Annotated in this window: 51 protein-coding genes and 1 riboswitch (1 of these 52 running past the window's edge); of the genes, 13 read left to right on the top strand and 38 right to left on the bottom strand. The window is 42.2% G+C overall.

Annotated features, from left to right (window positions below):
- Together DSBG_RS01225 and DSBG_RS22770 are read left to right on the top strand one after the other, a co-directional pair.
- Window positions 1–379: the 3' portion of an ABC transporter ATP-binding protein gene (locus DSBG_RS01225; RefSeq protein ID WP_068962412.1), read on the top strand. Its footprint begins 422 nt before the window's first position; 379 of the gene's 801 nt are visible here — the last part of the coding sequence; its start codon lies off the left edge, out of view; the stop codon is at window positions 377–379.
- A 185-nt stretch (window positions 380–564) separates the two neighbouring features.
- A complete protein-coding gene (locus tag DSBG_RS22770; RefSeq protein ID WP_176716130.1) occupies window positions 565–708 on the top strand; it encodes a hypothetical protein in 144 nt (47 codons plus the stop codon).
- Between the two features lie 244 nt (window positions 709–952).
- Here the strand turns inward: DSBG_RS22770 and dapA are convergent, their stop codons facing one another.
- Window positions 953–1843 (bottom strand): 4-hydroxy-tetrahydrodipicolinate synthase, encoded by an 891-nt coding sequence (gene dapA / locus DSBG_RS01220; protein ID WP_068962411.1) that lies wholly within the window; start codon window positions 1841–1843, stop codon window positions 953–955.
- An 87-nt stretch (window positions 1844–1930) separates the two neighbouring features.
- A riboswitch (Lysine riboswitch) is annotated at window positions 1931–2105 on the bottom strand.
- Window positions 2106–2353: 248 nt separating this feature from the next.
- Here dapA and DSBG_RS01215 point away from each other — a divergent pair.
- On the top strand, window positions 2354–2944 hold the full coding sequence (locus DSBG_RS01215; RefSeq protein ID WP_068962410.1) for a phosphatase PAP2 family protein: 591 nt from the start codon (window positions 2354–2356) through the stop codon (window positions 2942–2944).
- 113 nt (window positions 2945–3057) lie between these two features.
- Here DSBG_RS01215 and DSBG_RS01210 read toward each other — a convergent pair whose 3' ends face one another.
- From DSBG_RS01210 to hutI, 9 genes are all read right to left on the bottom strand, one after another.
- Window positions 3058–5220, bottom strand: coding sequence for a YhgE/Pip domain-containing protein (locus DSBG_RS01210; RefSeq protein ID WP_068962409.1), 2163 nt, complete (start codon window positions 5218–5220; stop codon window positions 3058–3060).
- Between the two features lie 33 nt (window positions 5221–5253).
- Window positions 5254–7407 carry a YhgE/Pip domain-containing protein gene (locus tag DSBG_RS01205; protein WP_068962408.1) on the bottom strand — a complete coding sequence of 718 codons (2154 nt, stop codon included), beginning with the start codon at window positions 7405–7407 and terminating at the stop codon, window positions 5254–5256.
- Between the two features lie 139 nt (window positions 7408–7546).
- Window positions 7547–7780 carry a hypothetical protein gene (locus DSBG_RS01200; RefSeq protein WP_068962407.1) on the bottom strand — a complete coding sequence of 78 codons (234 nt, stop codon included), beginning with the start codon at window positions 7778–7780 and terminating at the stop codon, window positions 7547–7549.
- Window positions 7781–8407: an HAD family hydrolase gene (locus tag DSBG_RS01195; RefSeq protein WP_068962406.1), complete on the bottom strand. Its 627-nt coding sequence runs from the start codon at window positions 8405–8407 to the stop codon at window positions 7781–7783.
- Window positions 8408–8783: 376 nt separating this feature from the next.
- Entirely contained in the window at window positions 8784–10823 is a 2040-nt protein-coding gene (locus tag DSBG_RS01190; RefSeq protein WP_068962405.1) for a M56 family metallopeptidase, read from the bottom strand.
- Window positions 10824–10825: 2 nt separating this feature from the next.
- The gene (locus DSBG_RS01185) at window positions 10826–11203 is read right to left on the bottom strand and encodes a BlaI/MecI/CopY family transcriptional regulator (protein WP_068962404.1); all 378 of its coding nucleotides are present in this window, start codon (window positions 11201–11203) and stop codon (window positions 10826–10828) included.
- Window positions 11204–11362: 159 nt separating this feature from the next.
- A complete protein-coding gene (locus DSBG_RS01180; RefSeq protein ID WP_068962403.1) occupies window positions 11363–11818 on the bottom strand; it encodes a (2Fe-2S)-binding protein in 456 nt (151 codons plus the stop codon).
- A 61-nt stretch (window positions 11819–11879) separates the two neighbouring features.
- Complete coding sequence (locus DSBG_RS01175; protein WP_242877371.1) at window positions 11880–14132, bottom strand: xanthine dehydrogenase family protein molybdopterin-binding subunit; 2253 nt, start codon at window positions 14130–14132, stop codon at window positions 11880–11882.
- A gap of 238 nt (window positions 14133–14370) precedes the next feature.
- Window positions 14371–15642 (bottom strand): imidazolonepropionase, encoded by a 1272-nt coding sequence (hutI, locus tag DSBG_RS01170; protein WP_083236668.1) that lies wholly within the window; start codon window positions 15640–15642, stop codon window positions 14371–14373.
- 101 nt (window positions 15643–15743) lie between these two features.
- Between hutI and DSBG_RS01165 the strand changes: the two genes are divergently transcribed.
- Window positions 15744–15980 (top strand): hypothetical protein, encoded by a 237-nt coding sequence (locus DSBG_RS01165; RefSeq protein ID WP_141694213.1) that lies wholly within the window; start codon window positions 15744–15746, stop codon window positions 15978–15980.
- On the opposite strand, the gene ftcD is transcribed toward DSBG_RS01165, so the two are convergent.
- Both ftcD and DSBG_RS01155 read right to left on the bottom strand, forming a co-directional pair.
- Complete coding sequence (ftcD, locus tag DSBG_RS01160) at window positions 15977–16873, bottom strand: glutamate formimidoyltransferase (protein WP_068962400.1); 897 nt, start codon at window positions 16871–16873, stop codon at window positions 15977–15979. The genes DSBG_RS01165 and ftcD overlap by 4 nt on opposite strands.
- A 3-nt stretch (window positions 16874–16876) precedes the next feature.
- On the bottom strand, window positions 16877–17512 hold the full coding sequence (locus tag DSBG_RS01155) for a cyclodeaminase/cyclohydrolase family protein (RefSeq protein WP_068962399.1): 636 nt from the start codon (window positions 17510–17512) through the stop codon (window positions 16877–16879).
- A 484-nt stretch (window positions 17513–17996) separates the two neighbouring features.
- Here DSBG_RS01155 and DSBG_RS22765 point away from each other — a divergent pair, with 484 nt between their 5' ends.
- Window positions 17997–18155, top strand: a complete 159-nt coding sequence (locus DSBG_RS22765) for a hypothetical protein (RefSeq protein ID WP_176716131.1) — start codon at window positions 17997–17999, stop codon at window positions 18153–18155.
- On the opposite strand, the gene hutU is transcribed toward DSBG_RS22765, so the two are convergent.
- From hutU to DSBG_RS01125, 6 genes are all read right to left on the bottom strand, one after another.
- Complete coding sequence (hutU, locus tag DSBG_RS01150; RefSeq protein ID WP_068962398.1) at window positions 18136–20160, bottom strand: urocanate hydratase; 2025 nt, start codon at window positions 20158–20160, stop codon at window positions 18136–18138. The two genes, DSBG_RS22765 and hutU, sit on opposite strands and share 20 nt — an antisense overlap.
- A 24-nt stretch (window positions 20161–20184) precedes the next feature.
- A complete protein-coding gene (gene hutH / locus DSBG_RS01145) occupies window positions 20185–21741 on the bottom strand; it encodes a histidine ammonia-lyase (protein WP_068962499.1) in 1557 nt (518 codons plus the stop codon).
- Between the two features lie 162 nt (window positions 21742–21903).
- A complete protein-coding gene (locus DSBG_RS01140; RefSeq protein WP_068962397.1) occupies window positions 21904–22704 on the bottom strand; it encodes a methyltetrahydrofolate cobalamin methyltransferase in 801 nt (266 codons plus the stop codon).
- Window positions 22705–23063: 359 nt separating this feature from the next.
- Window positions 23064–23696 (bottom strand): cobalamin B12-binding domain-containing protein, encoded by a 633-nt coding sequence (locus DSBG_RS01135; RefSeq protein WP_009623393.1) that lies wholly within the window; start codon window positions 23694–23696, stop codon window positions 23064–23066.
- A gap of 34 nt (window positions 23697–23730) precedes the next feature.
- On the bottom strand, window positions 23731–25185 hold the full coding sequence (locus tag DSBG_RS01130; RefSeq protein ID WP_068962396.1) for a trimethylamine methyltransferase family protein: 1455 nt from the start codon (window positions 25183–25185) through the stop codon (window positions 23731–23733).
- 46 nt (window positions 25186–25231) lie between these two features.
- Window positions 25232–26689: a trimethylamine methyltransferase family protein gene (locus DSBG_RS01125; protein WP_068962395.1), complete on the bottom strand. Its 1458-nt coding sequence runs from the start codon at window positions 26687–26689 to the stop codon at window positions 25232–25234.
- A 628-nt stretch (window positions 26690–27317) separates the two neighbouring features.
- Here DSBG_RS01125 and proV point away from each other — a divergent pair.
- From proV to DSBG_RS01110, 3 genes are read left to right on the top strand one after another with little or no spacing between them, the layout of a single operon-like run.
- On the top strand, window positions 27318–28544 hold the full coding sequence (proV, locus tag DSBG_RS01120; protein WP_068962394.1) for a glycine betaine/L-proline ABC transporter ATP-binding protein ProV: 1227 nt from the start codon (window positions 27318–27320) through the stop codon (window positions 28542–28544).
- Window positions 28513–29394: an ABC transporter permease gene (locus DSBG_RS01115; protein WP_068962393.1), complete on the top strand. Its 882-nt coding sequence runs from the start codon at window positions 28513–28515 to the stop codon at window positions 29392–29394. The genes proV and DSBG_RS01115 overlap by 32 nt, the downstream gene beginning before the upstream one ends.
- 12 nt (window positions 29395–29406) lie before the next feature.
- Window positions 29407–30321: a glycine betaine ABC transporter substrate-binding protein gene (locus DSBG_RS01110; RefSeq protein WP_068962392.1), complete on the top strand. Its 915-nt coding sequence runs from the start codon at window positions 29407–29409 to the stop codon at window positions 30319–30321.
- 136 nt (window positions 30322–30457) lie between these two features.
- Here the strand turns inward: DSBG_RS01110 and DSBG_RS01105 are convergent, their stop codons facing one another.
- From DSBG_RS01105 to DSBG_RS01010, 20 genes are all read right to left on the bottom strand, one after another.
- On the bottom strand, window positions 30458–31402 hold the full coding sequence (locus DSBG_RS01105) for a glycine betaine ABC transporter substrate-binding protein (protein WP_068962391.1): 945 nt from the start codon (window positions 31400–31402) through the stop codon (window positions 30458–30460).
- A 111-nt stretch (window positions 31403–31513) separates the two neighbouring features.
- Window positions 31514–32158, bottom strand: coding sequence for an ABC transporter permease (locus DSBG_RS01100; RefSeq protein ID WP_068962390.1), 645 nt, complete (start codon window positions 32156–32158; stop codon window positions 31514–31516).
- Window positions 32159–33274, bottom strand: coding sequence for a betaine/proline/choline family ABC transporter ATP-binding protein (locus DSBG_RS01095; protein ID WP_068962389.1), 1116 nt, complete (start codon window positions 33272–33274; stop codon window positions 32159–32161).
- A gap of 59 nt (window positions 33275–33333) precedes the next feature.
- Window positions 33334–33990 (bottom strand): ABC transporter permease, encoded by a 657-nt coding sequence (locus DSBG_RS01090; RefSeq protein ID WP_068962388.1) that lies wholly within the window; start codon window positions 33988–33990, stop codon window positions 33334–33336.
- Window positions 33991–34293: 303 nt separating this feature from the next.
- Window positions 34294–35697 (bottom strand): sigma-54 interaction domain-containing protein, encoded by a 1404-nt coding sequence (locus DSBG_RS01085; RefSeq protein ID WP_068962387.1) that lies wholly within the window; start codon window positions 35695–35697, stop codon window positions 34294–34296.
- A 50-nt stretch (window positions 35698–35747) separates the two neighbouring features.
- Complete coding sequence (locus DSBG_RS01080) at window positions 35748–36644, bottom strand: FAD binding domain-containing protein (protein ID WP_068962386.1); 897 nt, start codon at window positions 36642–36644, stop codon at window positions 35748–35750.
- Between the two features lie 43 nt (window positions 36645–36687).
- The gene (locus DSBG_RS01075; protein ID WP_068962385.1) at window positions 36688–37461 is read right to left on the bottom strand and encodes an ABC transporter permease; all 774 of its coding nucleotides are present in this window, start codon (window positions 37459–37461) and stop codon (window positions 36688–36690) included.
- Window positions 37458–38213, bottom strand: a complete 756-nt coding sequence (locus DSBG_RS01070) for an ABC transporter ATP-binding protein (RefSeq protein WP_068962384.1) — start codon at window positions 38211–38213, stop codon at window positions 37458–37460. Before DSBG_RS01070 ends, DSBG_RS01075 begins: the two co-directional genes overlap by 4 nt.
- Before the next feature lie 138 nt (window positions 38214–38351).
- Complete coding sequence (locus DSBG_RS01065) at window positions 38352–39344, bottom strand: ABC transporter substrate-binding protein (RefSeq protein ID WP_068962383.1); 993 nt, start codon at window positions 39342–39344, stop codon at window positions 38352–38354.
- A gap of 243 nt (window positions 39345–39587) precedes the next feature.
- Window positions 39588–40397, bottom strand: coding sequence for an ABC transporter permease subunit (locus tag DSBG_RS01060; protein ID WP_068962382.1), 810 nt, complete (start codon window positions 40395–40397; stop codon window positions 39588–39590).
- Between the two features lie 5 nt (window positions 40398–40402).
- Window positions 40403–41488, bottom strand: coding sequence for a class I SAM-dependent methyltransferase (locus DSBG_RS01055; RefSeq protein WP_068962381.1), 1086 nt, complete (start codon window positions 41486–41488; stop codon window positions 40403–40405).
- A 538-nt stretch (window positions 41489–42026) separates the two neighbouring features.
- Window positions 42027–42806, bottom strand: a complete 780-nt coding sequence (locus tag DSBG_RS01050; RefSeq protein ID WP_083236667.1) for an ABC transporter permease subunit — start codon at window positions 42804–42806, stop codon at window positions 42027–42029.
- A 20-nt stretch (window positions 42807–42826) separates the two neighbouring features.
- Window positions 42827–43753, bottom strand: coding sequence for an ABC transporter ATP-binding protein (locus tag DSBG_RS01045; RefSeq protein WP_068962379.1), 927 nt, complete (start codon window positions 43751–43753; stop codon window positions 42827–42829).
- Between the two features lie 140 nt (window positions 43754–43893).
- A complete protein-coding gene (locus DSBG_RS01040) occupies window positions 43894–45231 on the bottom strand; it encodes an ABC1 kinase family protein (protein ID WP_242877370.1) in 1338 nt (445 codons plus the stop codon).
- Between the two features lie 205 nt (window positions 45232–45436).
- A complete protein-coding gene (locus DSBG_RS01035; RefSeq protein ID WP_068962378.1) occupies window positions 45437–45985 on the bottom strand; it encodes a hypothetical protein in 549 nt (182 codons plus the stop codon).
- Between the two features lie 239 nt (window positions 45986–46224).
- Window positions 46225–46938: a lysophospholipid acyltransferase family protein gene (locus DSBG_RS01030; protein ID WP_068962377.1), complete on the bottom strand. Its 714-nt coding sequence runs from the start codon at window positions 46936–46938 to the stop codon at window positions 46225–46227.
- A 335-nt stretch (window positions 46939–47273) separates the two neighbouring features.
- On the bottom strand, window positions 47274–47615 hold the full coding sequence (locus DSBG_RS01025; RefSeq protein ID WP_068962376.1) for a toprim domain-containing protein: 342 nt from the start codon (window positions 47613–47615) through the stop codon (window positions 47274–47276).
- 76 nt (window positions 47616–47691) lie between these two features.
- On the bottom strand, window positions 47692–49386 hold the full coding sequence (locus DSBG_RS01020) for a M3 family oligoendopeptidase (protein WP_068962375.1): 1695 nt from the start codon (window positions 49384–49386) through the stop codon (window positions 47692–47694).
- A 177-nt stretch (window positions 49387–49563) separates the two neighbouring features.
- On the bottom strand, window positions 49564–51438 hold the full coding sequence (locus DSBG_RS01015) for an ATP-binding protein (RefSeq protein ID WP_068962374.1): 1875 nt from the start codon (window positions 51436–51438) through the stop codon (window positions 49564–49566).
- Entirely contained in the window at window positions 51431–52123 is a 693-nt protein-coding gene (locus DSBG_RS01010; protein ID WP_068962373.1) for a response regulator transcription factor, read from the bottom strand. Before DSBG_RS01010 ends, DSBG_RS01015 begins: the two co-directional genes overlap by 8 nt.
- A 262-nt stretch (window positions 52124–52385) precedes the next feature.
- Between DSBG_RS01010 and DSBG_RS01005 the strand changes: the two genes are divergently transcribed.
- The 5 genes from DSBG_RS01005 (at window position 52386) to DSBG_RS00985 (ending at window position 57371) form a co-directional block, all read left to right on the top strand.
- Window positions 52386–52916, top strand: coding sequence for a hypothetical protein (locus DSBG_RS01005; RefSeq protein ID WP_348980954.1), 531 nt, complete (start codon window positions 52386–52388; stop codon window positions 52914–52916).
- 336 nt (window positions 52917–53252) lie between these two features.
- Complete coding sequence (locus DSBG_RS01000; RefSeq protein ID WP_068962372.1) at window positions 53253–53714, top strand: hypothetical protein; 462 nt, start codon at window positions 53253–53255, stop codon at window positions 53712–53714.
- A gap of 226 nt (window positions 53715–53940) precedes the next feature.
- A complete protein-coding gene (locus tag DSBG_RS00995; protein ID WP_068962371.1) occupies window positions 53941–55140 on the top strand; it encodes a CapA family protein in 1200 nt (399 codons plus the stop codon).
- A gap of 136 nt (window positions 55141–55276) precedes the next feature.
- Window positions 55277–55654, top strand: a complete 378-nt coding sequence (locus DSBG_RS00990) for a BlaI/MecI/CopY family transcriptional regulator (protein WP_009623455.1) — start codon at window positions 55277–55279, stop codon at window positions 55652–55654.
- A gap of 13 nt (window positions 55655–55667) precedes the next feature.
- Complete coding sequence (locus tag DSBG_RS00985; protein WP_242877369.1) at window positions 55668–57371, top strand: M56 family metallopeptidase; 1704 nt, start codon at window positions 55668–55670, stop codon at window positions 57369–57371.
- Window positions 57372–57671: the final 300 nt, after the last annotated feature.

The raw sequence follows: 57671 nt of genomic DNA, 5'->3' as shown, positions 1-57671 counted from the left end.
CATGAAAACCAAAGTTGGTCTTCTTTCCGGTGGTCAGAGGCAGGCGTTGTCCCTGCTCATGGCTACCATTAGTACTCCACGGCTTTTATTGCTTGATGAACATACTGCAGCCTTAGATCCTGCATCTGCCGAAAAGATTATGCTGATCACCAAAAACATAGTCAGTCAGGAAAGTATCACAACAATGATGATCACACACAATATCCAGTCCGCGCTTAAAACTGGATCGCGAACCATTATGCTGGACCGCGGAAAAATAATTCTGGATATTTCAGGACAAGAGCGGGCAGATATGACTGTTCCCCGCCTGATGGAGTTGTTTTCCCAGCAGAGCAAAAACACACTGGATAACGACAGAATGCTTTTTGTCAATAATTAGAACCTGCCTAATGACAAATTGTTGCAATGCACCCCCTCGCGAAACAAGGGGGTGCATTGTTATTAGGTGGTTAATTGGATAAATTTACAGTGACTTGGGAACTTTCACAATCGAGCTGGGGGTAGAGATCTACAATTTCTTCATTCACTAGATACATGTATTTTCCATATTATGGAGTATGACGTATGAAAGGAGTTGATCTCATGTTTGGTTTTGGATTTTTACCCTTTGCTCTGGGTTTAGGTTTAGGGGCTACTATTGCGAGACCTCGCTATTACCCATCCTCGTACCCTTACGCCTATGCCCCATATCCCTACGGATGGTATTAGTATTAGACCAATATTAACAATCAGAGAAACGAACCTGAGGTCACTATCAGAAGTTATTTTCTAAATAAATCTTATTGGAATAAACGAAGCAAGGAGGGCTTAACGCTCTCCTTGCTTCGTCATAAAGAAACAGGACTACAACCACGGCATGGGTTGAAAAAGCATCATTATTCGCTAACCAAGTGGAAGGTATTGCAAAGACACGTCTCTTTCATTGATTTGCTGGTATCGTCCCTAATAACCTTCAAACGTTTAATCCATGTGCTCTCATTAGAGAGACCAACTTTTCTCGGTTTGTATCCTCCATAGTAGTGAGAGGCAATCTGAGATAATCTTTACAGAAACCCATAGCTGCCATAGCAGCTTTGACCGGAATAGGGTTTACTTCACAAAACAGTGCGTCTATAAGGGAATAAAGTTTAAATTGCTGCTCTGCACTGCCGGCTATGTCACCATTAAAGAAACGGGTGCAAATCTCACGTGTCTGTGCCGGCATAATGTTGGAAAGCACAGAAATGCCGCCAAACCCGCCAAGTGCCATAAGTGGAACTATCTGATCGTCATTGCCTGAATACAAATCAAGCTTACCTCGCACACGCGCCATTGTTTCAACAATTTTGGAAATGTTGCCATTTGCTTCTTTAATCCCTACTATATTTTCGTGTTCAGCTAATACCTCGTAGGTTGCAGGCTCAATATTTATACCTGTCCTTGAAGGCACATTATAGAGAATGATAGGCTTAGTACTCTTGTCGGCAATTTGTGTAAACATTTTAATCAGGCCTTTTTGCGTAGCCTTGTTATAATATGGGGTAACTACGAGCATAGCATCTGCACCTGCTTCGCAGGCACAACGAGTGAGGTCATGCGCGTATTCGACGTCATTGCTACCTGTGCCTGCGATGACCGGCACTCTGCCGTCTGCGTGCTGAACTGCAAATCTAATTGCTGCTTTGTGCTCGGCATCAGTAAGGGTCGACGCTTCACCTGTTGTACCACAAATTACCAGAGCATCAATCCCTTCTCCAATTTGCCAATCGATCAATTTGCCCAACTGCTCATAATTAATTCCTGTTTCGTCCAGAGGAGTGATGACAGCAGTCGCGATACCTTTGAAAACAGTGTTTTTTTTCATGTTAATTCTTCGTCTCCTTTAATATAAAAAAATAGCTGATACGGAATCAGCTACTAAATTACTCATATGATTTTCCAATCATACTGTAATATAGATAGCTCTCCGCAAATGCGACAGTTGAACAAATCTTATTTGTTCAACCAGCCCAGTCCCCACGTAATTGGAACCAACTTCGGCATCTACACCTTTCACCGAAGCTACGGTCTTACGTAAACCTTAACAACTTCGGGTACTGATTGCACAATGCACCTCTATCATTTATATTAGTCTAGTCATATACCGTTATACTTGTCAAGCACAAATTAGTAGACACACAAGGAGACAGGAGTATAAGAGAGTGGTTTTTGTGTATTTTATCTTATTCCCGCTTTGCCTCTAAATTTGATAGCACGGTTAAGTTGGTGTATTAATTCTGACTTAGCACGAGATTTTAAGATAAATTTAAGATTTGTATTTTATAATTACTTAGATCATGATTATTACGCTACACGAATATGAAGGAGGATAACAATTTTGTCATTTGACATTCAAGGATACCACTTGTTCAACCAATTTGCCGGTCATCATCCATTTCTAGACAAAACATTCGCTTTTTTGGCCCAATATTCCCTTGAACTTTATATCGCACTTTTTATTCTCGCTTGGTTTACCCTGCCAAAGCCTGAAGCTAAACAACGGCACGCTCTACTCATCATGGGTTTAGCGGGTGTTTTAGGGTTAATTATAAATGTCATCGTTTCACACATTTACTTCAGGCCTCGTCCATTTATGGTGCTAAAGAAGGGTACATTTATACAGCTTATTCCTCATAGTCCGGATGCCTCATTCCCAAGTGATCACACGACCGGAAGTTTTGGATTTGCAGCTGCCTCCTGGGGGAAAGCTCCAAAATGGATTACTACCAGCTTCACTATTCTTGCTATACTAAATGGTGTTGCTCGCCTGTATGTTGGAGTGCACTGGCCGACCGATGTCCTTGCGGGAATGGTGATCGGAACGATCTGTGGCCGTCTGCTATGGAAGTTTAGTTCGGTATTTCAACCTATCACAGACTATGGTCTGCGCTTATTCCATTTTGGCAATTACCAACACGAGTGCTAACTCAAAGAGTAACTAGTTAAAGGAGAATCATGTTGGAGACAATTCTAACTCACCTTGCACAATTTGTGATCTGCTATTTATAGATGTGCTGTTCCTTGTTCCTATGATTGAGGCTATAAACCAGATTCTTTGAATTTATGTTCCATATACGCCGTCACTTTATGGAAAGGCTTCTTTAGGACAGCCAAGAACAGAAATACGCAGATGAAAAGCAGCAGAGCCCCTGAATATCTTAGAACATTACTCCAATTCGGGCCCGCTATAGCTTCACGGAATCCCCCAATAGCGTAGGTAAATGGCCACAGGGGCTCTAATATACCAAAGATTCTGGGGTTTGTCTGAATAGGATAAATTCCACCCGAACCTGCGATTTGAAAAACCATGATCACCACGACAATAGCCTTGCCAACGTTGCCAAAGATCGACACAAAGGTAAATATGATGGTTGTAAAGCAGATACCCGAAAGTATGGCAAATCCCATCATCAAAAGCATATTAGCAGGGTTAACACCTAAGATATATTTATCACCTAAGGTTACAATGATAGCTTGAATGATAGAAATCACCAGAAACAGCAACATTTTGCCATAATGCGCCTGCATTATGGTCAGCTTTTGGTTTCTGACATCCGCTAAAGCAGTGTGTTCCACGCTGAGCAGTGAGGATAGCAACAATCCTCCTACCCAAATTGCCAAAACAGTATAAAACGGAGTTAAACCTACTCCGAAGATCCCCATATTGTAAATATCGATTTCTTTGACGTTGATGGGTGAGGAGAGAAAATCAGCCACCTGATCTGGATTCATTTCCATAAGCTTAATGATCTCATCGAGATTCTCTTGATTTAAATTTTGCAGTTTGACGCTTACTTCATTTAACTCATTTTGCAGGGCGGATAATTTGGTGGCTAAATCGTTAGCCTCGCTGACGGATAGTTTGCTGCCGGCAATTCCATAATTAGCCAAGGCATTTAATTGGGGGATAATGACTCTTGTCGATTCTAAGATTGCATCGGAATTATTCATGCCTTCAGTCAGGTTATTGGACAAGTTATTTAAAACATTAGAACTAACAGCATAAAAATTGTTAAATATTCGGGAAAGATCATCAGAAACTTGATTGTTGAGCGCAGAAATTTGGTCGATCGCCGAACCTATAGCTTCTCTTGAAGCACCGTTATCCAGCAATGCTTTTAATCCATTGACCTTGGTCTCTTCGGCAGTAATTAACCCTTTGAGATCATCAAGCAGGCTTATAAGCTGCGTGAACGCGTTATTGGGATGACTCTGATTGAGCAGTTCTAAGCTTTTTATATCTACGTCGATGAGATTAGCCGCGCTGCTTAAAGGGTCAGACATCTGATTGATGATGCTGACCAAATCGCTCGTACTGGAAGCCGCACTCATCGACTTTAGAGCCGATAATAGGGTCTGAGATTGCTGGTTGATTGCTTGGAGTTGGATCAGGTCATTATTGATATTGGATTCTGTGGTGTTGAATGATTGCTTAGTCGCTAAAATTAGAGATTTATTGGCTTCCGCAGCATTTTGCAAGCTGTTTATTTGCTCATTTAGTTTAGGTAAGGTATTTTTGACACTATATAAATAGCTTTGTAAAGCTTTAGAATTCGAATTAGCCTTGGCGATGAATCCTTGAATATCTTCAATGTTATTACTGGCCTGGGTCACTGTATCTCTTAAATCAAGAATTTTTGCCTTGTCACTCTGCAGGGTTCCACCAACTGGGTTCAAAGTTTTTAATATCTCCTTAGTAACCACAGCCAAAAAATTACTCTTCACCTTATCGGCTAATTCTAAGGTTGCTGCATTGGTTATTTTGGAAGCTATGGCATTCAGTTTTTCGTTGACCCTGTAGATGATATCTGGTTTATTCGGATTTTCCGTGGTAAGACTAACAATTTTTCTGGAAAAATCATTAGGTATCTCAATTAAAGCATAATATTTCCCTTCATTTAATCCATAGTTTCCTTGCCAGGAATCGATAAAGATCCAAGCAATATCTTTATTTTGCTTAAGTTCTTCAATAATTTGCTTCCCAACATTAATTTCTTGGCCATTATAAGCCACTCCCTCATCATTGTTCGCGACAGCAATCGGGAGATTTCCGGTATTAGCATAAGGATTCCAACTTGCTTTGATATTTATCCAAGCGTATAAGGATGGCAAAATACACAGCCCGATAACAATTAGAATAGCTGCCTTACTCTTCGAAATGCTTTTTAGATCCTGGAGAAAGACTCCGAAAACCTTCTTCATTACCGTCTCCTTATAATCTATCAAATGTGATTCTTATTCTCCGATTCCCGATAACTTAAAGTTGGTTTCAAATCTATGAACTCGCTCATAGAGGGGTTTTTTCAGGAAGTAGCCTGCTAAGACAAAAATCGCCGCAAATAACAGCAGCATAAAAAAGTCTAAAATGACCTTACTTATCAGCGGCCCGGCAATTGCCTCCCTAAAAGCGGAAATAGCATAGGTAAAGGGAAAGGTTGGCTGAAGTATTCTCAAAATCAGCGGATCAACTTCTATGGGATAAGTCCCACCGCTTCCCGCCAATTGCATAATCATATAAACTATGGCCAAGGCCTTGCCAAAATTGCCCAAGAGCGAAACTAAGGTATAAGTAATAACAGCAAAGGTTAAAGACGAAACCAAAGCTGCAACAATCAGCAAGGGGGTATTAACTGAATAAACCCCTAATAACAGTTTATCTCCCAGCACAATAATCAATCCCTGGATAAGAGCCAGCGTGATAAAGGTTAACATCTTTCCGAAATGTTTCTCACGTATAGTATAAGTTTCACTTCCCTTAAAATTAGACACCTCCGTCTTAAGCAACGATGTCAAGATAAGGGTTCCTACCCAAAGTGCCAGCACCGAATAAACCGGAGCCATGGCTGATCCATAGTTTGGCACCAGGTATATGGGCTCCTCCCGCAGATTGAAAGGTGAGGACACAAAACTCCCCATCAATTCAGGATTACTCTGGAGTATAGTTATAATTTGAGCCAAATCATTATTACTAATCATCTGGAGTTTATCACTTAGCCTGGCGATAATATCCTTATATTCAAGTAATCGGTTCCTTAAATCACCGGATACTTTGGCAGACAGTTGACTTCCTTCAAGCGCAGTTGACATTAAACTATCGATTTGACCTTGCAGGCCCTGGGCCGAAGAAATTAGATTCGCTGCATCGCTTGTGGCTGTGATTAAGCTATTGCTAATCGCATTCAAACTATTTCTGGCGCTGCTATTATATAACTTTGTGGCCTCGATAATCTGTAGGTTCATATTTGTCGTATCATTGTTTATTTGGTTCAACATAGTCTGATTGATAGTATGAGCACTGTTCAACTGCTCTTGGAATGAAGTGAGTTTATTCGATTCATCAGCTAAGGAACTTTGTATGCTTTGTAAAGAAGCTATCAGTCTGGCAACCTGAGCGCTAGGTATAGCATTGTTCAATTGCTGTAAGTATTTAAGGTTGAAACTAAGCTGGTCATTAAGAGCATTAACGATCCTATTGACCTGATCTAGGTTGGAATTTGCTTGGGCAGCTGAAGTATTTGATGAATTTATACCGCTTAATAAATCATGCATTCTCATAACTGAGGCTTGAGCATTATTTAAATTGGTCTCTATATTATTAAAGGACTGGGTGAGGGTTTGCTGTGTCGTCTTAATCAAATTCGCATTATTTTCATTGACCTGGCCAATTGTACTTAATTGACTGTCCACGCCCGGCATAGTGGCATTCAATTCTATAAGCAAGGTGCTTAAGTTACTGGATCGACTGTTAATATTTTGCAGGATGCTTAAAATCAAATCCATATTTCTATTAACTTGGATAATCTCGTCTTTCCATTGAATGAGTTTGTTTTTATTCGCTTCTGCATCTTGGCCAACTTTATTAAACGTAACAAAGAGGGTTTCGTTGACTGTGGCGATAAAACTTGAAGATATCTGATCCACGAGTGAATTTTTTGCCGTCTCAGTGATTTTGGAGGCAACAGGGTTATCCTTGGTATCCACTTTGTAAATAATCTCTGGTTTCTTGGTGCTATTTGTTAACACACTGGCAAAGCTCGCAGAAAAATCACTGGGAATCACGATCACCGCAAAATATGTACCGTCAACTACCCCCAAATCAGCTTCCTTCTCATCTACAAACCTCCAGCCAATCTGCTGATTGGTTTTTAACTTATCCACAATCGAGTTTCCCATATTAATTGTTTTATCTAAATAAACAGTGCCCTTATCCTGATTTACCACTGCCACCGGAATTGTACTGGTATTTCCGTAAGGATCCCAACACGCAAAAATATTTATCCAAGCGTATAAAGAAGGTAGAAGGCATATTCCAGCAATAATTATGAGCGCAACCGGATTCGCAATGATACTTTTTAGATCTCTTTGATAAATATTGATAACATTTTTCAATGTTTCTTCTCCTATTTTAGTTATCCCTTAACCCTAGTATAAAAACATTACTTAACGGACAACCAATTTACACACCGATCCAAATGCGGCATTATTATCATATTATGGGGTATTGTAATTGTCAAACCAAGGCATTGACTTATTCAGAATGTCGAAGCTTTAACCCTACATCGGTTCCGCCGTCGTCCGCGAACTCATCGATGCCGGTCATAAGGTCGTCGGTCTTACCCGCTAACTCTATGATCCGCCGCAAGCTTAGATGGAGCGCAGAAAAGCCATCCTGCAGATGAGCGAATCTCACGCCCGGTTCCGTGAGAAGCTCAATGGCTATCCCAAATTGGAATGCGCATTCCAATTTGGGATAGCCATTCATTTATATTCCTAAAGTTAATAGTTCTTCAAAACTATCAATAACGTAATCATATTCTTCAACATTACCAAAGCCGTATCTTGCATATACAAATGGAATTTCTGCCACTTTTGCTGACTCTGCATCTCCATTAGTATCTCCTACATAAATTGGTTTTTTCAGATCATTTCTTTCCATTATGATTTTATTGTTTTCTCCTTTTGATAGCCCTGTTACTCCCCAACATTCAAAATCACTGAAATATTTATCTAATTTATGTGCCTTAAAGAAGCATTGTATATAGCCATCCTGACAATTACTAACTATGAACAATTTGCATTTTTTAGATAACTCTTCAAGTGTCTCTTCTAATTTAGGGAATAACATTCCACCATGTTCCTCTAAATAAACTTGTTCAGTTTCACAGAATTCTTTCATTAATTTCGTTTGAAAATCTTCATCTAAATCTGGAAATAACTTTTTTCCTATTTCATTCATTGGAAGCCCCATACATCCTTGCATATCTTCAGGTGTTACTACATCTATAATGTTTGGATAGTTTGCTAAGACCGTTTTCCACGCCTTGCAAATTCCTTCTATTGAATTCCAAAGAGTGCCATCTAAATCAAAAATAATACTATCAATATTCATTTTTTATTACCATCTCCATTAAATAAGATCAGATGAAAGCCTCACCAGGATCCGGTTCAAACCGGTCTCCGGATCAACTTTTCTCTGTGCCCAACATTTAGATTCTCGCTTGATTACGAAACAACACTCCCAGGAAAACAGCCATTACCAACGAATCCGTTATCAGCGGAACCATACCGTCCAACTTTGAGTTCAAGTTGATCCTTCCTTTTTCTAATTCCACCATTATCCTCTATTTCCTGCATAAAGCAGCAAAAAAACACCCACCGCAAACGTCCAAAACGCTACGGTGAGTGGCATTCCCTTTCATTTATGGAAATCAACATTTGTCGTGGCGGAGGGTGTCGGAAGGGAATTAGTCTGGACCTTGATCAAGCTACAGCTTTGAATAAGATTGCAAAATCGATTTCACCATAGTCTCGATAATAGATTGCGATTCTGTCGAAGCAATCTCAAATTTTAAACCACTATTAATTTTAAACACAGCAGCAGGCAAATTATCATTATAGTTTTTACGCAGTTTAACTTCAATTCCTTCAATTTGTTTCGTATCAAATTCTGAGTCCGGCGTTGGCACTGGAGCGAACCCATATGGGTGATCTCCTTTGATCATCTGCACATTAATGAACGGTGTTGGTGTTCCTTTCGTATTTGTATAGTATAACGAAAAGGTTTCGGTCTTTTCGTCCCCTTGAATAAATATCATGGAATTTTGCATATCAAATTTATATCCCCGCGGAACGACTACATCCCCCGCTTGGAGAGTCTTAAAACTTAACCCATCTGGAGCTGAAGTACCCCCTTTTCCTATATAAATGTCTGTAGGCGGATTTTTAACTGGAACTGCTATACTGGCACAGATTTTCTTCAACTCATCGATTGAAATCCCCCCGCCGATTATATTGTTGGCAGTATACTCTACACCGTCCTTTGTGAATTGAATATGTGCATCTCCAATCTTTCTCACGTATAAAGTTGCTGGCAAATCACCTATTTGGATTTGGGTTTTTGTTGAACGATCAGAAACATTCGGATCCATCCCTTTGGGGAGCCCTTCCGAGATTGTAAATGCTGCGTGGCTGCCATATACAGCTAAGTACCCTACACCGGAAGTGTTATCCGGTGGCATGTTTTGGCTGCAGCTGATCTGCGAAGAGGTAAGCTGGTATCCAGCGGTGTAGCGTGGAAGTAAGGGAGTGAATGTCAGATATTGATGGTAATTAAAGCTTCCATTTGGCGCAGAAGAAGATTGATTAGACTGAGTTATAGGTTCGCCTGATTTACCATTTGTCACGGCAGCCACTTTTCCAACGGTACTGGAATTGCTCACCTTAGCATTGGTCAAAGTTACACATACCAGAACAGATACTATGGAAATAACTAATAAAGACCACTTTAAGGGTACTTTACGAAAAACTTTTACCATTCCAATTCTTCTCCTTATCTGTGACCGTGTGCCCAACAAACTTGCCATACTTACAATTCTTGATACTCTCAAGTTGCTCTCCGCTAACTTGATAAGCGTAAAGGCATACTCCTTAGGGTCAACAATACCCATCTTTTCAATAGTTAAATAATCACAAGCTATTTCTTGATCTTCCCGCAATTTTATCAATGCGTACCAAAGCAGAGGGTTAAACCAATGTAGGATAAGTAAACCCTGTGTCAACCAGTTTACCAATATGTCCTTAGACTTGAAGTGAGTTAACTCATGCATAAATACATGATTAAGCTGCTCAGAGTTGAATTCCTCTAAAATGCCAACAGGAACTAAAAGTTTGGGACGGAATAACCCGTATAGAGATGGGCTTGTGATAATCTTAGTTTTAATTAAAGGAACTTCGGCTTTAATGTTTAGTTTGTTCTTGGCCCTTATATATGCGGAGACTAAATTGGTATCAACTACTGGTAGACCTTGAATATTTTTCGCAAATCTTCTATTGATTAATCCTATAATCATGAACAAAACAGCAGCACCTATAAGCCAAATGAAGAATAAAAGTCTATGAATAAACTGGTAGTTGGGCATTGCCTTAGGTGGTTCGCTCATATTATGTAATACACTCGACTTTGGGGCCACGGCAATTTGATTTAAGCTATTAACCTTTTCTTGATCGATAATTCCAACGCCTACTGTGGAAGGGCGTGAAGGCGTTTCCGTCCCTCCCTTGAGAGAAGCCAGTTTTTGCATATCCAAGTTGGTAAGATTGTAAATGCTAAATGAACTTTGTGGAGCCCATGGTACAAGCAAACTGACAAAAACAGCAATCCATAACAAGTAATGCAAACGTGCTCCGATTTGATTCTTCATCACTAACTTCACAAGCATTAGAAGAATTACTAGGAAGCTTACCTTTACAGAAGTACTCCAGACCCAGTCAAAGAAGCTAAGACAATCCAGATAAATTGGCGGCACTGTCACCCCTTCCTTTCTTCAAGGATGCGTTTTAGCTCTTCAATATCATCCTTAGATAATTCCTCTTCCTGAAGAAAGGTAACTAACATCGGTTTAAATGCCCCGCCAAAAACTCGGCTCACAAAAGATTTGGTCTCTGACCTGATACACTCAGTCTCACTAACCAATGGGTAGTACAAATATATCCTACGCTTTTCCTGATAACCTAGAGCCTTTTTCTTCACCAACCTTGTGATTAATGATTTTACTGTGTTAGGCTTCCATTCCGCTATGCCCTCTAACGCATCAACAATTTCGTTCGCGGTGAATGGAGAATTTCTTGACCAAACTATTTTCATTACTTCCCACTCAGCATCAGATATTTTCGGTGTCTCAGACACATTTTCCCTCCTCGCTTAACTGTTTACTTGTGTAATCATTATTACATTCGTAGTTATAATTGTCAACATCATTTCTACCGGACGGAGACACAAAAAAACGCACTCTCCGACCCAGCAGGTTAGACAGTGCGTTGACGACGAAGACACCCGTTCCAGGCACTACCCTTCAGCTGCGTCCTTGATTGCATGGACTATTTTGTTATATCCGGTACATCTGCATAGGTTACCGGAGATGGCAATTTTGATTTCTTCTTCAGATGGATTGGAATTTGCCATCAAGAGTGCTTTGGCAGACATTAGCATTCCTGGCGTACAGTAGCCACACTGGATCGCGCCATTATTAATAAATGATTCCTGTAATCTGTCCATCTGTCCATTTTTTTCTAAAGCTTCGATGGTCAGGATTTCCTGCCCTCGAATTTGAGGTGCAAGAACTAGGCAGGAATTTACCGCCTTGCCGTTCATGATCACAGTACAGGAGCCGCATTCACCCTCGCCACAGCCCTCTTTTGTCCCTGTTAAACCCAGTTTCTCTCTCAATAAATCAACCAATCTCATAGTTGGACAAATATCCATTTGATATTCTTCACCATTGACCTTAAACTCGATTTGCAATACCTAACACCTCTTGTCTCTTATACAATGACAATTTTCATATCTTAATTACCCACATACATTACAATGCCGCTAAGATTTTTTCCGGTGTGAGAGGCATATCGGACAATGCAGTTCCCAAGGCATTATTTACGGCATTTATTACCGCTACGGCAACAGGGACAAAGGCTATTTCCCCGACACTCTTTGCCCCATAGGGACCTTCATCCCCTCCCTGTTCAATCAAAAGCGTTTTTACAGTGGGCATATCCGGTGCATTAATTACATGATAATTTGCTAAGCTGCTGTTAAGTATTCTTCCGTCACTGCCTATTCTAATTTCTTCATATAATGCGTAGCCTATGCCCATTTGGACCCCCCCCTGGATCTGTCCTTCAACCATTCCAGGGTTAATGGCTTTTCCGATATCATGAACTGCCAGATACTCTGTAACTCTAACCCTTCCAGTCAGGGTGTCAACCTCAACTTCAGCAAAGTGTACAGCATAGACTCCAGGATTAGACGTCCCATGATAAGTGTGCGTAATGACGATGTCCGTATTATCCTTAGTTTTAGCCGTTGTCGCTATTTCACGATAACTTATCGTCTGTTGCTGATGGCTAATAATCCTTACCTGACCATTGTCAACCTCTAAATACTGTTTAGGCTTCCGAAAAATAAGGGACGCACATTCTAGTATTTTATCCTTTACTCTCTTAGCTACTTCATAGGCACAAGCACCACAAATATAGGTTACTCTACTACCATAAGAGCCAAAATCATAAGGACCGTTTTCTGTATCTGCTTCCAAAACGGTAATATAGCTAGGATCAATATCTAATACCTCTGCAACAATCTGTTTAATCGATGTAATCGTTCCACAACCTAAATCATGCAGACCAGTATTCAAAATAAAACTGCCATCCTCATTCATCTTGAGGGTCATGGTACTATGTTCCGGAAAGCCACCATACATCCCATTTTTATGAGCTGCACAAGCAAATCCTACACCCCGACGATACCTGCCTTTATCTGGCATTCTATAATATCTTTCCTTCCAAGCAAATCTGGCAGCCCCTTTCTCCAAACACTCAATCGCACGAGCATTTCCTAGCGACATGTGGGATGCTTTATCTCTGTCATAAGGATGGACAAGATTCTTGAGCCTAAATTCTACGAGATCCAAAGTCAACTTTTTGGCAACAGCATCCATGTGAATTTCCAAGGCTGTCATTATCTCTGGAGCTCCCCACCCTCTGGCCCCACCTGCCACCGGTGTATTGGTGTAAACAATCTTGCTCTGGTGTTTGTAGTAAGGAATTCTATACAATCTGCAGATTTTTTTGGACATGGCATAGGCATTGTCGACGGAACTAGTGGCATAGGCTCCGGCATCAAAAAGAGTATCTACAAAGCAATCTTCCAGAATTCCATCCTTCGTAACCCATGTTTTTATTCTTGTACTCGTCGCCGGTCTAGTCATAGTTGCCATAATGCATTCTTTCCGATCGAATATCAACTTGACCGGACGTCTGACTTCCTTAGCCAAAAAAGCAGTGATCGGCTCGATGATCGCTTCTTGTTTTCCTCCGAAAGAACCTCCCATGGGCATTTTAATGACTCTGACCTGGCTATAACTTAATTCAAGCAAATCGGCTACAATGGTTCTAACTCCAAAAGCGCCTTGACAACCTGCCCAGATGGTAAGCTTTCCAGAGCTATTGAAATCTGCCACACAGACATGAGTTTCTATCGTTGCATGGTGCACCTTTTGAGTACGTGTTGTTGTCGCCACTTCCACGCTATCCTTAGAAAGTAACGCCTGTTCCCCTAGTTGATAGTCATACTGATAGATCAAATTACCCTCAGGATGAATTTTAATTTTGTCATCTAGTAACGCTTCTTCAGGAGTACTTAAAACAGACAGCAGCTCGTAATCCACTTGAATCAGTGAGATGGCTTCCTTGGCGGTTTCAAGGCTGGTAGCGACAACTGCCGCAACCCGATCCCCAACAAACCTTACTTTTTCAGTAAAGAGACGCTCATCCTCCAGGCAAAATTCCTGGTTAGGTATAATTCTATAGCGACTATACGTTTTATTTGGTGTATTTATATGGGTAAAAACTTTTATTACACCCGGAAGTGCTTCTGCTCTGCTCGTATCTATTTTTTTGACAAGTCCATGTGCTATAGGACTTAAAAGTAATTTTGCATACACCATTTTTGGCAGACTTAAATCGCTGACATAGACTAGTTCTCCTCTTACCTTTTGAGGTGCGTCATGAATTGGAAACGTCTGTCCAACATATTTCAAATCCTTATTCAATATCTTCACCCCTTTGCTGCCTAAACCCTTTTTCAAGCCGTTCAGTCGGATTTAAGTTCGCGTCCCTAAATAGCTAAAATCTGCCTAAAATAAAAAAATTAAAAAATCGCATGAACACTAGGTTTTTGGTAGATTAAGATGCTACTCTAAATTAACCAAAAATACGATGGTATCATGCGGAAATGTGTATTAAAAGCTGGAAAGTGCAGGAAAACACACTATTCGGTTAGCCATATTATAGGCCAAGTTATGATGAGGTACAAGCACTCCAAACTACTCTGCCTCTTTTAATCACCATCTCAACCGGGTTATTCCCGAAATGGTAAGGCAAATAATTTAGATTAGGTATGTCAAGGATGAGAACATCTCCTTGTTTCCCAACTTCCAGACTCCCCACCAGATCAGACCTGCCAACGGCGTGAGCTGCATTAATTGTGACCGCTGTCAGAGCTTCTTCTGGGGTGAGACGGAGATAGAGACAGGCAAGGGTTATGACCAAGGGCATGGATTCCGTTGGCGAAGACCCTGGATTGGAATCGGTTGCCAAAGCTACGGGGACTCCGGCACTAATCATGGCTCTAGCTCGAGCATACGAGTTCTTGGCTAGGTTAAACGAAGTTGCCGGCAGCAGTACTGCTATGATTCTTTGTTCAGCCAGAGCCGCTATTCCTTCATCTGAGGCTTGGAGCAGATGCTCGGCACTAGTTACCTTCAGTTTCGCCGCCAATTCTGCTCCTCCGGCCGAGGCTAATTCATCGGCATGAATCTTCAACTTAAAGTGAAGCTGTTTAGCTTTGGCTAAAATCCTCTCACTGGAGGCAACACTAAAAACGCCGGGCTCACAAAAGACATCACAAAACTCTGCTTGGCTCTGAGCTGCAATTTGGGGCAATACATCGTCAACAAGATAAGTTGTAAACTCTTCTTCGTTATAACCTGCCGGAACCGCATGAGCACCCATGAAGGTCGGTATCAAGTCGATTACCTGTTCATTATCTAATTCTTTAATGAGACGCAAAGCTCTCATTTCTTCTTCTAACGTTAATCCATAACCGCTCTTTACCTCAGCAGTTGTCGTACCCAGGCTTAACATCGTCTGAAGTCGGCGACTGGTTTGAGCCTTAATTTCTTCATCCGTGGCTTGCTTCGTACTTCGAACCGTTGAAAGAATTCCCCCGCCCTGTTTAAGGATCTCTAAATAGGGGACACCCTTAAGTTTCAAAGATAACTCATTTTCCCGTGAGCCAGCATAGATAACGTGCGTATGAGGATCAACAAATCCAGGGGAAACAACCTTTCCTTTGGCGCTTATTTGTATCGTTTCAGGCCCTACACAGCCACCCGCTAGAAGTTCCTCCGTTGTGCCTACCGCTGTAATCTTTCCCTCTCGAATGGCGACGGCACCATCTTTAATCGGACCAATCTCGGACATACCCTCCCCACGAGCCGGACATCCAGAGTAACCTCTCATCGTCGCCATCATATCGGCAGAATGAATCAAAAGGTCCGCATACAGCACAAAAATACCTCCTTGTAATTGTAACCTCGTTCCCAGCCCACAGCGCAGCATTGAAGCAGAGGTGCGACTTGCTTAGAGAGCACTTTAGCGGAATTGCGTCAATGAGCGCAGACGATAAGGCGTTAAGAAACGCGAAGGGACTTGTCCCTGGATGGACTGATGTCGCGGTGCCCGAAGACACTGTCTTCGCACGTATTAGCCTTCTTGCAGGATGGCAAGGAGCGACGCACATGCAGAACAACCAAGAGGTTCCGCGTTTTAGTCTTAACGTCAAGCGAATAGCAATGCAGCGTGTGCGAACGGGCAATCGCACCTCTGCTCGACCCAAGCCGTCCTAAAATCCAAACACATGCTTCTCTAGGATTTGCTCATTTGAGAATTCATGCAAGCCTAAATAATACGTTGCCACATCCATCATAGCATCCAGCGGAACAAGCCCCACAATTTCACTACCGACAATAGGGACTCCAAAATGGGCTGCTTCTGTTTTAATGAATTCTAAGGCGCGATACAATGGAGTCCCTTGGGTATCCACCATATTCATCGAAATCTGCACAATCCCTTGCTCGGAAAGATCAATTCCCAAGGCTTTGACATTGACAAAGCCTCCAGAACTTCCACGAATTCCTTTAGCTATAGCCTTACCAATTTCTATATTGCTTGTCCCCAGGTTTACATTAAACGCAACGAGGGGCGGACGAGCTCCAATGGCAATCGCGCCAGCTTTTCCTAAGACCATGGGTCCATAATCTGGAGTACGCTCAGGGGTCGTAATGCTCTCTTTTAATCCTTCATATTGTCCCCTGCGTACGTCAGCCAAGTTGCGACGCTCAGGTCGAGTAGCCGCCTTCTCATAGAGAAAGACTGGAATCAATAATTCCCGTCCAACACGTTCACCTAATGTTTTAGCTAAATTGACACATTCCTCCATTGCCATACCACGCACGGGGACAAAGGGACAAACATCTGTAGCGCCCATGCGAGGGTGTTCCCCCTGATGCTGATCCAGATCAATTTTTTCGGCAGCTTTACTAATTAGTCTCCAAGCAGCTTCAAGGACGTTTTCCGGCTCACCGATCATACTGATAACCGTTCTGTTGTGATCCGCATTACTTGAGTAATCCAACAAGGTTACCCCCGGTACTTGTCTCACCTCGGCAACAATTTCTTCAACAACATCCAGTCGCCTACCCTCACTAATGTTAGGAATACATTCCACAACTTTTACCACTTATTATATCCCTCCAAGTCGACTCATCAAGCTAGCCTGACATTCCTCAAATAACCGATTTCCCTCTTCACGTAAATTATGGCTTTCAGCCAGTAAAGCCTCTTTTGTCTTAAGGTCTTTTAACCCTAAGGCATTAATCTGGACATTATAGAGCGCCCCTTCTAAACCAGACTTAAACATCTGGGCTGCAACTCCCATGTCGCTCAAAGCGTTCGGATTTCCTATCGTCAACAAGCTGGGCATTTCGCGCAACCCAGCAAAGCATTCCTTAGCCGTTTGCAAAGGAATCTCAGCAGCCTTAACTGTCGCTTTTTCTAAGGCCTCACGACGAATCATTTTTTCTTCGTCGTTACTCTTAGGAAGCCCTAAGGCCTCCATGACGACTTCGAAACCCTGCGTATCCTCATCAACAAGCTTCAATAACAAGTCTTGCCTAGCCACAGCAATTTCTAACAGAGACACTATCTGATCTTGAACCGCGAAAAACTTTTCTCGCCCCAGAGTCAACCGACAAACCATAGCCATAAGAGCATAACCTTGAGCCCCAGCATAAGCAGCCACACTTCCACCGCCCGGTGCAGGCGATGTCGAAGCCACCTCCAGGACAAATTCACTTAAACTCATATCTCTTAGATCCAATATCCCAGCTCCCTTCCTTTGTTTTCCTGATACCCCACTACGCAACAACGAAGAGAGGTGTATTTACCTTTAAAGCGAAGACCCGGCTGTTGCGTACGGTTTTATCCGACATTTCGGTAGACTAAACCATCCCCTCTACCACCCTCTCACCAAAGGGGGCTGAGCACTTGTTCAACTCAAACCTCCTTAAAGAGTGATCGAAGACAGCAAGAGGAGGCGTTTATATTTTATTAGAGAGACAAAGAGTTGGTATTACGTCATTGAACGTATAAAAGTGCAACCAATGCAAGTAAGAATGCAAGTAAGAACCGTCCCCACTTGCACATGCACTCCAAACACCCACTTCTGCGCCAAGTGTTTTTGCGTTAAAACGCAAACAGCGTCTCAAACTCCCCCGTTATACCCTCCCGTCGTCGTCCACCCCGTCGACCCAAGCTCAGAGGAAGTTTCTTAGCTTAGAGAGCACTTTAGCGGAATTGCGTCAATGAGTGCAGTCGATAAGGCGTTAAGAAACGCAACGGTTGACTTGCAGAACAACCTAGAGGTTTTGCGTTTTAGCCTTAACGACAAACGAATAGCAAATGTAGCGTGTGCGAACGGGCTAAGACACTTCCTCCCCTCTCTCACCCAAACAACTTATTAACCAACTCATCAATTAACTCATCTTTCGGTATAAAGGGGACCGTAATATGTCCTGAACTTTTATAACGTTCATTGAACTCGATACTTGTTTCGATCGAGTGTTCATTTCTGGCCCAAGAACGACGAGCTACTCCACCCATGACATCCCACAAAAGAGCTGATTTAATAATGTTATCTACTCGCTCACTTCCGTCTAACACCAAGCCGAATCCACCATTGATGGCTTTGCCAATCCCAACGCCCCCTCCGTTGTGAAGGGATACAAGGCTCATCCCTCGGGCGGCATCACCAGCGAAACTTTGGACGGCCATATCCGCCATGACATTACTACCGTCTTTAATATTTGCTGTCTCCCTAAATGGAGAATCCGTTCCACTCACATCGTGATGGTCCCGCCCCAGCATAACTGGGCCAATCTCTCCATTGCGAATCATTTCATTAAATTTGAGCGCTATTTTAATCCGCCCTTCGGCGTCCTGATAAAGAATTCTAGCTTGCGTGCCGACAACAAGTTTATTTTTTTCGGCATCTTTAATCCAAATATAGTTGTCACGATCTTGGCCCCGACGATTTGGATCGATACAGGCCATCGCCGCTTCGTCAGTTTTGCGCAGATCGTCCTTTTTGCCGCTGAGACAAACCCACCGAAAGGGCCCATACCCGTAATCAAAAAGCTCCGGCCCCATAATATCTTCAACATAGGACGGGAAAATAAAGCCATCTTTTTCATCCACGCCATTTTTGGATATTTCTTGGACACCCGCATCATAAATGGCCTTCATAAAGGAATTTCCATAATCAAAGAAATAGGTTCCTCGTTCAACCAGAGTACTGATTAATTCGTAGTGACGAATCAAGCTCCGGTCAACAAGTTTATTGAATTCAACTCGATCCGAGCCGAGTAATCTGGTCCGCTCTTCAAAAGTGACACCCTGTGGACAATAACCTCCATCATAGACAACATGGCAGGAGGTCTGATCGGAAAGTAAATCCACTTTAATGTTGTGCTGAACAGCATACTCCAATAAGTCAACGACATTGCCCTGATAAGCAATAGACATCGGTTCTTTCTTCTGCACATATTCAGCTGCAAGACGAAAGACTTCCTCAAGATCTGCAGACATTTTACTAACCCAACCCTGCTCATAGCGGGTTCTTATTCTTGACTCATCAACTTCAGCAATAATGCCTACGCCTTGAGCTATTTCCACGGATTTGGGCTGTGCCCCACTCATGCCTCCCAGACCAGAAGAGATAAACAAATATCCTTTCAGATCTTCATCGTGTGGGATTCCTAACTTCAGTCTCCCCGCATTTAGCAAGGTGTTAAAAGTTCCATGCACAATTCCCTGTGGTCCAATATACATCCAACCACCCGCTGTCATCTGGCCATAGTTAGCCACACCCATTTGCTCAGCAATTTCCCAATCCCTCTGATTGTCAAACATACCGACCATTAAAGCGTTGGTAATGATCACCCTTGGCGCTTCTGGTCGAGATGGAAATAATCCAACTGGGTGGCCGGATTCCACGACTAACGTCTGCTGATCTGTCAACACTTCAAGATATTTTTTGATTAACCGATACTGTAGCCAGTTTTGGCAGACACTTCCTGTCTCGCCGTAGGTTACAAGTTCATAGGGATATAGGGCTACATCAAAATCCAAGTTATTCTCAATCATAACCTGGAAGGCCTTACCTTCAAGGCAATTCCCTTTATATTCATCAATTGGTTTCCCATACAATCGTCCAACCGGACGGAAACGATAGGCATAAATCCGACCTCTGGTCCGTAATTCTTCCAGAAATTCCGGGGCTAATTTTTCGTGGAGTTCTTCGGGTACATAACGCAAAGCATTTTTTAAGGCGATCTTTGTCTGAGCCGGAGTTAGGCTGAACCCTCTGTCTGGAGCCCTTCTGATTCCTTCTATAAATTCCGGCTTTTCTGGCAATTCGGATTCTAATTTTACCGTCATGGCTTGCGAAATGTCATAATTATTAATCATGGCAGGAACCCCCTTAACAAATCACTAAACTTTTAATTGCAGTTTGCAACGAACCGTCTTAGCTAATTTTCCTGAGGAAACTAACTTTTTAGCACCTTGAATATCTGGATACATGACACGATCCTCTTCAAGCGTGCCCACCTTTGACCGGACAAGTGTATAAGCGCCCTCGCTGCCCTTCCCGAGTTTGAGTTCCTCTTTTCCTTTTCGCAAATCAACCGCCTGACAGGCCGCCAATAGTTCCATGGCCAAAACATGGGCTGTATTTTCGATGATAGCTCGAGCCTTACGAGCTGCAATCGTTCCCATGCTAACATGATCTTCTTGATTAGCGGAGGATGGAATTGAATCCACACTGGCCGGATGAGCCAATGTCTTATTTTCGGAAACCAGTGAAGCAGCGGAATACTGGACAATCATAAAACCAGAATTCAGCCCCCCATTTGGCGTTAAAAAGGCAGGTAGTCCACTTAAAAAAGGATTCACCAAGCGCTCTACTCGCCGTTCAGCAATGTTTGCCAGCTCAGCTACAGCAATCCCCAGAAAATCCATCGCTAAAGCAATCGGTTGCCCATGAAAATTCCCACCCGAAAATACTTGTTTTTCCTCTGGGAAGATCAAGGGATTATCAGTCGCAGAATTCATCTCAGTTTCTACCACTTTTTTCACGTACGCTACCGCATCTCCAGAAGGACCATGCACTTGAGCTACACAACGAAGTGAGTAAGCATCCTGGACTCTGGGGCGTCGCCCGTTTGCCATAAACGTACTCCCCTCCGTGAGAAGACGCATCTGTTTTGCCACCTCGATCTGACCCTTATGAGGGCGCACAGCATGAATTTTAGGATCAAAGGCATCAAGAATTCCTTCGAGGGCTTCAAAAGATAAGGCAGCCGTAATATTCGCGGATTCCCATAAAACTTCAGCATCCCAAACGGCCAAGGCTGCAATTGCCGTCATTACTTGGGTTCCGTTGATTAAGGCCAAACCTTCTTTCCCTTCTAAGACTACGGGTACAATCCCAGCTTGAGCTAAGGCCTCCTGCCCACTCAGCCGCTGCCCTTGATAAAACGCTTCTCCCTCACCAAGCAGAACTAAAACCATATGTGACAAGGGTGCCAGATCTCCGCTAGCCCCTAATGAACCTTTTTCTGGTACAACGGGAACAATCCCCGAATTAAGCAATTCTATCAAGGTTTCCAACGTAGAGAGCCGTATACCTGAAAAACCTTTTGCTAAGGCGTTTGCCCGAAGAAGCAAAATTACTCTTACAACTTCAGCTGGCAGCGGCTCTCCAACGCCTGTGGAATGACTCATAATGAGATTGCGCTGCAGCTTTCTGGCATCCTCTTTAGAAATTACAACATTACTAAACATTCCAAAACCAGTCGTTATCCCATAAACTAATTGATTTTCTTCAATCAGCTGATCGACATACTCTCTGGATCTTAAGACCTTTTTCTTGGCACCCGAGTGCAATTCTACTTTGGCACCGCACCGCGCTACCGCAACCACCTGTTCCAATGTGAGTGTTTCTCCGTCCAGGATAACCTTCAGATGTTCTGCTGAGACTCCACTCATAACATGCCACTCCTCTAAGCTCAAATAACTTTCAATAATTCGCTGTGGTTGTTGGTTCATAATTTTCCCTGACCAACGTGTTAACATTCATCCAAAAACTCTATCTGAAAATGTTGAACAATAAATAGGTACAGTAGCCCCGAAGGGCTACTGTTCAGGTCATTAGGACTGGTATAGCCCCTGGCGATGGACTGATAAATAATTTCCACAGTACGGATCGAGCCCCAGCAAAGCTTGAGAACCGTGGACAAAGCCCATCATTACTCGGTCAAGTGGATCCAAGATATAACTATCCATACCCATCGTCATAGTCTGGACCAAAAACAATTGGTTCAGGACCTTGCGATTAGGTAGCCCAAAGGAAACATTACTCAACCCACAAACCTTATGCACATTAGGATATTCTTTGCTAATTCGAGCTAACGTTTCCAAGACCTCTACTCCAGCTCGATCTCCTGTACTTACTGGCGTAACCAAGGGGTCAAAATATATATCCTCTTCCGGAATTCCTGCTTCAGTTAAGCTTTGATAGAGATTCTTCACCACACGCATCCGTTTCTCGGCTGTCTCAGGAATTCCAGTATCATCCATACACAAAGCGACAATTTTGGCTTTGTATTTTTGGACTAGCGGCAGTATCTGCTGATATCGTTCGACCTCAGCAGTAATGGAGTTGATTAAAGGTTGTCCGTATTTGACCAAAGAAAGGCCTTTTTCAATAGCCAGAGGGTTAGGGCTGTCAATACACAGCGGAGCTTCTACCGCTTCTTGAACAGTATTAACAAGCCACTCCATCATTTCCAATTCATTAAAAATCATGGTACCGCAGTTGACATCCAGATAATTAGCCCCAGCATCAATTTGCGCTTTTGCAAGCTGGCGAATATACTCAGCATTCTGAGTCTCTACCGCTTCTCTAACAGCTTTTCTACTGGTGTTGATTAATTCACCGATGATTAGCACACGTTCATTCCTCCTGCTGCTGCAAATAAGTTATGTTAAAGAAACTTGGCTGGCGCCCCCCCACCCACACACACACACGAAGACACTGTCTTCGCACGAATTAACACATCTTGCAGACACTGTCTTCGCACATATTAACCCTTCTTGCAGACACTGTCTTCGCACATATTAACCCTTCTTGCAGACACTGTCTTCGCACGTTTTGATAGTAAAATGAAAACTTGGCTAGCGCCCGAAGACACTGTCTTCGCACGTATTAGCCTTCTTATTAGCCTTTAAGCGCCGGCAGTAGCCAAAGTCGTACTTATTCTTGCAGACTTTATCGAAAAAACTAGTGTTAAAAACTATCCTATTATTTTTTACGCAATTAACCGACGGCATAATTCTGTCGCTGTGGCAGCATCGGGAGCATACCCATCGGCTCCAATTTGATCGGCAAACCCCTGAGTTATCGGAGCACCTCCAATAATAATCTTAACCGTATCGCGCAAACCCTCTTTTTTCAAAGCCTCAACCGTATCTTTCATCGACAACATCGTCGTCGTCAAAAGTGCGGACATACCAATAACTTGTGGCTTGTGTTCCTTTACACCTTTTACAAACGTTGCGGGGTCTATATCCACACCTAAGTCAATAATCTCAAACCCGGCACTTTCCATCATCATGACGACAAGTTTCTTACCAATATCATGCAGATCACCCTTTACGGTTCCGATCAACACCTTGCCAGCAGAAGGCATATCTTTGTCGGCAATCAGTGGTTTTACTAGTTCTATCCCCGTGCTCATGGCCCTTGCAGACATCATGACCTCTGGAACATACATATCCCCGGCTTTAAAACGAACTCCAACAACATTCATACCAGCCATTAATCCTTGATTAATAATTTCTAGAGGATCGACACCATTATCAATCATTTTTTGGGTTAAAGTTTTAGCTCCTCCAAAATCACCACTGATCACTATTTGGGCTAAGCTGTCAAAATCACTCATTTACTAGTCCCCCTTAAATTATTAAATAAACGTATTAAATGGATCCAAATTTTACATGAGCTTGTCTAAGAACTGTAGCAATTCTTTCCTTAACCTCTGCGGTTACAGGCTCGGGCTGGTGTGTTTCCAGAATATGCTTGATCCTTTCTCTGGCGCGATCAACCATCGTTTTGCTCCCATTCTCTGACCAATTCTCGAAGCTGTTAAAATCTGAGAGTTCCGGTCGCCAATTTTCTCGGAAATTTTTGGCTGTATGTTCATCCCCTAGGAAGTTACCTCCCGGTCCAACCCGCATGATCGACTCAACCCCTAAGGATTCTTTATCTGTATCAATGCCTTTCAGCAATCGTCTGGTCCGCCCGATAACTTCGTTAGAAATAACGAGTAGCTCCAACGATCCCGTTAAACCAAATTCCATATAAAATACATCATGCATTATATTACAACCCTGGAGTGCACCCATGACTGTGAACATTGTTGACTCAACAATCGCTTGTTCATCACAAACTTTTGCATTACAACAACCGGCATACCCCCAAGATGGCAGTTGGTAGTAGTGGGCCAGATCGACAACTCCTCCTTGGAAAAGCACCGCTTCGGGAGTTCCATATACCGCTTGCATGGTCCGCATATCCAAAGGAGAATTGCCGTAACCGTAAACAAACGGCGCCCCCGGAGCTTTTAATTGGTGAATAACTAAGCCACTCAAGGCTTCGGCATTGGCCTGAACTAACGCTCCGCCAACCGTCGTAGGAACCGAAGCTCCTGCAACCCCACCGCAGGCGAAGTTTGTTGGAACCCCATTTTCGGCAGCAAGTAATAATTTATCAACAGACTCCTTAGGATGCTGGAGGGGAGAGGTCGGTTCTGTGTAGACCATGAACAGTGGTTTTTGGCGCAAGCGTTCTTTCCCACCAACGGCACCTGCTGCCATCTCGATAATATCTTTTAAGGTATCCCCATCTTCAGCTATGACCACCTGAGGTTTCACGGTATTCTGGACCATGATGGCATATTGTTCGCGATTAATCATGTGAGGATCAACATCTGACAAAAGGCCCATCGACATCACAAAGTCGATATTTGGAAGACTGTCACAGATTTTTATGGCGTTAGCCACATCCTCTTGGCACCAGCTGCGCCTTTCTTGACTAAAAGGATCTAGATAATTCATCGTATCTGATCCTGTACCAAAATAAACATTAGCTCCTTCTAAATGGAGCGCCGCTTCCCCATTTCGGTTGTATAGGGTAACGCGCGAAGGTGCGGATTGCAGGGCTTTTTTTACAAGACTGCTTGGGAAATAAACCCGGTTACCGTTTTCCACTAATGCCCCCGCCTGTCGAAGAAGTTCAACCGCCTCTTCATGGTAAATCATCATTCCTGTTTCCTCGAGAATTTGACAACTGGCCAGATGAATTTCCTCAGCCTGTTTTTCAGTAAGCGTTCGGAAAAACAACCCGTTCCCATGTGAACTTCCTACTCCCATACTCGGTACCCCCTTCATTCTGCCTAACGGCCTTAATTCATTGGGTTTATTGTTTTCGCTCCTCTGTTTCTGCAATAATTTGACTCATTCCTGTGCGGACCGTTTCATCTAACAGTTCGGAGGTATGGGTAGCAACAATCTCTTTGGCCAAATCAGCAGCTTTATCTTCAACCGTTTTAGACCCCTGCTCTTCCCAAGTATCCCAGAATGAGCGATTGAACTGCTTAGGGGTCCAAATTTCGGAGCGGAAGTGTTCAAAGGTATGGGTATGAGCAACGTAGTTTCCACCCGGTCCAACCTCATCGATCACATCCACAGCGAGCGTCTCCTCATCAATTCGTGTACCTCGACCCATATAACGCGCGGCATCCATGAAATCATTACACATTGTAAGGAATGTTAAAGAACCGGTTTTTCCACCTTCCAGATAACCCACATCATGGACTAAATTAGCCCCCATTAACTGGGCCATCAAGATCCCAGTGCCTGCTTCCATTCCGGCCTGAGCATCGGGTACCGGTGAATTAACGCAACCAGCTTCAGTAAAGTTTGGAATCCCGTAAAACTGGGATAATTGAGTCATAATCGCGTAGTTCATCATGGTTTCCGGAGATCCATACAAAGTTGCCGTACTCCTCATATCCATAGGAGTCGCCCCACCTCCGATAATGATCGGGGCTCCTTTTTGCTTTAATTGAGCCATGACTACTCCCGCCAGAGCTTCCGCATTCATTAAAACAATGGTTCCGGCTTTCGTGACTGGTGTCGTAGCCCCAGACAAAATCCCAGGCGTATAAACTACAGGCACTCCATATTCAAAACAAGCAAACATCTTGGCAACACCATCATTGGTGTGTACTAATGGAGAGATTGGCTCAGAGTAGAGAACCAGAAACGGGTTTTTTCTAAGTTCTTCTCTGCCTCCCGCTACTAAAACTGCCATCTCTAACTGAGCCCGCATGTTTATTTCGTCATGGGCGGTAACAATCATCGGTTTAATAGTATTTGAAACCATCGCTTCCAGTTGATGTAGGTCGCTCACGGGAGCGTTCTGATCTGAAGCAATGGCATAACTCATAACAAAATCATAGTTGGGTAAATAATCCATGACCCGACAAGCTAATTCAACGTCCTTCTTTGTAGAGCGCCGTCGCTCACCGGTTTCCAAATCTACGGTAAAGGGAAGATCCGAGCCAGTCCCGAAATACGTTCTATTTTTCTCTAATGGCATAACTCGTTGACCTTTACGGTTGGCAACCACGATTTTTCTCGGTGCCAAGCGAATGCATTCTTCTACCAGCCAGCTTGGAATCCGAACACGATGCTCATTAACGATACATCCAGCATCTTTTAGCAACTGTAACGCTTCTGGATGATCCACTTTAACCCCAGTACGTTCCAGAACCTCCAAGGTCGCGAGATGAATCTCCTCGATCTGTCCCTCACTAACCCACCGTAGCATTGGCGTGGCTTGCTCTATACTATTGGAGCGAATCTTTTTCATGAGATGTATCCTCCTCTTGTCGTCTTGCATCTTGATTTGCATAGTGCAAACTTCTCGTTTTATAACAGTTGCAATTTTTATACCAATTAACTAATTAAGCATGAATTTATCAAAGAACTAGCATTTCCCGTACTATTATGGGTTTATCTTGCCGTTCTCGAACGCTCTAATTTCCTAACAAATAATCAGACAAAATCTAACCGCAATAAAATTTTGCAGTGCTGTTAGTTTAACGACGCAAATAGAAGGGCAAAAAATATTTGCACTCCTATAAATTTTGCAGATGCTTGGACAATTGTTTTATTTAGCAAGCAAACACATCTTTGTTCACACCTAATATACATAGTAAACTTAAATATATATTTAAATCTTCAGTCTCTTGCAGAAATACTTCTTCAAACGCTAGTGACAACTTGTAATGTTTTTGAAGTATGCATATGCGGCAGGATATGTAACAATGCGCTAGTAAATTCCATTTTGCTTGATAAAACGGGAGCAGAAGCTTAATTAGCACTAACACAGGGTTTTGACTTACAATAATTATTAATGGTACAATAATCCAAGCAACTTGTCCGAATATTCTAAGTTGTCATTTTTAGTCCCCAAACTCTTTGAGAGGAGGTAGATTATGGGGATAAAAATTGAAGTCAAAAATTTAATTAAGGTTTTTAGTTCCCAACCACAAAAAGCATTGCATTTACTGGATAAAGGCGTGAGCAAAGAACTCATTCTTGCCGAAACCGGTTTAAGCATCGGTGTTAATAATATTAGCTTTAATGTGAATGAGGGTGAAGTTTTCGTCGTCATGGGGCTTTCAGGAAGCGGCAAGTCGACTATTCTTCGTTGCCTCAATCGCTTAATCGAACCTAGCTCAGGTGCAGTCATCATTGATGGTGTAGATATTACCAAACTAAAGTCTCATGAGCTAAGACAAGTTCGACAAAAGAAATTGGCAATGGTATTCCAACAATTTGCGCTTTTACCTCATCGAACTGTGCTGCAAAATACAGTTTATGGTTTAGAAGTCCATGGGGTCAGTAAAGCAGAGCGAGAAAAACGAGCCTTGGAAAGCTTGGCAATGGTTGGGTTAACCGGCTGGGAACATTCCTATCCTGATGAATTAAGCGGCGGAATGAAACAGCGGGTTGGCTTAGCTCGTGCCTTGACCAATAATCCCGATATTCTGCTCATGGATGAAGCGTTTAGCGCCTTAGATCCTCTCATTCGGGAAGAAATGCAGGATGAGCTACTCAATCTTCAACAGAAGATGAACAAAACAATCGTGTTTATTACTCATGACTTAAATGAAGCCTTGAAAATAGGCGACCGTATCGCTTTCATAAGAAACGGTTCACTCGTTCAAGTGGGTACACCGGAAGAGATTCTTAGGGACCCTGCAGATGTTTATGTTGCTAAATTCACACGAGGTGTTGATCGTACCAAAATTCTAACCCTGAAAGACGTCATGAAACGACCTCAACCCCTCGTACAACTGCGTGATGGTCCAAATGTCGCCCTACGGGTCATGAAGGAACATGGTATTTCAAGCGTGTTCGTGGTAGATCGCGCCAAACATTTACAGGGTCTCATCACTGCGGATTTAGCACTAGAAGCACGTCAAGCCGGCATCGTGAGTCTTCAGGAAGTCAAACTGCTGGATGTTCCAATCCTTAATGAGACGGTTCTCGTACAAGATATATTATCGGTTATTGCTGAAAGCAAGGTCCCTTTGGCGGTAATCGATGAAGAAAAGCGTCTCATTGGAATCATCATACGGGGTTCAGTGCTTGCAGCGTTAGCCGACACAGGAGGTGATCCAAAGTATGTATCGTCTACCGTTAGGGCAGTGGGTTAACAAAGGTGTAGAGTGGCTACTTAATAAGTATGGTCACGTAATTGATGCTTTTTCAACCTCAATTCGTGAAATTATTAATGCACTGAAAGATGGGTTGAATATTGTTCCTTGGTGGTTACTAATTCTAATTGTAATGATTGTAGCTTGGCGCGCTCGCGGATGGCGTTTAGCGCTAGGTTCGGGACTTGGGTTACTGTTGATCTATGATATGTTACTTTGGCCAGCCTTTTTGGAAACATTGGTTTTGGTCATTATTTCGGCAATAATATCGATTGCCATTGGTATCCCTATCGGAATTATCATTGCACGAAATAATGCAATTAATAGAATCTTCACGCCGTTATTAGACGTCATGCAGACTATGCCATCGTTCGTTTACCTAATACCTGCTTTGATGTTTTTTGGGTTGGGGACAGTACCAGCTATTTTTGCGACAGTAGTCTTTGCAATGCCACCTGCTATTAGATTGACGGACTTGGGAATTAGGCAAGTACCAAAGGACCTAGTGGAGGTCGGTGAGGCTTTTGGATCAACTCCCAGCCAAATGCTCTGGAAAATCCAACTGCCTTTGGCAATGCCGACGATTATGGCTGGTATAAATCAGACAATGATGTTGTCGCTTTCAATGGTTGTTGTTGCTGGGATGATCGGAGCAGGTGGTTTTGGCTCTGGGGTACTCGAAGGAATTTCTCAGATGGATATCGGAAAAGGCTTTGAAAACGGATTAGGGGTGGTAATCTTAGCAATGGTTCTTGATCGAATTTGTCAAGGCTTCTCACAAACGGCTCGAATCAATAAAAAGCAACCTGTCAAGAAAACGTTCAAGAAATCATTTAATAACACTGTGTAAGGAGCGATGTAAATGAATGACAAGGTGAAATTCTCTAAGGTCTTGGGATTATTAGTTATTTTCTCATTATTAGTCACATCTTTGTTAGCGGGTTGCGGACAACAAACTACAGATTCTAAACAACCAGAACCAACTGCCCAACAACCCACCGATAAAGGGACTGTAAAAATCGGCATGGTAACCTGGGCAGAAGACGTAGCAATAAGCAATGTGGTTAAGACAGTTCTTGAGGATAAGGGCTATAAGGTGGAGCTACAAACTCTTGACGTTGCACCATTATTTGTTGGATTAAGTAGGGGGGATTTGGATCTCTACCTAGATGGCTGGTTACCTACAACCCAGAAGAATTATTGGGATAAGTATCAGGACAAATTGGAAAAGTTCCCAGGAAGTTGGTATGAAGGTGAGGCTAGATCTGGTCTCGTTGTTCCTAAATATGTAACTACCAATACCGTCGATGAAATAGGAGCGCAAAAAGATAAATTAAATGGCGAGATTATTGGAATTGATCCCGGTGCCAATGTTATGAAGACTATTGGGCAAATGATCAAAGATAATGGTTGGAATATCAAATTGGTCTCGGGGTCTGAAGCTGCTATGATGGCTGCGTTGGATAAAGCATACCGGGAAAAGAAATGGATAGTCATTTATGGTTGGAGCCCACACTGGATGTTTGCCAAGTATGACTTAAAGTTCTTAGAAGATACTAAAAATGTTTTTGGAGCGAGCGAGCAAATTGTAACCCTTGCCAATAAGGATTTTAGTAAAAAAATGCCTGAAGTTGCAGACATGATTAAAAAAATGAAAATGAATGACAAGCAAATAGGGACTATTGAAGATATGATCAATGGTGGCATGGCGCCAATAGATGCTGCAAAAAAATGGGTGGAAGATAACAAAACCGTAGTTGATGGTTGGTTTAAATAATCTTTACTAAGAAAAGTTTAAACAAGGAACAGAAATAAGGGGTAAGATTCATAGAATACTACGAATCTTACCCTTTGTTTGTGTTATTAATCCACAACGAACACTAATGCCGTAGGATCCAGAGACACTTCTTCCCTTACTTCAGTAACCCCTTACTCTTCAAAAAAGTAGTTGAAACTTCTTCAATAGACATTTTCTCAACGTCAGCCTGCTTATTCAAATCTGTGATAGTTGCAGTGTCCAGAAGATCGCTCAATTTTTTCAGATCTGCCGTCAAATTTGGATACGCTTCCACAATTTCCTTTCTTACAACAGGGCAAGCATTATAGACCGGAAAAGCATTTTTATCATCTTCGAGCATAACGAGCTTATCTGTAATAATTCTCGGTTCTGTGGTAAACGCTAGAGCCAAATCTCCTTTTTTCGCTTTGAGAGTGTCATAGTTTAACCCCATGGCGACATCCACGAGATCGTCTTTGGGCATTTTAAAATCATAGGACTTTTCAAATGATGGCAAACCATCCGCTCTGCCATCCCATTCTGGGAAGCTGACGAATTTCAAGTGTTCACCTTTTTTCACTTGGGCAACATAGTCAGAGGTCGTTTTCAAGTTATACTTTTCAGCAATATCCGAGCGAACGACGATTCCATAAGTATCATTTAGTGGTGCATAATCCAGCCACTCGATGCCGTTCTTTTCATCCCAGTCTTTAATGAGCGTATAGCTTTCTTTCGCATCAAACACAGGGTCATGTTTCATTAAGTTGATCACACCTGTACCAGTATACTCCCAGTACATATCGATTTGTCCAGATGTCAGAGCTGGACGGATAACAGCCAGTTCTCCTAACCCCATCTTGTTTTCCACTGGGTATCCCAGACCTTTTAGATACTGTAAGCTAAGTGTTCCTAAGAGTGAAGCTTCCGTAAAAGTCTTAGAAGAAATCTTAATAGTAGGTCCTTTTTTGGCGTTATTAGCGTTACCCTCCGTCGTCTTCTGTGAACTGCAGCCCACTACCCCTCCAAAAGCAAGTACTAAGGACAAGACGGCTATAAGGCCAAATAAAAATCTTTTCTTCATGTACACTCCTCCTTCTTTAAATTTTGATTGTCTATCTCCTTCGAACCTTTTTTTCACTTTTTAATTTCTAATAGTTTCTCCCCTCCTTTCAGTTTCATTAAACTGGCCTTGTTATTCAACCCACGTGCTTGGTGGAGTGATACGTAACTCAAGATAACTTAACAACCGATCCAAGAAAATGGCCATGATAGCACCAAGCCCTGCTCCAACAATTAAGTATTCGGGCCGAAAGAGAGACAATCCCCCCATAATTAAATTACCCAAACCACCTGCCCCAATAAGAGATGCTAGGGTACCCATACTGACAACATAAACGGTTGCTGTTCGAATACCGCTGAGAATGATCGGCATGGCCAAAGGGATTTCCACCTCGAATAAAATCTTTCCTTTGGACATCCCCATCCCGGAAGCTGCTTCCTTCACATCAGGGCTAACCCCTATGATACCAGCGATTGTATTTCTGACGATTGGTAACAGACTCTGAAATAATAAAGCCAGCACGGCGGGTTTTATTCCTAATCCTAGAATTGGCAATGCCAAAGCAATAATCGCTAATCCAGGAATAGCTTGTAAAACGTTCAGTAAGTTAAGGGTAACCAGACCGAACCTTTTAAATTTTGGACGGGTTAAGAATATCCCGAGCGGTACAGAGATCAGAATCGCTATAGTTATGGTGACCACCACGATCAGAGAATGCTCTAACAGAGCTTCTGGCGCCTTTTCAAAAAGAGCGAACCTGAAATTCTCCCAAGTCATCTACTCACCCTCTTTCCGATAGACATGTTTCCGAATGTCTTTGAAAGAGAGCATTCCACGCAGTTCTTCGCCTTTCAGAATCCCAAGATAATCAACATCATATTCCAGCAAACGAGAGAGCGCATCTGGTAGGGATGTTGTCGTTTGGACAAAAGCCTTCTCCGTACGCAGAACCCTTTTTTTTAACCTTTCCGAGTCATCCCCTGACTCGCCAAAATCCGCTAAGGTGATGTGCCCACAGCTTATACCTGCTTCATTTAGAAGAAAAGCTACTTCTGCCCCTGTATCCCTCATTTTTTGGGCAGCACCCTGTAATTCATGTTCTCTCACAATACACCCAACCGGTTGCATCGCTTCTTCTACATGAAACAAGTTCAACTTTTTGACAACCCGATCATGACCAATAAAGTTCTCCACGAAATCATTCTTTGGATTCGTTAGAATGTCTTCCGGAGTTCCAAATTGAACTAACTCTCCAGCATTAAAGATGGCAATTTTATCTCCCATCTTGATAGCTTCGTTAATGTCATGCGTCACAAAGACGATGGTTTTCTTAATCTCCTTTTGCAAACGCAGGAATTCATCTTGCAAATGGGTACGGGCTATAGGATCAACTGCTCCGAAGGGTTCATCCATAAGCATGATGGGAGGATCGACTGCCATAGCTCGGGCTACACCGACTCTCTGCATTTGTCCACCACTGAGTTGTGACGGGTATTTATCCCGAGTCTTTTCCGGGTCAAGGCCCATCATTACTATAAGTTCTTCAACACGTTTCTTAATCTTATCCTTCGGCCATTTATATAACCGGGGTACGATGGCAATGTTTTCGGCAATCGTCCGGTGCGGCAGAAGGCCGATCTGCTGAATCACATAGCCAATACCCATTCTCAACTGATCCGAGTCCGTATTCATTACATCGTTTCCATTAATTTTGATCGACCCAGACGTAGGTTCGATCATGCGGTTAATCATGCGTAAAGTTGTACTTTTCCCGCAACCAGAGGGACCTACTAATACACAAATCTCTCCCTCCGGTATGGAGAGAGATAATTGGTCCACTGCTGGCAGCGCTTGGCCAGGATACTGTTTCGTCACTTGCTTCAATTCTATCATCAAGATCCCCCTTGCCCACTTTATCTTGCCCTCTGTTAGAACATCTATTTGAAGAGGAACTAGCGGTTAATTCTTAATCCTCGGGGAACAATCCTTTTCTCAATAACCCCAAGGATTGTGTCTAACCCAATGGCAATTAAGGAGATAATCAGTGCTCCTGTGACCATCATGGGAGTATTTGATCGGACAAGGCCTTCCGAAATAAAGCGTCCTAAGTTACGTTCCCCGATGTAGGTAGCTATGGCCGCTATGCCCGTAGTCATGACAACGGTTATCCGAAAACCAGCAAAAATTATCGGGATACCCAGAGGCAAAAGAATTTCGCGCATAATCCTTCCCGAACTCATACCCATCCCTCTAGCCGCTTCAATAACATTGCGATCAACATTTTTAACCCCATCGTAAACATTTCGAATTAAAGGCATCATCGCATACAGAACCAAAGCGAACAAAGCTGATTTCCGTCCTAATCCAAAGGTAGGGATGGCTACTAAAATAGCAAACATAGATAAACTGGGAATACAGAAAATTGTATTCGCCAAAGCAAGGACCCGAGCAGCCCATTTGTCGTTTTTCGTTAATAGCAAGCCAATAGGCACCCAGATCACAAGGGAAATTGCCACTGCTGATAAAACAAGCGTAAAATGATTTTCAGTATATTCTATAATCGTCCCAGTATTCTTTGTGAAAAAATTAATAAAATCCTCTAAGGTCACTCGCCATCACCCCTCCTTCTTCACATTTTAGCCAAATTCGATGAAACTAGGCCTTTTGGTAACTATCTGAGACCCTTTTCTTAAGATTTAACCTAATACGCGAGTTATAGTAATCTGACGCAAGAACCATGCCACTTTTTAAATTAATGGTAGGATCGACATCTAGTCTTTTAGCTTATAAGAACGGTGCAAAAAATATTTGCTCAAAAAAAGCTGACAGCCCTTTAATGGCGTACTTATGGGCATGGGCATAAAATTTAGTCGCCAAAATTTTATGCCCATTTGATCGCGATATTCGGCATTTTAAACCTCAATCCCTAATTTTCTCATGCGATATTGGAGATTTTGGCGCGCTATTCCTATAGACTCAGCAGCCTTGGTGATATTTCCGTGATGATTTTTCAAAGCTTCTCTCAGTACCTGCGTTTCGGTCTCGCGCAAAACATGAGCTAATGTCCCAGAACCTTTTTTATAAATTTCTGAAATTGTTCCATCTTGTCTGAGAAACTTGGATTTTAGGTAATGCGGCAAATGGTCAATTGTGATAACTTTCCGGCCATCCAGCATGTTCATAGCACTTTCAATAATGTGTTCTAATTCGCGCACATTACCCGGCCATTGATATCTCATAAACACGTCCTTTAACTTATCGTTCATGGAAACATTTCTCAATCCATAAATTCTTTGATATTTTTTCATGAAATAATGGATTAAAGCCTCAATATCTTCTTGCCGGTCTTTTAAGGGAGGAACGTAAAGAGTAATGACCGCCAGTCGATAGAAAAGGTCTTTGCGCAAAATACCATTATTCACCGCTTCCCAAGGATCTACATTGGTAGAACTGATAACTCGGCAGTGGACAGGAATTTCCATCGTCCCGCCAACCCGCCTTACCATTTTTTCTTGCAACACCCGCAAAAGTTTAGCCTGTAGTGCGCTATTCAGAGAATTAAGTTCGTCCAAAAACAAAGTTCCATTCCCAGCTTGTTGAAACAGACCCTTAGATTCTACGGCCCCTGTAAAAGCTCCTTTGGCCGTACCAAAAAGAATACTTTCCAACAAAGTTTCCGGAATCGCAGCACAGTTAATCGCCACGAAGGGCTCCTTTTTGCGGGAGCTGTAATTATGAATTGCTTGAACTAATAATTCCTTACCGGTTCCCGTTTCTCCAAAGACTAAAATAAACCCGTCGGCCACTGCTGCTTTCTTTGCCGAAACAACCATTTCCTGCATGGCAGAACTAACAAAGTTGATCGATTCAAATGTATAACGAGTACCATTATCACGCTGACGCCCATCCGATCCAATTTGATCCTGAAATTGCATCGTTTTAGTCAACAGTTCTTTAAACTTGGTAATATCTTTACACACCGAGTATACGGCAATAACCTCTCTGTTTTCGATCACCGGATAAGTACTTGCTACTATGTTGACCTCTTTCCCTTTATTTGTGAAATAAGTTTTATTTTTTTCTAGAACTGGCTCTCCAGTTAGAACTGCTGTTAAATGTTCACTGCTTTCTGACGTAACCGCATCATATACTTCGGTTAAATATTTACCCACGACGTTTTCAGATACTAATTCTTCTAATTTGGCCATCTCAGAATTGTAGAAAATTATTTTGCCATGACGGTCAGTAACAATTACGCCTTCTTCAATCGAATCAAAAATATGACTAAACGTTTTAACCAAAACATCATCGAGCATATGTTACCTCTCTTTAAGTCTATTGTTAAATCTTCCAATTCTGTCCTTATTTATTGGCCAAGACTGATAACCATCTGCTCCGGAAACATATCATACAGAAGATCATAACCTAACCCTTGTATAGCCACGCGTTTATACTCCTGTGAATGCCGACCAGGGATTGCCTGATCGACAGCTTGTGAAAGACAGTCAGCAATCTCCTGTGCCAGATCCTGATTAACTTTCTTTCCTTGTAATGTTAGTTCTAACTTCTCAAGGCGAAATGGGGTCCGCCCTAAGGCACCTACCACCCATCTCGCTTCCCTGATCTGTTTATTTCCCGAGTCAATTTCAACCCTCAGCGCCATATTCAGACGAGCAATCGTCACTGCAGAACGACTGCCCACTTTGACAAAGCCGCTGAAGATCTGTACTTCTTTCTGGGCCTTATATAACGGGAAATCGATCTCCGTTATCAACTCTTTAGCCTGTAAACCTGCGCCGCTCCCTGCTTGTAGCTGAGCAAAGGATACTCTCCTTAATCCCTGCGGTCCAAGAATACTTACCCAAGCTTCAAGTGCCAGCAATGCTGGCAGGCTATCTCCTGCTGGCGAGGCTTTGGCTATATTTCCACCTAGGGTCGCCCTGTTGCGGATCTGAGTGGAACCAACTTGTGCAGCTGCTTGTCCCAGACATCTGGCCTTCTCCCTAACCAGACTGCTCCCACTGATTTGGGTGAAAGTTGTCGCACTCCCTATTCTTAACCTGCCTTCTGCTTCCTTTATATAATTAAGCTCCGGAATTTGAGACAGGTCAATGAGCCAAGCTGGTTTAAGCTGTCCGCTATTTAATTGTATTACAAGATCCGTGCCCCCGCTGATAAAAACTGCCTCTTCCTGGATTAGGGAAAGGGTCTCTTTAACTTCTGTGATACTCCTTGGACAGGCGAACTTAAATTTTGGCCTCATGAAATATCCCTCCATACGTTAAGAACCCTTTGCTTACATTCGCTCAGTTTCCTTTGACATGTTGCCAACGGCAAAGGATCGTTTCCAAGAGATCTACGACAATAAACAAACTGACTCCGAGTAGCGCCATCATTATGATTCCAGCAAACATCTCATCCGGTGCCGCACGACTCCACGAATCCATAATAAAATAACCTAACCCTTCGGTCGTAGCAAACGACTCAGCGAAGAACAAAACAGCAATCGCTGTACCCATGCTCAGACGAAGCGACGTCAAAACATCAGGCAAACTCGCAGGCAAGAGCACGTACCGATAGACTTGCACTCGGTTTCCACCCAGAGAACGCAGCGATGAAACCGTTTCAGCGGGCACTTTACGAACAGCATCGCGTGTGGTCACTAAAATCTGAAAAAAGACAATAAATGTAATGAGAAAGATTTTCGAACGATCTCCTAGTCCGAGAAACAAGAGGATCAGAGGAAGAAAGACGATCTTCGGAATCGGATATGTAATATAAACCAAAGGGGCCAAAAATCGGTCAATTCGCCGTTCATGCCCCATAATCAATCCTAGAGGAAGACCAAGCAGTAACGAGAGTAAAGTTGAAAGAACGACTCGATAGGTGCTGACCCAAAGGTGTCTTCCAAGATTAGCTTCTGACAGCAATCGTGAGGTGGCACTTACAGCAGCCCGAGGTGTCGGTAACATTGGAGTTTTTAAAGTCCAGGCTACATACTGCCAGAATGCTATCAGAAATAAGGCAGCCCCCAAATACCCATAGAACTGTCTCTGAAATCTTCTCCCTCGTTGGATCATCCGACCATCCCCCCTTCTAAGAGAGAACGGACATAGCTCGTCTTCTGAAAAAACTCGGACGTCTGACGATAGCCACTTTGCCCAACGAGAGGATTAAGGATTTCGCCCATGACCTGAGTGGGGCGACCATCTGCCAATACTAAGATACGACTACCTAGAAATACCGCCTCTTCAATACTATGTGTAACTAAAACAGTCGTTAGCTTCTGTTCCTGCCAGATTTCTAATAAGAGTTTTTGCAATCGTTCACGAGTCAAGGCATCAAGTGCCGACAAAGGCTCATCCATTAAAAGCAGATCGGGTTGTAAAGTTAAAGCTCTTGCCAAAGCCACTCTCTGTCTTTGCCCTCCGCTCAACTGACTAGGAAAATGATGTTTCACTTCCCACAAGCCCATTTTATTAATCATTTCTTCGACTGCTCTCTGATACTTCCGCTTCGGTATATGCCGAACTCGCAAACCCAAACAAACATTTTGCTCAACATTAAGCCAAGGAAAGAGTCCATATTCTTGCAGGATAAAGGCTGTTTTCTGCCTTGCACCCACCACCTGTTCGCCCCAAATCCTGATCTCCCCGCCTGTTGGTTGAAGCAACCCGGCTAAGAGATAAAGAAGCGTGCTTTTACCGCAGCCGGATGGGCCAATTAAGACAACGCTTTCTCCTGGTTCAACCTTCAAACTAAAATCGTCATAGACCTGGACCTGTGACGCTCCTTGAACATAAGCTAGATTACAATCAGAAATTTCAATCACAGGTTATTCGCTCCTTAATCAGAAGTCAGAGTTCAGATGCCAGAGGCCAGACTCGACGTTCGAAGTCCGAAATGGAAGGCTCTCAAAGTGTAGCCGACAACAATATCGAAACAACGAACCTCGATTATCGAACCTCGATTATGGTAGGAGACTGGGATCCACTAAATCTTGATAGCTATAAGCTTGAGGAATGAGCTTTTTAGCGAGCATCCACTTCATAATACTATTGATTTCTTCCTCAGTTGGAAGTTGGAGCTTTGAGAAGGTCGGCGTTTGATAGCTTTGCTTTAGCTCAGTAGGAACTTGAGCTTTTTCCAAAAAAAGACTGCGATATTGATCAGAATTTTTACTTAACGCTTGTCCAGCAGCACCATAAACCCGTACGGCAGCTTTAATCCCTTCGGGGTTCTCCTGAATACTTTGGGTTCGAAATAAGAAAACAGTCTGCGAAATATTCCGGTACGTATCATCTATTATCAGATGCGCCCCCTTGGCTACAGCTAGAGATGCTAAAGGATCGGGAAGACAAGCGGTATTAATCTGATCCGATAGCAACATATCTAAGCGCACCGGCATTTTAGGGATTGACATCTTCGTCACATCGTTTAACATGACCCCTTTATCCAGGAGCATTTGATCACTGACATAATCAATAATCGAGTTCTGCGAGATCCCTAGGGTTGCTCCTTTCAAACCAGCCAGATCTTTAATACTCGACTTGGGAGAAGACAAGATTGCAAAACGCCCTTCCTTAGGAGTTGCTCCAAGCCCTATTGAAGCAATCTTCACATCGGTACCAATTTTCTTTAACAATGCCACGGCCACCATGTCCGCTACTTCTCCATCAATTTGCCCAGCTTGCAATGCAGTATCCCGTTCTATGGCGCTAGCAAAGTTAACTAATTCGACGGTAACCCCTTCTTTTGCAAAGAGTCCATCTTTTTCGGCAACATAGAACGGTAAATTATCTTCAATTGGCAATACCCCAATTTTTACCGTTTTCCCTAAGCTCTTCGCAGGTTGATTATTAGCAGGGGTCTTAGTTGCTGCGCAACCGGAAACAACCATCGCTAGAATAAGAACAATACAATTAATCCCTAAAACACTAAATCTGAAACTACGTTTTCTCATTTATTCTCGACACTCCTACTCATTTTATTTCTTCCCCTATGTATATTTATTTAGTTTCGACAGAAAGTTAAGTTTTCCTTTTTGCCTGCATTGTTGTTTGGTATCAAGTAACTTGTTGCTATAGAAAAGTCAAAAAAAAGTCGATAGTCCTTAGCATTAGGAGACTACCAACTTTAATTTCAGCAATGCCACTTTTTAGCGCCTTAAAATTTATACTTTTTGTTTGGATCCGCCCCCCTACACTCAGACCATCAGATCCTTCCGAGAAAACAATATTCCTGCTAGAACCAAGTTCACCCCCGTAATTGCACCCAATACCAAAATTTCCTTTGTTGGCAGAACCTTCTCTTGGAGGACCTCCTGAGGCCGAAACAGCCCAAATGGAGTGAGGTATCTCAATCCAGAAAAACGATCACTTAGGCTTGAAACCACATCCAACCCATAAAATGCAAATGTTAAGGCACTCGCCCAGCGCTCCGACTCTTCTTTGGTATCGAAGAGCACTGCCAATAACAGGCTGTAAGCACTAATTGCTGAACCTAAACTGAAGGCTAGGATTCCCAGTCGGAAGTATTGCCACCTTGCAATCGATAAATTGAAATGCCTTGTTGCTATATATATCCCGCTTAGCGTGGAGCCGGTTACCAAGGCTAACTCCGTCAAAAGTACTCCTATTTGGGTATTTAGAATCTCGGAACGCGAAACTGGTGAAGATAAGGGATAAGCCATGAAGCCCTGTTCGACTGGTTGGGCCACTAAGGCATTTGCTGAGTTTATTCCATAAAAGGAAATAATCAGCGTCCATATCCGACCAAACAGTTGCGCCGAGATATAAGCCTCATAGGACAGGTCAACTTCTTCCCCCGTTGAGACGCCAAACGCTCGTTTAACTCCGGAGGGAAAACTTTTCGGGATTTCCTCAATAGCTGGCGACTGGATAATGATAGGATAAATCCAGGTAACTATCCATTCGTAGAGAGCCAATCCCAACGAGTAACCGATAACTTTTTTACCCTCTTGTCTGAGCATTACCCTATACAATGTGTCATTCATCGAAGTTACCTCGACATTTCTGAACACTCATGAGAGCATTTGGCAAAGAAATAATGGGAGGTTCCCAAAGGCATAACCGAAATGTTCACATCTGTGTAGCCCGTTTGCTGCAGAAGCGTAAGAATTTCTTGTTCAGTTGGTAACCCTTGAAATCCCTGGTGGCAAGCCAGGAAGAAACTCATCAGATTCTGCGGCACATGTGTCCGAAATACTCGAATCGGTTCACCCTTTCGCACAGCTGTTAATATCCCCACTTGCCCACCTGGAGTCAGTAACCCTTTAATACTCTCTAGGAGCTGAATTCTTTGTTCTGGCGTAAAGTAGTAAATACTGTTATTTAGTAGGCAAAGATCAAACGTTCCTGACTCATCAAGAAGTCTCTCTGCATCTGCAAGCAGTTCATTTTCTTGCTGTTTCCTATCGTGTAAATTCCTAAGTGATAAAATATCCTCGCAAAGAATATGGATTCGCCCCCCAGTCTCTTTGGCGCGCTCCTGTGCTCTAGACGCGACAACAGGATTCATTTCAAGGCCTACACCGTGTAGGAGCGGAAATTCACAAGCAAGCTTATTTAAATACAACCCTTCCCCACAGCCAAGATCCAAGACTTTTTGCCATTTCTCTCGCTGGCATTTAGACCGCAAAAATGGCCAGACAAAGGGCTCTGAGGCTAAAGAGGCTTTAGAAATTAATTCTTCCTCCATGTCGGAACCAAAGGCTAATTTCTCCTTTTGATTGGTTATGAGCTGCGGAAGCTCTGCAAACTCTATGCCCCAATGACTTACTAGCTCCTTATACAGGGCCTCTAATCCACTATTTCTGTATTTATTGATTGCCTTTCCCAGTTTAGTAACTCGGAAGTATCCATTATTTTTGATGAGTAAGTCCTGGCAATAAGCCTGTTCTAACCAGTGATCCAAGAGAATCTTGTCCCAGCCCGGATGGAGGGCCATTAGATCATCTATGCTTCCGTCTCGTTCTAATTCTGCCCAGAGATTTAACTCCATGCCAGTCTGCACGACCCATAAAAAACCCAGATGCTCCATTAGGGCTGTGGTTTTACCGAGCAATGCCAACATGCCTGCGTCCAAAATCGTTCCTCCTTTTGCTCATCCACAATTCTTCGCAATCGATCTACTATAAAGCCCCTGTTAAGAAACAGGGGCTTTATACTTATCTCTAAAATTAGATTAAGGATCTAATTAACGAACTCCCTACAAAATATACTATGTCAGGACAAAATTCTTTTGTGCATGTATGTTAAAGTATTCAATACCTTTAGGAAAAGCCCTTTGACTTGCATCAAAAGGCTGCGCTTTTCGCTTTTCTCATACTTAATCAGAAAGAATAACTTCGTTGCATACTGCAAGAAGGCTAATACGTGCGAAGACAGTGTCTTCAAGATGGTTTAACTCGTGCGAAGACAGTGTCTTCGTGTCGTCTGTAGCATAAGTGTAACCAACGGTTTCGCCTTCGCCAAGGCTTGGCGAAGCCGGGTTTTCTTTATACTATCAGAAAGTATAAACTTCGTTATATACTTTCTAAGCATAAGAGCAACTAGGCAGCCGCCTTCGCTAAGGCTTGGCGCCAGCCAAGTTTTCTTTATCCTAGTCTAAAAGTATAACTTTCTTAAACGTGGATATCTTTCTTGCTAAAAATATATCCAGCAAGCAAAATGAAAATAGTTGAAAGTCCGAACAATCCGAGGGTTGGGATGGTAGGCACCTCACCATCCAAAACTTCTTGGGGTCTAACCCAACCAAATATCGTCAGTTTTTTAACCCAGGAAAATCGATCATTAAGATCTGAACAGACATCCAGAGCATAACATAAAAAGGTGAGACTGGAAGCACTCAAAATTGTACACTCTTCTACATCAAATAAGACCGAGAAAAATAAGCTGTAGGCGCCAACCGCTGAAAACAGAGCAAATCCCAGGATCCCCAGGCGAAAATATGACCATACATCGATCGGAATATGAAACAACGTCATTTCTCCCCAAATCCCCAGCACAGTTAAGCCCATCAGCAAGGCCAATCCACTCACCAGTACAGCTACTTGAGTAAAAAACACCTCTTGTCGCCCCACCGGAGAAGATAAAAGGTAAGCCATCGCTCCCTGATCAACCAATTTTGTGATTAAAGCATCAGCCGTACTTATCGAATAAATTCCCATCACAAGCAACCAAACTCGGCCAAAGCATTGGGTAGAAACATAGGACTCGAAGCGATTAAGTTCACTTGCTGAAGAAACCCCAAAGACACGTTTCACAGAATTCGGCAAATTCATCGCTAATTCAGTCGCGACCATAGACTGAGAAATTGTAGGATAGACTCCGATCAATAGAAGATTATAGAACGATAGCCCCGTTGCGTAGTTTATCGCTTTCTTGCCCTGTCGTTTAAGCATAGCGCAAAATAATGTCTGATTCAGAAACGTCCCTCCCCTTCATAAAAATGCATGAACGCTTCTTCTAATTCTGTCGTCTTCTGAGAAAACTCCTTTACATTCACTTGTGCGAGTCCACTTAAAAGCGGGTTTAAATCTCCCTGTACTTTGACCGATAGACCAGTTCCCTTAACCGCGACAATTGCTAAGCCGCGCTCACGAAGAAGTTGTACTTGCCCTTCATCTTCAACCGTTATATCAAAGGTTCTGTGCTGAGCCTGCCGAAGTTTTTGAATGTCCTCCACCGCAGCCAATTTACCGTCCCGAATGATTCCCACCCGATCACAGGTCCGCTCCACCTCAGGAAACAAATGCGAGGAAATAAAAATAGTCTTTCCCTGACATTTTTCTTTCAAAACCAAATCAACAAATACTTTTTGCATAAGCGGATCTAAACCTGAAGTCGGTTCGTCTAAAATTAGAACCTCAGAATCTAACATCAGCGCGTAAATGATTCCTAATTTTTGTTTCATTCCTTTAGACATTTTTTTAATAGGCTGTTTTAGATTCAGATCTAAGCGTTCACTAAGGACATCTCGGCGTTTCTGGTAAATCGGTCGATCCCCATGCATTCCTGACATCAGATTTAAAAACTCTAGGCCAGACATCTGCTCCAGGAAATTCATCTCGCCTGGTAGATAACTCACGATCGCCTTTACAGCCAAGGAATTTTTCCAGCAATCTAGCCCCTTAATCTGAGCAAACCCAGCATCTGGTTTTATAAAACCCATAAGATGACGAATCATTGTTGTCTTCCCCGCACCATTGGGACCCAAAAAGCCAAATACTTCTCCTTGATTGACTTGGAACGTTACGTCTTTAATTCCTCTAATCTTGTTAGTTTCTTTCCACTTAGTTCTATCGTTATCTTTTGGATATAGTTTGGTTATTCCTTCAACCTTAATCATCTATAATCTCCGCCCTATTAAGATATTTGTTTGCTTTCTACCTCTAATTTCACTATAAATCGCTCTAATACAAGATACGCTCAATCTTTCTTTCTGTTCCATTGATTACTTTATTCTGGTTTACCAAAGGAAAGGAATCATTAATTAAATTTCTTTTTACAAATTTTTTGGACCCATTTAATAATTAAGAAATGCTCTTTAATAAACTGAAATCGAAACGGTTTTGCTAGCTCCGCTACGCTCATGCTCGGATCAAGCTCATGAACAATTCCCTGAAGCGTTAAGAGAGACTTTCCTATTAAAATAAAATCTGAGGGAATCTCAATTCGGTGATTAAATGCCATACTCAAAAGATCGTTGACAAGCTCAGGAAGAGCGGTTTGGGCAATGGGAACATCTAGATGTTTCCTGCGAATTCCATCCAGGTCCAATCGCAAGCGATCTAGATCGACATTTTGAGGCACCACACCGAGTTGTAACATCGCCTTCACCATAGACTTCGTGTCACGACGGGTCAAGGAACTGATTAAATTTGCAAAGCGGCGTTTCATAAGCGGAGTTAGATTTCCTACAATCCCAAAATCAACAAAAGCGATTCTCTCTCCGGATAAAACAAAAATGTTTCCAGGGTGAGGGTCTCCATGGAAGAAACCATCCCTTATGATTTGTTGGAGCAACGCTTTACTTATGCGTGCGGCAATTATTTTCTTATTATAATGTAAGGCAGTAATTTTTTGCCGATCATTGAGTTTAACCCCATCAATATAAGCCATAGTAAGAACACGCCTAGTTGTAAACTTCCAGAAAATACACGGGACTATAACCAGAGGATCACCCTCAAACCCTTGGGCCATTTTTTCAGCGTTTTTCCCTTCAGTCGTGTAATCAAGTTCTTTTTCCAACCATCCGGAAAATTCCTTAAGCATCCCATGAAGTGCATAATCTTTAGCTTTGGGAAGACGTTGTTCAATCAAGGTTACAATATCCTGCATGATTTCCAAATCCGTCTGAATCACGGTGGAAATGTTTGGGCGTTGCACTTTTACCACCACGGGCTCTCCCGTGTGAAGTACTGCGTAATGAACTTGACCAATTGATGCTGCGGCCAGAGGCAATGGAGAAAATTCACGAAAGAGTTCTGTAATTGGAGCACCCAGCTCCTGTTCAACCGTCCGCCGGACGTTTTCGAAGCGAATCAACGGAGCTCTATCCTGAAGTTGTTCCAACTCCTTAAGTATCGGCTTAGGAATGATATCTGGCCGCGTACTGGCAAATTGTCCTATTTTCATAAACGTCGGTCCTAGTTCACCTAAGGCTTGACGAATGCGCTGCCCCAGCTGAACCAAATCCACTTCTGCAGATGCTCGGTTACCTCCGAAACCCAAATGCTCAAAAAGAATAAATCCGAATCCATTCCGGATGAACACGGATACAATCTCTTGATAACGACGAAAATGACGCAATGTCTGTTCAAGCACGAGAACGCGCTCCTTTTTTATCTTTATGCAAGCTTACTCATACTCACATGATATTCCCACATGTTCCAGAGTGTTTCTGAGGGCGATCAGCTATCTAAAAAGAGAGTCTTTCACACGCGGAGGCGGTGAAAGACTCTCTTTTTAGATAGATTCATAGACAATTCAGGAAAGTTATCCCCCATTAAAATCTTTGCTGTTCATCAACTTACTTTAATGAATCTAAAACCTGTTGATACATATCTTGTGGATTCAAGCCGCTCCCAGTTGGCCTGCCACCATTCCCACTCCCATTTCCGCTACCGGATCCCCCTTGGGGGTAATTTCCCTTAGATGAGTTTTCATTTGAGTTATTAGCGTTTTGGCTATTTCCATTGGGAGCTCTCCGTGTGGTTAAAGAACTTTTTTGTTGGTCTGTAAAAACAGCGTTAATTGCATCAGCTTTTTGTTGTAAAATATCTTGACTTGCATTCGGCGTATTGATCAATTCTTGCAAAATTGGTTTAAGCTTTTCTTTCTGGTCACTGGTTAAAGGGTTTTGTTGATCATTTTCTAGACGACGTATTTCCATTGCAGCCGTTAACGCCGGATTACGTACTCTCTGCCCCTGGCCTGGTTGTCCCTGATTTGTTGATTGTGCAGTAGTTGCTTTACTTGAACTACATCCAACAGTTCCAATCGACACTATCATCAGTAATATCCCAACCAGTATCCAAGGTTTGCTCGAAAATCCTGGGATTTTATTTTGCTTTTCCACTTTTGATTAACACCCTCCTGATCAAAACGAGGTTTTTGTTATCTCCGGTTTTTTCCTCACTTTAGTTCTTTAAGCAATTATATAGGCCATTACATCCTTACTATTTTCTAACTAACGCTTCAACACTCCTTTCAACTTTATGATTAAGAATATAACTAAAATTTAGTAGAAATGTGATTAGCATCTCAAGATTTTATTAAGATTCAGGGCTCTGCCACTCCTCTCAGAACTTGCTAATTCTACAGCTTACTTGAAATAATTGTACGCACTTTTTCGTGCAACCCATTAATCTGTTCTTTTGTGAGGTGATAAGTCTCAATAGGCTCCGATATTACCATTTCAACTTCTGCCGGTTTTATTAAAAAGCCGCTTTCTTCCATGAGTTTAAAACTTCCTTTAATCGTAACAGGAACAATAGGGACGTTTGCTTTTAATGCTATTCTTAAACTACCAGCTTTAAATTCCCCCATTGTATTCCCTTTCGAACGGGTTCCTTCAGGAAAGATCACCATTGAATATCCTTTTTTTAAATAGTCCGCTGCCTGATTCATAACCCGTAGGGATTGACGCATGTCATGCCGATCCAGAAATAAACAGTTCATTTGCTTCATCCATTTGGATATTATCGGGATTTTTAATATTTCAGCTTTCGCAATAAATGCTTTAGGTTTATCAATACAGCCCAATAATATCGGTATATCAAAATTGCCCTGGTGATTACTCACGAATAAAACTGCACGATCCAAAGGAACATTCTCCGCTCCAATCACTGTAACCTTGGCACCAGCAAAGTTTAGTAAATCCTTAGCCCATTTTGATGCTACCGAATTTACTAATTTATCTCGTTCATTAATTTTCTGCTTTTCTAAAAGACTATTAACTTTAAAATACGAAGGCATAATCTTTATCAGATAAAGCCAAAAGTAAGCAAACCAAACTATCGTACGAAACATAGTTTCACTCCTATCATAACTATGATTATTAGTTATGAATTTGTTTTGTCGATTTCCTCAACAATCTTATTATACCTCTTCCTGTGTAGTAAGCATAGAAATCAGGCCTGTAACAAGACTCCTGTTGCTTTCATCCGCTGACTTACGACACTTTTCGTCACTATTTCCAGTAAACAATTTAACAATTATTCTTTCTAAATTATAACATTCACTAACCTCTAACACCTCTATAACAACCGTTTTCAACTAAAAAAGAAATCCTCCGCCCCGATGTCAAAACGAAAGGACTTCCCTTTTTGATTTGTAGGATTTGCTTTGTCTACCATTCTTATCTGCTATATGTCTTCGTCTTCCGGCATCTTAACCGCAAAGTGGGCTCCCTCAAGGATCTGTGCTAAAACGTTCAATGGGGTAGTCGCCACTTCACGGTACATCCGGTGGGTGTATAGGTGACGAACGTTGGGAAACTCTTGTTTAAATAATCTCCTTGCCTTATCGCCGGCATGATCGGCATCCAGGAGAACGCAAACCTCATCATCACTGAATTCTGCGATTAATTGTTCTAACTTATCCGGCCCTAATGTCCCATTGGTACAAGCAATCTCCACGGGTTCATCCAGAAGTTGCTGCAAACGCTGTTTATCTGTTTTTCCTTCTACTATAATAACTCTACCCATTATCCCACCAATACTTTCCGCCCTCTAAATAGTTATCCAGCGTAGCTTTTACTTTTTGCTGCTGAAATATGCTTCATCATAGCTTTGCATCCTCCACGCCATCAAGCCAGTCTTCAATAACGCTAACCACAGATGCGATGCAACCGTCCTGAAAAGGAGAAATCAAATTAGCTAACTCGACCAGCTCCAGAAACGACTGACTACCTCCAGCCTTACATAACCTCAGGTAATCAGTCCAGGCCGTGTTGTGATTTTCACGGGACCTTTTCCAGAACTGGAAAGCACAGATTTGGGCTAGGGTGTAGTCTATGTAATAAAATGGATCGCCAAAAATATGCCCTTGTTGATGCCAGTAACTACCACGTTCTAAATAATCGTTGTCCTCATAAATGCGATGGGGTAGATATCTTTTTTCGATTTCTCTCCAAGCAGCTTTCCTCTCCTGGGGAGAAGCCTCCGGGTGAGCATAAACGAAATGCTGAAATTCATCAACCGTAACTCCGTAGGGAATGAAAAGTAAAGCAGCGCTCAAGTGGGCGAACTTATACTTTGCGGTGTCTTCTTGAAAAAAGAGTTCCATCCAAGGCCAGGTGAAGAATTCCATGCTCATCGAGTGAATCTCACAAGCCTCATAGGTAGGCCAATGATATTCTGGAATTTGATAGTCTTTGCTGCAATAAACTTGAAAAGCATGCCCTGCCTCATGTGTCAAGACATCAATATCACCTGAGGTACCATTAAAATTGGAGAAAATAAACGGCACCTGATAGTTGCTAATATAGGTACAGTAGCCACCACCGGCCTTACCTTTTTTAGCAACTAAATCCATAAGCTCATTCTCCACCATCGACTTGAAAAATTCGCCTGTCTCTACTGACAACTCGTTGTACATACTTTGCCCATTAGCCACAATCCACTCTGGATCACCCTTAGGCTTAGCATTGCCCGTCTGGAAATCGAACTTCTCATCATAATACACCAGGACCTCTGCCCCCAACCGTTTACGCTGTCTTTCCCGTAATTTACTAGCCACGGGAACGATAGAGTCAAGGACTTGTTTGCGGAAACTTGCCACCATGGCTGGGGTATAGTCTGAGCGCAGCATTCTAGCATACCCAAGTTCAATAAAGTTTTCATAGCCCAATTTTTCTGCAATACGTGCCCGAACTTTAACCAAACTGTCATAGATTTCATCAAACTTCATTTCATTGGCAGTAAAGAAGGCGTATTTAGCCTCATTGGCTCGTTTCCGCATCGATCGATCGGTCGATAACTGGAACGGAACCAAGCCCGGCAGATTTCGCTCTTCTCCTTCAAACATAATCTTGGCTGAGGCAATAAGCTTGGTATATTCACTTGACAATTTATTTTCTTGTTGCAAATCTTGAATGATTTCCGGGGCAAAGGTTTTAAGGGTTAGATCTGCTTTAGTAAAAAGCTGTTTCCCCCACTTTTCTTCTAAAGCCTGCCGAAACTTCGAGTTAACTAACGACTGATAATACCTGGAGATTAAGCCTTGATATATCGGCGTGACCTCGTCAAAATAGGCCTGTTCCTCCTCATAATACAGGTCATTCGTATCTACGGTATGGCGGATAATCACCAGCTGTTCCAGCGTCTCAAATTCACTTCTTAGCTCATTTATCGCTACCATCAGAGCATCCTGTTGCTCGAAATCTCCAGCCTGATCGAACTTAGCCAAAAGGCCAGAAAACTTGGTTTCCAGTTCCAACATATCCGGCCTTCTATAAGTAAACTCCCTAAACTTCATTGTGACCACCTCCATGCTCTAATTCTATATGGAAACGTTTAGCGATTCAAATTTACTTGTTCTACACTCCTTAATAAGGAATATCTATCGATATTTCGATAGACAGAAAAAACCAAGCATATAATATACCAAAGAACTGGGACGCAATAACTATCAGTTTTATAGCTCTAAACTGTCCTAAATAGGACTTAAACACAAGGGTAGTCTTATCTCAAATGATGTGCCTTTATCAAGCTCGCTCTGTACTGTAACCTGCCCGCCCTGGAGGTCTATCAAGTGCTTAGCAATAGCCAACCCCAGTCCTGTACCATTCTCATTGCGAGACTTATCAACTTTGTAAAAACGATCCCAGATATGGTTTAGCTCATCGGCAGCAATACCATATCCTTGATCACAAATTTTGACCGAAAGCATATTAATCCCAAACAGCCTTGTTTCAACGGACACCTGGGTGTTAGTGGGAGAATATTTAAGTGCATTGTCTAAAAAGATAACCAACAGTTGACGTAAACGATCATAATCACCCCAAAACGGCGGAATGTCTTGGTCCGATAGATATTCGATTCTAATCCCTTTCTGCTCGGCGATTGTTTGAAAACTCTTAAGCACGTCAGCAAGTAGGCTGGGCATATGAAGCTTTTCTTTATGCACTGTAATTTTACCAGATTGGAGCCGAGATAATTCTAAAAGATCACCAACTAAACGTTCTAATCCACGCGTTTCTGAAAGCATCCTTTGGTGGTAACGCTTAATTTCCTCGCTTTTCTGAACTGTACCATCAACCATCGCTTCGAGGGAACCACGGATGACGGTCAGAGGAGTACGGAATTCATGCGACACATTGGCAACAAATTCCCTGCGTAGTTGCTCAAGACGCACGCTCTCACTGATGTCCTGGACTAACGCAACGCTTCCTGTTATAGCTCCTTGATTGTCCTCAATGGGTGACAAGGTAAACATCAGCTTTTTACCCAACCAATCTTTCAACCACCGCGAGGGCTTCTTTTCTTCCATAACGTTAGTAAGCTGGGCCTCAATTTCTAAGTTCTTGAGGTCCATTTCTACGTCTTCTATCAGATATGGATGAGTTCTGTTCATAATTTCCGCGAGAGCGGAATTGACACTTACTGGCTTAAGGTTCGTATCAAAAGCAATGATGCCTTCTGAGATACTTGATAGTATATCCTTGAGTTTTCCTTTTTCCTGAAAAAGCAAATTAATCGTGGAGCCCAATTCCAAGGCCAAATGGTCAAGGGAATTCCCAAGTTGCCCCAATTCATCCTGGCGTTCTACCCCCGTTCTCGCTGAATAATTGCCTCGCGTTATTTCCAACGCCGTACGATTCATAGCTTTCAAAGGACGGGTAAAGATGAGGGAGTAGAATAATCCCAAGCCTACAGCTAACACCAAAGCAAACAGAAGACTGATTGCCAGAATACCGACTGCTCTGTTCAGCGTTTCTGTAACCCCCGTTACTGGAGTATGAAGAAACACCGAGCCAATTATTACATGATTGGAGTCTATGACTGGAACACCCACGGTTATTGTGGCTTCGTTATAGACACTGCTAAAACTTTCGCTGACAGATTCTTTACCTGAAAGAACCTCTTGAATGACCTTTTCAGCCTCCTTAGGCAAGGGCTCTGAATTATTCAGGAAACTTTGTCCCTTGCCAGCTCCTATACCCAGTCCTTGGCCTGACCCTTGTCCCATACCCCAACCTGGGCCTGCACCCCTGCCCATTCTTTGTCCCATTCCAGAGATTATTGCCAGGTTTCCTTTACTGTCAGTAATCCATACTTTTGACTCTGTTAGGGTATCCAAAGAACGCATGTATCCACCGAAACCACTCATTTGGCCATTAGCACTTTCCAAGTACTCAGCAGCAACTTCGGATACACTGCGCGCACTTGCCAACATTGTTTTCTCCCTGCTCTCAAATGCATATTGCCTAAACATTTGAATGAAGATTATCCCGATGGTCAGCATTGATATAAGCACTATGACTACAAATCCTACTGTTAATTTAAAGGCAATTCTTTTCTTAAACATGCTTTACCTCAAATTTATAGCCCACTCCCCAGATGGTTTTTATGTCCCAGCTAAAGGATTCAGGAATATTCATTTTTGACCTGAGTCTCTTGATATGGGTATCTACCGTACGAGCATCGCCAAAATAATCATAACCCCATACACTGTTTAAAAGGTTGTCTCGTGAGAAAACCTTTCCTGGGTTGGATGCTAAAATCCACAAGATCTCGATTTCTTTCTTGGTAAGATTGATAGGCCGCCCCTCAATCATCGCTTCATAGTCTGAAAGGTTTATTTTCAAGCCGGGGTGACAGATAATATCGTTGCTTTGCTCTCCAGAAATATCGAGGCGCCTTAAAACTGCACGGATTCGAGCCATGACCTCTTTGGGACTGAAGGGTTTTACAATGTAGTCATCAGCCCCGATGTCCAACCCCAAGATCCGATCGCCATCTTCCCCTTTGGCTGTAACCATTATAATTGGTACATTTGAACTTTGCCTGATTTCTTGGCAAACAGTAAAACCATCTTTTTTAGGCATCATAACATCTAACAGCACAAGCAACGGTCTATATTCCGCGAACTTCTGTAATGTCTCTTCACCATCTCGCGCAATAATCGGTAAAAAGCCTTCTTGGGTGACATATGTTGTTAAAATATCAAGGATGCTATCATTATCATCTGCAATGAGTAGATATTTGTTCAAGCTAGCACCTCCCTAATCTCTCTACATTTTATCACTAATCCCCATAACATTTGTGTCATGTTTATGGCAATAATTTAGTTACTCTAGTTAAATAGCGCCTGAACCAATCTTATTGTATATCGCAAGTTTCTATAATTAATTGCATATTAAATATAGAAACAACATTGTTGTTGTTGCTTAGACATTTAGATTACACTTTCCCAAAAACACTGAGTTATTGTATTTGAGAAAGAGCATAATCCCAAATTGATAAATGACATAGTTGATTCAAACGTTTGCCATATTTTTGCCACAATTTTTCCATATCATAAGGTCAGATACTAAACAAACTAAAATGAAAAGGGGCGTGGTTTTTATTAAGAACTTCAAGAAGCTCATTGCCGTGGGCACAATCATCGGAGTTTTAGGGTTAGCTGGTGTGGCAGCTGCTTCCTATGCTACTGGCGCAACTACACCTGCGGGTATTGTATCCGCTTTAACGGGTAAGTCCGTAGAACAAGTTACGGCAGAAAGAGCCGCAGGAAAATCCTATGGTACCATTGCTAATGAAGCTGGAAAATTAGAGGATTTCAAAACTCAAACGCTTGAGCGAAAAAAAGTTCTACTCGACCAAAGCGTAGCAGCTGGCAATTTAACTCAGGATCAGGCAAATGCAGCTTATGAATCCATAAAAGCTAATCAGGCAACCTGTGACGGGACTGGCAGAGTTGGAATGGGTCAAGGGGCTAACCGAGGTTCTGGACTGGGGATGGGCCTACGTAATGGTGGTGGATTTGGTTGTGGATTACGTTGATGAAGTACTACAAGTAATTGAGCTATTCCGAACTTTAAGAGGTATACCGAAATTTTTATGATCCTGAAAACGTTTCTGCGGAGACAAGGTATGAACGAAATATCAAAAATTGCGACAAACTATGAATTCGATACAGTTTAGCAATGTCTTGGAACTAAATGAACGTATTTTTTCCTACAAAAGCCCTCTCCTTGTAGCATATCAATCACTACTAAGGAGGGCTTATTTTTACCTAATTAACTTTTGTCTTATTTCTCCGCCTATGACCCCAGGTTCCTTGAATAACAAGATAAATTTAGGGAATTATACCTTAGAGGAAATTAAAGGGGTGTTAGTATGTTTGAATTGTCATTTTACTTAATCTTTGCGATTGTTACTGGGTTAGTTACATTTATTATCATTCCAAGAAATTTGTATAAAAAATTTTTTCTTTATGGATTATTATTCGGTGGCATTGGCGACTCTGTACTTGCATCTTTATTCCATTTCATGGGCTTATTAAATTATAAGAACTTGGGTTTAACCAGTATCTTTGGCATTTTTTCTTTTTGGACGCCTGTTGCTTGGACTTTTTACTTCATGATCTTTTTTTACTTTTTACCAGTCAGAAAATACTTTTTAGTGCCCTATGTTTTGATTTTTGTTGCCTTAAATTATTCAGTAGGGATGGTTATGTCCCAATCAGGCTTATTTGAACTCGTAGGTGGCTATAAATATTTGCAACCATTTGTTTTTCTAATTTGGTGTTCCATATCCGCTTGGGTATTTCACAAAAGTGAACATAGGATTATGATCTAGATAACTAATCGATCATTCACTCATTAAAAGCGACTGGATTATCCAAACGCTTTTAATTGTATTATTACGGTTTCCATCAGCGATAATTGAATAAAATAAATGAATTCACGTTTCCTTAAAGGAATAGGTATATTTATGTAGAATCCTAAACCTACAGAACAGTAAATTGATCGAACTCTTTAGCCTCTTGGTACGAAATCAGTTGAAAAAGTAATAGGAGATTTTGATGAAGCGTAATGTGAATAATTTCATTTTGTTTGTCCTATGCCTTATATTGACTGGATGCACTACCATTCCAACTATAACTTCTTCGCTGACTGCCTCAAAAGGTACTGATACTCTAGACAAAACTATAACAGACCCTGAACCAAAGCCTCCCCACATTGAAACCATTACTCTTACTGCAACTGGCGACATTTTGATGCATAACACTCAAATTTGGGGTGGTCAACAAAACGATGGCTCATATAATTTCGATTCTTTTTTTAAGCCAGTAGTACACTTGATTCAAGCAGGAGACTATGCCTCCACCAATCTCGAAGCTCCCCTGGCAGGACCTGACTCAGGGTATACCGGCTACCCCTTGTTTAATAGTCCTGATGCTATAACCGAGGCCTTTAAAAATTCCGGCTTCGATCTCATAGTAACAGCTAACAACCATATCTTAGATAGAGGCTACAATGGAGCAATCCGAACTTTAGACATTTTGCAAAAAGCATCATTAGATACCACTGGTTGCTTTTCCAGTGCTGAAGCACAGAATTCACCGCTTATTAAAACTATACGGGGAGTGAAAATCGGATATATCGCCTATACTTACGGTACCAATGGCATTCCGCTCCCTAAAGATGCTCCCTACTTAGTAAATCTCCTGAACCCAGATAAGATTTTAGCAGACATCTCTCACCTGAGGCGTCAAGTGGATGTCCTTGTATTGGTTTTACACTGGGGCGAGGAGTATCGCCAGCAGCCAACTGATCAACAAAAAGAACTTGCCCATAGGTTCGTGGAAGTGGGCGCCGATGTGATTTTAGGAAGCCATCCACATGTCATCGAACCCATAGAAATCTGCAATATTAAGGGGAAAAATAAATTTATCATTTACTCCATGGGTAATTTCATCAGTGCTCAAAATGGATTGGAAAGAAACAGCGGAATTGTGCTTAATTTAAAGTTTCGGAAAGACTTTGACTCGGACATTACTACTCTCACTGAAGCTACTTATATCCCTACCTTTTCTCATCCTTATCAATGTAACGGCAAACTTCAATACAGAGTTGTGCCTATTGCCGAAACCATCCAAAAAATCAAGAACAACAGTGAGCTTTATCTTACATCTCAAGACTTGCCAGTCTTAGAAACGATATTAAAGCAGACGAACAAACAGTTGGGAAACGGCTTTTACGCCCTTAATCAAGAATCCTAACGATCTCTGAACAAATCTACAACAACGTCAAAGTCTTTAAACTTCTATTAAAAATTAACCAAATCAACCACTTGACAGCACCTTCCTACAAGTGTAATCTATAACTAGATTACACTTGTAGGAAGGTGCTTTTGAGATGAACGAAGTTACTTGTAAGATATCCGATGCCGAGTGGCAAGTTATGAAAGTTCTTTGGGCAGAGTCACCGATAACAGCTACTCAAGTTATCGAATATTTAAAACCTGAGACCCACTGGAGCCCTAAAACAATTCATACCCTTATTGGACGTTTAGTTAAAAAACAAGTCCTCGGAGTAAACAAAAACTCAAATTTATTTCAATACTATCCATTAGTATCTAAGGATGATTGCATGCGAGATGAGACAAAATCGTTTTTGCATAAGGTTTATGATGGTTCACTCCACCTACTACTTGCTAACTTTGTCAAGAATGAAAGCTTATCGCCCAGAGATATTGAAGAACTGAGAAACCTACTTGATGAAAGGATAAAGTAAGGAACGGAAGTGAATGAACGTGATTTTATCTGAACTCTTTCGGATGATTGTGTCCTTATCCTTGAGTGGCAGCATCCTTGCCGTAGGACTATTGTTGATCAAGCTGTTATTCAAGCAAAAGCTCAGTGCCAGTTGGCATTACTATCTCTGGTTTGTGTTAATTCTGAGACTCGTAATACCCTTTACTCCCCAAAGCTCATTAAATGTTTTTAATTTTCTTCCCTACCACTCACCTACAACTGGTTTGTCTCAGGTTCTTAAGGAAGTCCCCTCAATCGTCATCCCGCAGTTAACTAATAATCCTCCTAATTCTGTTCCGGAAAGTCCTTTAACCGGTGATCATAATACAAACGCCAATTCTTCTCCGACAACTGACACTCATGGAATCACCTTTACAACTTTAGCCATTCTTTGGTTTGCCGGGGTTTTAGCAATCTTATTCTATATTCTTTTAGTAAACAGCTCATTATTTCTGAGATTTAAAAAGCAACCAACGTGCAGCTCTAAGGACATCGTCAAACTTCTTGAGGAGAGTAAATCACGTCTCAAGATTTACACTAAGGTTTCCGTTGTCTACGATGTTGGCTTAAAATCACCCGCGCTTTTAGGTTGGATAAAACCAAAAATTATTATTTCTCCCCAAATTCTTGATAAGTTATCACCGGAAGAACTTCAATATGTATTCTTGCATGAGCTCAGTCATTTAAAGAGACGCGACCTTTTGGTTAATACCCTCGTCACCTTAATTCAGGTTGTTTACTGGTTTAACCCTTTCATTTGGTATGCATTGCATCAAATGAAACAGGATTGTGAAATTGCCTGTGATGCCACTGCCTTAGCTACAGTTAATCCGGAAGAGCATAAAAAGTATGCTCAAACTATCATTGAGCTAATGCAACTTCTAGCTGAGCCACATTGGATTCCTGGGACCATCGGTTTTGTTAGTAAATTCAACGCAAGGAGGATCATCATGATTTCTTCATTCAAAAAAACAACGCTTAAATGGACGATTGCTGCCCTCGCCTTGACCCTAGTCGTAGGGTGCTCAGGTTTGACCACTCCCTTGAACCCGACAGGAGACAACCTGAGTCATATTGAAAATCCCCCAACCGCCAGTCAACAAAATTCCGCTGGCACTTCCCCAACTACGGCTCCTACTACTCCTACTGCTTCATCTTCTGTTTCCCCAACTCCGACTCCAACTGCTTCGGAACCTGTTGCTTCAGCTTCTCAACCCACGGACTCTACGAAAGCACTGCTACTAAATATGACAAAATTAGCTCAGCAAGGCAAAGTGATTAACAGTGATTTCCCTGTAAAAACTTCAACAATTGAAGACATAGAGAAAGTATTGGGAAAGGCTGATACTACCGAGTATGTAGCTGCAGCTAAAGGTCGGTACGCTACCTATTCCAGTCATAAGCTTGTGTTCGGCATTAACAAGGGGGAACAGATTTTTGAAACCCGATCGTATGATAACCGATTAAGGAACGTATCTCTAGGTAATGTAAAAGCGGTTTTGGGGACTCCAGCCTACGATACAAAATACAATGGTCAAGAAATCATTGGGTATACTGCAGGGCCTGAGTTCAAAATTGAAATGGTCTTCTCCCAACCAACTATAAATATCCCTGACCCGGTGATAGATCACTATTCTGTTCTCTATCCCCAAGGTACTGTTAACTCTATGGCGGACGATCCAGGAAGGCAATGGTAACTATCCTTCTAACTCTACAAATTGATTTTTTGGAGTACTAACCCCGAAGGTCGTTATTTCTGATTCATCATTCGAACAACAGTTAACCGTCAAGTTCATCGGTGATTTTCACTTAAAAACTTAAGGGGCTGTGCTAAAACTTGTTACTATATTTTTCACATCCCCACTTTTGCTTCTATATCATCAAAACACAAGCGTCCTCACTCCACTTTAATAGTGAAATGAGGACGCTTATTGATTGTTGTAACCACTTGAAATTTTGGAGACTGAGTTTTCACACATCCCCTTGATCGTTGGTAC

Source organism: Desulfosporosinus cupriresistens, from assembly GCF_001707885.1.
Classification (GTDB): Bacteria; Bacillota; Desulfitobacteriia; order Desulfitobacteriales; family Desulfitobacteriaceae; genus Desulfosporosinus.
This window is presented reverse-complemented; position numbering and strand designations above follow the sequence as displayed.

Bases quoted from the DNA above. Each gene is read 5' to 3' on its own strand.
- DSBG_RS22770 (WP_176716130.1), top strand. From the start codon at position 565: ATGAAAGGAGTTGATCTCATGTTTGGTTTTGGATTTTTACCCTTTGCT.
- dapA (WP_068962411.1), bottom strand. From the start codon at position 1,843: ATGAAAAAAAACACTGTTTTCAAAGGTATCGCGACTGCTGTCATCACT.
- DSBG_RS01210 (WP_068962409.1), bottom strand. From the start codon at position 5,220: ATGAAGAAGGTTTTCGGAGTCTTTCTCCAGGATCTAAAAAGCATTTCG.
- DSBG_RS01200 (WP_068962407.1), bottom strand. From the start codon at position 7,780: ATGAATGGCTATCCCAAATTGGAATGCGCATTCCAATTTGGGATAGCC.
- DSBG_RS01195 (WP_068962406.1), bottom strand. From the start codon at position 8,407: ATGAATATTGATAGTATTATTTTTGATTTAGATGGCACTCTTTGGAAT.
- DSBG_RS01165 (WP_141694213.1), top strand. From the start codon at position 15,744: ATGAGCGCAGACGATAAGGCGTTAAGAAACGCGAAGGGACTTGTCCCT.
- DSBG_RS22765 (WP_176716131.1), top strand. From the start codon at position 17,997: ATGAGTGCAGTCGATAAGGCGTTAAGAAACGCAACGGTTGACTTGCAG.
- hutU (WP_068962398.1), bottom strand. From the start codon at position 20,160: ATGATTAATAATTATGACATTTCGCAAGCCATGACGGTAAAATTAGAA.
- hutH (WP_068962499.1), bottom strand. From the start codon at position 21,741: ATGAGTGGAGTCTCAGCAGAACATCTGAAGGTTATCCTGGACGGAGAA.
- DSBG_RS01135 (WP_009623393.1), bottom strand. From the start codon at position 23,696: ATGAGTGATTTTGACAGCTTAGCCCAAATAGTGATCAGTGGTGATTTT.
- DSBG_RS01130 (WP_068962396.1), bottom strand. From the start codon at position 25,185: ATGGGAGTAGGAAGTTCACATGGGAACGGGTTGTTTTTCCGAACGCTT.
- DSBG_RS01125 (WP_068962395.1), bottom strand. From the start codon at position 26,689: ATGAAAAAGATTCGCTCCAATAGTATAGAGCAAGCCACGCCAATGCTA.
- proV (WP_068962394.1), top strand. From the start codon at position 27,318: ATGGGGATAAAAATTGAAGTCAAAAATTTAATTAAGGTTTTTAGTTCC.
- DSBG_RS01115 (WP_068962393.1), top strand. From the start codon at position 28,513: ATGTATCGTCTACCGTTAGGGCAGTGGGTTAACAAAGGTGTAGAGTGG.
- DSBG_RS01110 (WP_068962392.1), top strand. From the start codon at position 29,407: ATGAATGACAAGGTGAAATTCTCTAAGGTCTTGGGATTATTAGTTATT.
- DSBG_RS01105 (WP_068962391.1), bottom strand. From the start codon at position 31,402: ATGAAGAAAAGATTTTTATTTGGCCTTATAGCCGTCTTGTCCTTAGTA.
- DSBG_RS01100 (WP_068962390.1), bottom strand. From the start codon at position 32,158: ATGACTTGGGAGAATTTCAGGTTCGCTCTTTTTGAAAAGGCGCCAGAA.
- DSBG_RS01095 (WP_068962389.1), bottom strand. From the start codon at position 33,274: ATGATAGAATTGAAGCAAGTGACGAAACAGTATCCTGGCCAAGCGCTG.
- DSBG_RS01085 (WP_068962387.1), bottom strand. From the start codon at position 35,697: ATGCTCGATGATGTTTTGGTTAAAACGTTTAGTCATATTTTTGATTCG.
- DSBG_RS01080 (WP_068962386.1), bottom strand. From the start codon at position 36,644: ATGAGGCCAAAATTTAAGTTCGCCTGTCCAAGGAGTATCACAGAAGTT.
- DSBG_RS01075 (WP_068962385.1), bottom strand. From the start codon at position 37,461: ATGATCCAACGAGGGAGAAGATTTCAGAGACAGTTCTATGGGTATTTG.
- DSBG_RS01065 (WP_068962383.1), bottom strand. From the start codon at position 39,344: ATGAGAAAACGTAGTTTCAGATTTAGTGTTTTAGGGATTAATTGTATT.
- DSBG_RS01060 (WP_068962382.1), bottom strand. From the start codon at position 40,397: ATGAATGACACATTGTATAGGGTAATGCTCAGACAAGAGGGTAAAAAA.
- DSBG_RS01050 (WP_083236667.1), bottom strand. From the start codon at position 42,806: ATGCTTAAACGACAGGGCAAGAAAGCGATAAACTACGCAACGGGGCTA.
- DSBG_RS01045 (WP_068962379.1), bottom strand. From the start codon at position 43,753: ATGATTAAGGTTGAAGGAATAACCAAACTATATCCAAAAGATAACGAT.
- DSBG_RS01030 (WP_068962377.1), bottom strand. From the start codon at position 46,938: ATGTTTCGTACGATAGTTTGGTTTGCTTACTTTTGGCTTTATCTGATA.
- DSBG_RS01025 (WP_068962376.1), bottom strand. From the start codon at position 47,615: ATGGGTAGAGTTATTATAGTAGAAGGAAAAACAGATAAACAGCGTTTG.
- DSBG_RS01020 (WP_068962375.1), bottom strand. From the start codon at position 49,386: ATGAAGTTTAGGGAGTTTACTTATAGAAGGCCGGATATGTTGGAACTG.
- DSBG_RS01015 (WP_068962374.1), bottom strand. From the start codon at position 51,438: ATGTTTAAGAAAAGAATTGCCTTTAAATTAACAGTAGGATTTGTAGTC.
- DSBG_RS01000 (WP_068962372.1), top strand. From the start codon at position 53,253: ATGTTTGAATTGTCATTTTACTTAATCTTTGCGATTGTTACTGGGTTA.
- DSBG_RS00995 (WP_068962371.1), top strand. From the start codon at position 53,941: ATGAAGCGTAATGTGAATAATTTCATTTTGTTTGTCCTATGCCTTATA.
- DSBG_RS00990 (WP_009623455.1), top strand. From the start codon at position 55,277: ATGAACGAAGTTACTTGTAAGATATCCGATGCCGAGTGGCAAGTTATG.
- DSBG_RS00985 (WP_242877369.1), top strand. From the start codon at position 55,668: ATGAACGTGATTTTATCTGAACTCTTTCGGATGATTGTGTCCTTATCC.